The 54,457-nt window shown below is 68.2% G+C and carries 61 protein-coding genes and 2 tRNA genes (2 of these 63 only partly in view); 31 read left to right on the plus strand and 32 right to left on the minus strand.

What is annotated here, in order from left to right; all coding sequences use genetic code 11:
• Positions 1-351, minus strand: the 5' end (the start) of a protein-coding gene (locus tag RYH79_RS11985; RefSeq protein ID WP_370899416.1) for a succinic semialdehyde dehydrogenase. 1,230 nt of this gene lie to the left of the window's left edge; the window shows 351 of its 1,581 coding nt (coding positions 1-351); its start codon is at positions 349-351; its stop codon lies beyond the left edge, outside the window.
• Between the two features lie 174 nt (positions 352-525).
• Here RYH79_RS11985 and RYH79_RS11990 point away from each other — a divergent pair, with 174 nt between their 5' ends.
• Together RYH79_RS11990 and pheA are read left to right on the plus strand one after the other, a co-directional pair.
• Complete coding sequence (locus RYH79_RS11990) at positions 526-1,746, plus strand: sensor histidine kinase (RefSeq protein WP_370899418.1); 1,221 nt, start codon at positions 526-528, stop codon at positions 1,744-1,746.
• Positions 1,747-1,834: 88 nt separating this feature from the next.
• Positions 1,835-2,653 carry a prephenate dehydratase gene (gene pheA / locus RYH79_RS11995; RefSeq protein ID WP_370899420.1) on the plus strand — a complete coding sequence of 273 codons (819 nt, stop codon included), beginning with the start codon at positions 1,835-1,837 and terminating at the stop codon, positions 2,651-2,653.
• Positions 2,654-2,701: 48 nt separating this feature from the next.
• On the opposite strand, the gene RYH79_RS12000 is transcribed toward pheA, so the two are convergent.
• The 3 genes from RYH79_RS12000 to RYH79_RS12010 form a co-directional block, all read right to left on the minus strand.
• Positions 2,702-3,391 carry an HAD hydrolase family protein gene (locus tag RYH79_RS12000; RefSeq protein ID WP_370899422.1) on the minus strand — a complete coding sequence of 230 codons (690 nt, stop codon included), beginning with the start codon at positions 3,389-3,391 and terminating at the stop codon, positions 2,702-2,704.
• Positions 3,392-3,492: 101 nt separating this feature from the next.
• Entirely contained in the window at positions 3,493-3,948 is a 456-nt protein-coding gene (locus RYH79_RS12005) for a 30S ribosomal protein S19e (protein ID WP_370899424.1), read from the minus strand.
• Positions 3,949-4,002: 54 nt separating this feature from the next.
• A complete protein-coding gene (locus tag RYH79_RS12010; protein WP_370899426.1) occupies positions 4,003-5,025 on the minus strand; it encodes a lysylphosphatidylglycerol synthase transmembrane domain-containing protein in 1,023 nt (340 codons plus the stop codon).
• A gap of 152 nt (positions 5,026-5,177) precedes the next feature.
• On the opposite strand from RYH79_RS12010, the gene thiL reads away from it, so the two are divergent.
• Positions 5,178-6,050, plus strand: coding sequence for a thiamine-phosphate kinase (gene thiL / locus RYH79_RS12015; protein WP_370899427.1), 873 nt, complete (start codon positions 5,178-5,180; stop codon positions 6,048-6,050).
• On the opposite strand, the gene RYH79_RS12020 is transcribed toward thiL, so the two are convergent.
• The 4 genes from RYH79_RS12020 to RYH79_RS12035 form a co-directional block, all read right to left on the minus strand.
• Entirely contained in the window at positions 6,047-7,183 is a 1,137-nt protein-coding gene (locus tag RYH79_RS12020) for a site-2 protease family protein (protein WP_370899429.1), read from the minus strand. The genes thiL and RYH79_RS12020 overlap by 4 nt on opposite strands.
• 84 nt (positions 7,184-7,267) lie before the next feature.
• Positions 7,268-7,528, minus strand: a complete 261-nt coding sequence (locus tag RYH79_RS12025; protein ID WP_370899431.1) for a DUF7123 family protein — start codon at positions 7,526-7,528, stop codon at positions 7,268-7,270.
• A 311-nt stretch (positions 7,529-7,839) separates the two neighbouring features.
• Entirely contained in the window at positions 7,840-8,610 is a 771-nt protein-coding gene (locus RYH79_RS12030) for a molybdopterin synthase (RefSeq protein ID WP_370899433.1), read from the minus strand.
• Positions 8,611-8,635: 25 nt separating this feature from the next.
• Positions 8,636-9,364: a class I SAM-dependent methyltransferase gene (locus RYH79_RS12035; RefSeq protein ID WP_370899435.1), complete on the minus strand. Its 729-nt coding sequence runs from the start codon at positions 9,362-9,364 to the stop codon at positions 8,636-8,638.
• Between the two features lie 99 nt (positions 9,365-9,463).
• On the opposite strand from RYH79_RS12035, the gene pyrH reads away from it, so the two are divergent.
• Together pyrH and lysS are read left to right on the plus strand one after the other, a co-directional pair.
• Positions 9,464-10,177, plus strand: a complete 714-nt coding sequence (gene pyrH, locus RYH79_RS12040; protein WP_370899437.1) for a UMP kinase — start codon at positions 9,464-9,466, stop codon at positions 10,175-10,177.
• Positions 10,178-10,222: 45 nt separating this feature from the next.
• Positions 10,223-11,929 (plus strand): lysine--tRNA ligase, encoded by a 1,707-nt coding sequence (gene lysS, locus RYH79_RS12045; protein ID WP_370899439.1) that lies wholly within the window; start codon positions 10,223-10,225, stop codon positions 11,927-11,929.
• On the opposite strand, the gene RYH79_RS12050 is transcribed toward lysS, so the two are convergent.
• Positions 11,926-12,519, minus strand: coding sequence for an EMC3/TMCO1 family protein (locus RYH79_RS12050; RefSeq protein WP_370899441.1), 594 nt, complete (start codon positions 12,517-12,519; stop codon positions 11,926-11,928). The two genes, lysS and RYH79_RS12050, sit on opposite strands and share 4 nt — an antisense overlap.
• 248 nt (positions 12,520-12,767) lie before the next feature.
• Here RYH79_RS12050 and RYH79_RS12055 point away from each other — a divergent pair, with 248 nt between their 5' ends.
• Positions 12,768-13,334: a PadR family transcriptional regulator gene (locus RYH79_RS12055; protein ID WP_370899443.1), complete on the plus strand. Its 567-nt coding sequence runs from the start codon at positions 12,768-12,770 to the stop codon at positions 13,332-13,334.
• 33 nt (positions 13,335-13,367) lie between these two features.
• On the opposite strand, the gene RYH79_RS12060 is transcribed toward RYH79_RS12055, so the two are convergent.
• Entirely contained in the window at positions 13,368-15,152 is a 1,785-nt protein-coding gene (locus RYH79_RS12060; protein ID WP_370899445.1) for a site-2 protease family protein, read from the minus strand.
• A 101-nt stretch (positions 15,153-15,253) separates the two neighbouring features.
• Here RYH79_RS12060 and RYH79_RS12065 point away from each other — a divergent pair, with 101 nt between their 5' ends.
• Entirely contained in the window at positions 15,254-15,757 is a 504-nt protein-coding gene (locus tag RYH79_RS12065; protein ID WP_370899447.1) for a hypothetical protein, read from the plus strand.
• Here RYH79_RS12065 and RYH79_RS12070 read toward each other — a convergent pair.
• Positions 15,751-16,071 (minus strand): DUF7976 family protein, encoded by a 321-nt coding sequence (locus tag RYH79_RS12070; RefSeq protein WP_370899449.1) that lies wholly within the window; start codon positions 16,069-16,071, stop codon positions 15,751-15,753. The genes RYH79_RS12065 and RYH79_RS12070 overlap by 7 nt on opposite strands.
• 94 nt (positions 16,072-16,165) lie before the next feature.
• On the opposite strand from RYH79_RS12070, the gene RYH79_RS12075 reads away from it, so the two are divergent.
• The 3 genes from RYH79_RS12075 (at position 16,166) to RYH79_RS12085 (ending at position 17,730) form a co-directional block, all read left to right on the plus strand.
• Positions 16,166-17,269, plus strand: coding sequence for a glycosyltransferase family protein (locus RYH79_RS12075; RefSeq protein WP_370899451.1), 1,104 nt, complete (start codon positions 16,166-16,168; stop codon positions 17,267-17,269).
• 75 nt (positions 17,270-17,344) lie between these two features.
• On the plus strand, positions 17,345-17,557 hold the full coding sequence (locus RYH79_RS12080; protein ID WP_370899453.1) for an LSM domain-containing protein: 213 nt from the start codon (positions 17,345-17,347) through the stop codon (positions 17,555-17,557).
• Positions 17,554-17,730, plus strand: a complete 177-nt coding sequence (locus RYH79_RS12085) for a 50S ribosomal protein L37e (protein WP_370899455.1) — start codon at positions 17,554-17,556, stop codon at positions 17,728-17,730. Before RYH79_RS12080 ends, RYH79_RS12085 begins: the two co-directional genes overlap by 4 nt.
• A 9-nt stretch (positions 17,731-17,739) precedes the next feature.
• On the opposite strand, the gene RYH79_RS12090 is transcribed toward RYH79_RS12085, so the two are convergent.
• A complete protein-coding gene (locus RYH79_RS12090; RefSeq protein ID WP_370899457.1) occupies positions 17,740-17,892 on the minus strand; it encodes a ribbon-helix-helix protein, CopG family in 153 nt (50 codons plus the stop codon).
• Positions 17,893-18,006: 114 nt separating this feature from the next.
• On the opposite strand from RYH79_RS12090, the gene RYH79_RS12095 reads away from it, so the two are divergent.
• Positions 18,007-20,196, plus strand: coding sequence for a hypothetical protein (locus RYH79_RS12095; RefSeq protein ID WP_370899459.1), 2,190 nt, complete (start codon positions 18,007-18,009; stop codon positions 20,194-20,196).
• A gap of 398 nt (positions 20,197-20,594) precedes the next feature.
• Complete coding sequence (locus RYH79_RS12100; RefSeq protein ID WP_370899461.1) at positions 20,595-21,431, plus strand: transcriptional regulator TbsP domain-containing protein; 837 nt, start codon at positions 20,595-20,597, stop codon at positions 21,429-21,431.
• A gap of 387 nt (positions 21,432-21,818) precedes the next feature.
• Here RYH79_RS12100 and RYH79_RS12105 read toward each other — a convergent pair whose 3' ends face one another.
• Genes RYH79_RS12105 through RYH79_RS12115 form a run of 3 tightly spaced genes read right to left on the minus strand, consistent with a single transcriptional unit; the run spans position 21,819 to position 24,413 of the window.
• Positions 21,819-22,601, minus strand: a complete 783-nt coding sequence (locus RYH79_RS12105; protein ID WP_370899463.1) for a DUF8135 domain-containing protein — start codon at positions 22,599-22,601, stop codon at positions 21,819-21,821.
• Complete coding sequence (locus tag RYH79_RS12110; protein ID WP_370899465.1) at positions 22,594-23,532, minus strand: CopG family transcriptional regulator; 939 nt, start codon at positions 23,530-23,532, stop codon at positions 22,594-22,596. The genes RYH79_RS12105 and RYH79_RS12110 overlap by 8 nt, the downstream gene beginning before the upstream one ends.
• A gap of 44 nt (positions 23,533-23,576) precedes the next feature.
• On the minus strand, positions 23,577-24,413 hold the full coding sequence (locus tag RYH79_RS12115) for an RAD55 family ATPase (protein ID WP_370899467.1): 837 nt from the start codon (positions 24,411-24,413) through the stop codon (positions 23,577-23,579).
• A gap of 127 nt (positions 24,414-24,540) precedes the next feature.
• Between RYH79_RS12115 and RYH79_RS12120 the strand changes: the two genes are divergently transcribed.
• Together RYH79_RS12120 and RYH79_RS12125 are read left to right on the plus strand one after the other, a co-directional pair.
• Entirely contained in the window at positions 24,541-24,783 is a 243-nt protein-coding gene (locus tag RYH79_RS12120; RefSeq protein ID WP_370899469.1) for a hypothetical protein, read from the plus strand.
• Between the two features lie 216 nt (positions 24,784-24,999).
• Positions 25,000-25,320 carry a transcription factor S gene (locus RYH79_RS12125; protein ID WP_370899471.1) on the plus strand — a complete coding sequence of 107 codons (321 nt, stop codon included), beginning with the start codon at positions 25,000-25,002 and terminating at the stop codon, positions 25,318-25,320.
• Here RYH79_RS12125 and RYH79_RS12130 read toward each other — a convergent pair.
• The 4 genes from RYH79_RS12130 to RYH79_RS12145 form a co-directional block, all read right to left on the minus strand.
• On the minus strand, positions 25,317-26,195 hold the full coding sequence (locus tag RYH79_RS12130; RefSeq protein ID WP_370899473.1) for a hypothetical protein: 879 nt from the start codon (positions 26,193-26,195) through the stop codon (positions 25,317-25,319). The two genes, RYH79_RS12125 and RYH79_RS12130, sit on opposite strands and share 4 nt — an antisense overlap.
• A complete protein-coding gene (locus RYH79_RS12135) occupies positions 26,128-27,117 on the minus strand; it encodes a hypothetical protein (RefSeq protein WP_370899475.1) in 990 nt (329 codons plus the stop codon). Before RYH79_RS12135 ends, RYH79_RS12130 begins: the two co-directional genes overlap by 68 nt.
• 170 nt (positions 27,118-27,287) lie before the next feature.
• Positions 27,288-27,482, minus strand: a complete 195-nt coding sequence (locus RYH79_RS12140; RefSeq protein ID WP_021046648.1) for a cold-shock protein — start codon at positions 27,480-27,482, stop codon at positions 27,288-27,290.
• A 166-nt stretch (positions 27,483-27,648) separates the two neighbouring features.
• Positions 27,649-28,287 carry an alpha/beta hydrolase gene (locus RYH79_RS12145; RefSeq protein ID WP_370899478.1) on the minus strand — a complete coding sequence of 213 codons (639 nt, stop codon included), beginning with the start codon at positions 28,285-28,287 and terminating at the stop codon, positions 27,649-27,651.
• 101 nt (positions 28,288-28,388) lie between these two features.
• Between RYH79_RS12145 and RYH79_RS12150 the strand changes: the two genes are divergently transcribed.
• Positions 28,389-29,246, plus strand: a complete 858-nt coding sequence (locus tag RYH79_RS12150) for a PspA/IM30 family protein (protein WP_370899480.1) — start codon at positions 28,389-28,391, stop codon at positions 29,244-29,246.
• Between the two features lie 55 nt (positions 29,247-29,301).
• Here the strand turns inward: RYH79_RS12150 and RYH79_RS12155 are convergent, their stop codons facing one another.
• A complete protein-coding gene (locus tag RYH79_RS12155) occupies positions 29,302-30,141 on the minus strand; it encodes a M14 family metallopeptidase (RefSeq protein WP_370899482.1) in 840 nt (279 codons plus the stop codon).
• Between the two features lie 104 nt (positions 30,142-30,245).
• On the opposite strand from RYH79_RS12155, the gene fen reads away from it, so the two are divergent.
• A complete protein-coding gene (fen, locus tag RYH79_RS12160) occupies positions 30,246-31,220 on the plus strand; it encodes a flap endonuclease-1 (protein WP_370899484.1) in 975 nt (324 codons plus the stop codon).
• Positions 31,221-31,271: 51 nt separating this feature from the next.
• Here fen and RYH79_RS12165 read toward each other — a convergent pair whose 3' ends face one another.
• Positions 31,272-31,721, minus strand: a complete 450-nt coding sequence (locus RYH79_RS12165; RefSeq protein WP_370899486.1) for a DUF7988 family protein — start codon at positions 31,719-31,721, stop codon at positions 31,272-31,274.
• A gap of 78 nt (positions 31,722-31,799) precedes the next feature.
• Between RYH79_RS12165 and RYH79_RS12170 the strand changes: the two genes are divergently transcribed.
• Positions 31,800-32,069, plus strand: coding sequence for a BolA family protein (locus RYH79_RS12170; protein ID WP_370899488.1), 270 nt, complete (start codon positions 31,800-31,802; stop codon positions 32,067-32,069).
• Between the two features lie 9 nt (positions 32,070-32,078).
• On the opposite strand, the gene RYH79_RS12175 is transcribed toward RYH79_RS12170, so the two are convergent.
• Positions 32,079-33,011, minus strand: coding sequence for an MOSC domain-containing protein (locus tag RYH79_RS12175; RefSeq protein ID WP_370899490.1), 933 nt, complete (start codon positions 33,009-33,011; stop codon positions 32,079-32,081).
• Positions 33,012-33,127: 116 nt separating this feature from the next.
• Between RYH79_RS12175 and RYH79_RS12180 the strand changes: the two genes are divergently transcribed.
• Positions 33,128-33,712: a DUF6517 family protein gene (locus tag RYH79_RS12180; protein ID WP_370899492.1), complete on the plus strand. Its 585-nt coding sequence runs from the start codon at positions 33,128-33,130 to the stop codon at positions 33,710-33,712.
• Positions 33,713-33,754: 42 nt separating this feature from the next.
• Here the strand turns inward: RYH79_RS12180 and RYH79_RS12185 are convergent, their stop codons facing one another.
• From RYH79_RS12185 to RYH79_RS12195, 3 genes are read right to left on the minus strand one after another with little or no spacing between them, the layout of a single operon-like run.
• Entirely contained in the window at positions 33,755-34,648 is an 894-nt protein-coding gene (locus tag RYH79_RS12185; RefSeq protein WP_370899494.1) for a transcriptional regulator TbsP domain-containing protein, read from the minus strand.
• Between the two features lie 26 nt (positions 34,649-34,674).
• Positions 34,675-35,442 (minus strand): methyltransferase domain-containing protein, encoded by a 768-nt coding sequence (locus tag RYH79_RS12190; RefSeq protein WP_370899496.1) that lies wholly within the window; start codon positions 35,440-35,442, stop codon positions 34,675-34,677.
• On the minus strand, positions 35,439-35,876 hold the full coding sequence (locus RYH79_RS12195; RefSeq protein WP_370899498.1) for a nascent polypeptide-associated complex protein: 438 nt from the start codon (positions 35,874-35,876) through the stop codon (positions 35,439-35,441). Before RYH79_RS12195 ends, RYH79_RS12190 begins: the two co-directional genes overlap by 4 nt.
• 97 nt (positions 35,877-35,973) lie before the next feature.
• Between RYH79_RS12195 and RYH79_RS12200 the strand changes: the two genes are divergently transcribed.
• Complete coding sequence (locus tag RYH79_RS12200) at positions 35,974-37,203, plus strand: HD domain-containing protein (protein WP_370899500.1); 1,230 nt, start codon at positions 35,974-35,976, stop codon at positions 37,201-37,203.
• A gap of 48 nt (positions 37,204-37,251) precedes the next feature.
• Here RYH79_RS12200 and RYH79_RS12205 read toward each other — a convergent pair whose 3' ends face one another.
• Positions 37,252-38,430, minus strand: a complete 1,179-nt coding sequence (locus RYH79_RS12205) for a M24 family metallopeptidase (RefSeq protein WP_370899502.1) — start codon at positions 38,428-38,430, stop codon at positions 37,252-37,254.
• 94 nt (positions 38,431-38,524) lie between these two features.
• On the opposite strand from RYH79_RS12205, the gene aroA reads away from it, so the two are divergent.
• The 5 genes from aroA to RYH79_RS12230 all read left to right on the plus strand — a co-directional run bounded on the left by aroA (position 38,525) and on the right by RYH79_RS12230 (position 44,252).
• Positions 38,525-39,826 carry a 3-phosphoshikimate 1-carboxyvinyltransferase gene (gene aroA, locus RYH79_RS12210; RefSeq protein WP_370899504.1) on the plus strand — a complete coding sequence of 434 codons (1,302 nt, stop codon included), beginning with the start codon at positions 38,525-38,527 and terminating at the stop codon, positions 39,824-39,826.
• Between the two features lie 183 nt (positions 39,827-40,009).
• Positions 40,010-40,144, plus strand: a complete 135-nt coding sequence (locus RYH79_RS12215) for a hypothetical protein (protein WP_370899506.1) — start codon at positions 40,010-40,012, stop codon at positions 40,142-40,144.
• A 429-nt stretch (positions 40,145-40,573) separates the two neighbouring features.
• Positions 40,574-43,000 (plus strand): ATP-dependent DNA helicase, encoded by a 2,427-nt coding sequence (locus RYH79_RS12220; protein ID WP_370899508.1) that lies wholly within the window; start codon positions 40,574-40,576, stop codon positions 42,998-43,000.
• Between the two features lie 39 nt (positions 43,001-43,039).
• Positions 43,040-43,636: a ribonuclease HI gene (gene rnhA / locus RYH79_RS12225; RefSeq protein ID WP_370899510.1), complete on the plus strand. Its 597-nt coding sequence runs from the start codon at positions 43,040-43,042 to the stop codon at positions 43,634-43,636.
• A complete protein-coding gene (locus RYH79_RS12230) occupies positions 43,623-44,252 on the plus strand; it encodes a DUF7108 family protein (RefSeq protein ID WP_370899512.1) in 630 nt (209 codons plus the stop codon). Before rnhA ends, RYH79_RS12230 begins: the two co-directional genes overlap by 14 nt.
• A gap of 9 nt (positions 44,253-44,261) precedes the next feature.
• Here the strand turns inward: RYH79_RS12230 and RYH79_RS12235 are convergent, their stop codons facing one another.
• Entirely contained in the window at positions 44,262-44,621 is a 360-nt protein-coding gene (locus tag RYH79_RS12235) for a PadR family transcriptional regulator (protein WP_370899514.1), read from the minus strand.
• Between the two features lie 395 nt (positions 44,622-45,016).
• On the opposite strand from RYH79_RS12235, the gene RYH79_RS12240 reads away from it, so the two are divergent.
• On the plus strand, positions 45,017-45,271 hold the full coding sequence (locus tag RYH79_RS12240) for a DUF8075 family protein (RefSeq protein ID WP_370899516.1): 255 nt from the start codon (positions 45,017-45,019) through the stop codon (positions 45,269-45,271).
• Here the strand turns inward: RYH79_RS12240 and RYH79_RS12245 are convergent.
• Positions 45,268-45,528, minus strand: a complete 261-nt coding sequence (locus tag RYH79_RS12245; protein WP_370899518.1) for an MTH865 family protein — start codon at positions 45,526-45,528, stop codon at positions 45,268-45,270. The two genes, RYH79_RS12240 and RYH79_RS12245, sit on opposite strands and share 4 nt — an antisense overlap.
• 133 nt (positions 45,529-45,661) lie before the next feature.
• On the opposite strand from RYH79_RS12245, the gene RYH79_RS12250 reads away from it, so the two are divergent.
• The gene (locus RYH79_RS12250) at positions 45,662-46,723 is read left to right on the plus strand and encodes a M42 family metallopeptidase (protein ID WP_370899520.1); all 1,062 of its coding nucleotides are present in this window, start codon (positions 45,662-45,664) and stop codon (positions 46,721-46,723) included.
• Positions 46,724-47,138: 415 nt separating this feature from the next.
• On the opposite strand, the gene RYH79_RS12255 is transcribed toward RYH79_RS12250, so the two are convergent.
• A tRNA-Arg gene (locus RYH79_RS12255) sits at positions 47,139-47,211 on the minus strand.
• Positions 47,212-47,330: 119 nt separating this feature from the next.
• On the opposite strand from RYH79_RS12255, the gene RYH79_RS12260 reads away from it, so the two are divergent.
• The 3 genes from RYH79_RS12260 to thrS all read left to right on the plus strand — a co-directional run bounded on the left by RYH79_RS12260 (position 47,331) and on the right by thrS (position 51,586).
• Positions 47,331-47,906 (plus strand): hypothetical protein, encoded by a 576-nt coding sequence (locus tag RYH79_RS12260; protein WP_370899522.1) that lies wholly within the window; start codon positions 47,331-47,333, stop codon positions 47,904-47,906.
• A gap of 162 nt (positions 47,907-48,068) precedes the next feature.
• Entirely contained in the window at positions 48,069-49,514 is a 1,446-nt protein-coding gene (locus RYH79_RS12265) for a single-stranded DNA binding protein (protein WP_370899524.1), read from the plus strand.
• 128 nt (positions 49,515-49,642) lie between these two features.
• A complete protein-coding gene (gene thrS / locus RYH79_RS12270) occupies positions 49,643-51,586 on the plus strand; it encodes a threonine--tRNA ligase (RefSeq protein ID WP_370899526.1) in 1,944 nt (647 codons plus the stop codon).
• Between the two features lie 131 nt (positions 51,587-51,717).
• On the opposite strand, the gene RYH79_RS12275 is transcribed toward thrS, so the two are convergent.
• Positions 51,718-51,802, minus strand: a tRNA-Leu gene (locus tag RYH79_RS12275).
• A gap of 80 nt (positions 51,803-51,882) precedes the next feature.
• Entirely contained in the window at positions 51,883-52,230 is a 348-nt protein-coding gene (locus RYH79_RS12280; protein WP_370899528.1) for a hypothetical protein, read from the minus strand.
• A gap of 494 nt (positions 52,231-52,724) precedes the next feature.
• Here RYH79_RS12280 and RYH79_RS12285 point away from each other — a divergent pair, with 494 nt between their 5' ends.
• Both RYH79_RS12285 and RYH79_RS12290 read left to right on the plus strand, forming a co-directional pair.
• On the plus strand, positions 52,725-53,507 hold the full coding sequence (locus tag RYH79_RS12285) for a bacteriorhodopsin (protein WP_370899530.1): 783 nt from the start codon (positions 52,725-52,727) through the stop codon (positions 53,505-53,507).
• Between the two features lie 133 nt (positions 53,508-53,640).
• On the plus strand, positions 53,641-53,874 hold the full coding sequence (locus RYH79_RS12290; protein ID WP_370899532.1) for a hypothetical protein: 234 nt from the start codon (positions 53,641-53,643) through the stop codon (positions 53,872-53,874).
• Here RYH79_RS12290 and RYH79_RS12295 read toward each other — a convergent pair.
• A protein-coding gene (locus RYH79_RS12295; RefSeq protein WP_370899534.1) for an AAA family ATPase crosses the window boundary here: on the minus strand, positions 53,871-54,457 show its end. Its footprint extends 1,576 nt past the window's final position; the window shows 587 of its 2,163 coding nt (coding positions 1,577-2,163); its start codon lies beyond the right edge, outside the window — the gene reads right to left on this strand; its stop codon occupies positions 53,871-53,873. The two genes, RYH79_RS12290 and RYH79_RS12295, sit on opposite strands and share 4 nt — an antisense overlap.

Raw genomic sequence — 54,457 nt, forward strand, 5'->3', positions numbered from 1 at the left:
GAACACCTCCTCTGCGGCGTCCCGGCGGGACTTCCCCGTCTCGCGCTGGACGAGACTCGTCAACGACTCGCGGTCGTCGAGCACCGCGTCGGCGACCGCGTCCAAGACCGCCGTGCGGTCCTCGACCGAGCGCTCGCGCCACTCGGCGGCCGCCGCACGGCCGTCGGCGACGGCCGCCTCCACGTCCGACTCCGTCGCCGTCGGCAACTGGGCGTACTCCGTGCCCGTCACGGGCGACTCGACGGGAATCGACGGCTCCCCGGTCGCGGTCAGCTGGTCGTGGAGCGCCGCGAGGCGGTCCTGGGACCACTCGCTGGGTGTCACGACCCTCCCGACGGCCGGGACGAACATAGGAACGACGGTTCCGGTCGGAGGGTGAAAGCGGGAGCAGTACTGACTGCTCGAGCGATCGGGAGCGATACTGATCGTTCGGGAGCAGTCGTGAGCCGACACGTTCCGGCGGGTCTAGTACGATGGAGTAATAGTAGGGTTCACCACAGCGGCGCTCCCTTCCTCGACGAGACGATGGATGGGCACACGCAGTCGGACGGGCCGGACGACGGGGGTGAACGGCACGACCACGGCGAGGGAGCGACGGAGGCGGCACGGCTCCGTCGGCTCCACCGCGCGACCCGCGAGATGGTGAGCCGGGAACGAGTTGACGCCATCGCCGACATTGCGACGAACGCGGCTGCGGACGTGCTCGGATTCGAGCTCAACTCGGTGCGAGAGTACGACGAGGAGACGGAACGACTCGTCCCGCTCGCGGCTGCCGACCGGACGGTCGCGGTCGCGGGCGAACGCCGGGCCTACGACCGGGGCGAGACCGTCCAGTGGGAGGCGTTCGACGCCAGGGAGGCGAGAGTGTACCAAGACGCGGGCGCCATCGACGACGACGTCGACCGGCCGGGCGGCGGAAGTGTCTTGATCGTCCCGTTGGGCGACGACGGCGTGCTCACGCTGGGCACGTTCGAGCAGGAGGGCATCGACGAGGCGGACGTGGAACTCGCACGGGTGTTGGCCGCAAACGTCCAGACCGCCTTCGAGCGTGCCAGACGCATCCGACTACTGAAACGGCGCGAGGACAGTCTCGCGGCCGTCGAAGAACGGTTGGACCGCTTCGCCAGTCTCGTCGCTCACGAGTTCCGGAACCCGTTGGCAATCGCCGCCGGCCACCTAGAGCTGACGGTTCCCCGCGACCCGGACGACGAGCACAGCCTGGAGGCCGCCCGCGACGCGGTCGACCGGATGGACCGGCTGACCGAGAGTATCCTCGACCTGACGAGCCAGCGCGGGCTGACGGACGGGACGGAGAAGGTGACTGTCGGCTACGTCGCGCGGTCCGTCTGGGACGACTACGCTCCCGGACCGGCCACGCTGGAGTGTGACTCGGAGCTGACGGTGACTGCCGACCGGAAACGCCTCACCACTCTGTTCGAGAACCTGTTCGACAACGCCGTCGGGGTCGGCGGGCCCTCCGTCACGGTCACCGTTCGCGCCCGCGAGGGCGGCCCGGGGTTCGTCGTCGCCGACGACGGCCCCGGCTTCGATGCCGACGACCCGACGGAGCTGTTTCAGTACGGTGCCACGGTGGAGGCCGCGGGCACCGGCCTCGGGCTAGCGCTCGTCCGCGACATCGCCGAAGCCCACGGCTGGACCGTCGACGTGGCGTCGTCGGACGACGGGGCGACGTTCGTGTTCTGCACCGACGGTGACGAGGATCACGCCGCCGGCACGACTCGGTGACGGAGAACGACACACGCCGGGCGTGTCGGCGTCGAGATCTCGCCGCCACCCCACGGATACTTGGGCCCGGGCGACGGCAACTGTGGGTATGCAAGCCGTCACGCTCGGTCCAGCCGGGACGTACTCACACCGCGCCGCGGGCGCCGTCGCCGACGAGGTGGCCTTCCGGGAGTCCGTGACGGCCATCGTCGAGGCCGTCGTCGCCGGGGAGTTCGGTCGCGGGGTCGTCCCGGTGGAGAACAGCATCGAGGGGTCGGTGACGGAGAGTCTGGACGCGCTCGCCGACGACGGTGTCGCCGTCCTCCGAGAGGTGGTGACGCCCATCCGACACGCTCTGTTGGCACAGTCGTCGGACTTCTCGTTGGTCGCCTCACACTCGCAGGCGCTGGCGCAGTGTCGGGAGTACCTGGAACGGGAACACCCGGACTGTCGCCGCGAGGCCGTCGCCTCCACGGCCCGCGGCGTCGCCCGCGCCCGCGAGGACGACGGCGTCGCCGCGATCGGTCACCCGGCCAACGCCACGGAGGCGGAGCCGACGCTGTCCGTGCTCGCCGAGGACATCCAGGATCGGTCGTCGAACGCCACCCGCTTCCTCGTCGTCGGGCCGGAGTCGAAGCGGTCGGCCGCCGGGGGCAAGACCTCCGCCGTCGTCTACCCGGCCGCGAACTACCCCGGGCTCCTGTTGGAGCTGCTGGAGGCGTTCGCCGACCGCGACATCAACCTCACGCGGGTGGAGTCGCGCCCGAGCGGGGAACGGCTCGGCGACTACCTGTTCCACGTCGACTTCGAGGCCGGACTGTACGAGGACCGCGCGGCCGCCGCCGTCGACGCCGTCCGCGACATGGTCGCCGAGGAGGGCTGGGTCCGCGTGCTGGGGTCGTACGACACGGAACACGTGGTCGCCTGACGCGCCGCGGGCGCCTCCGTCGGCGGGAGCGCCACACCCGCCGACGCCTCACTCGAACGTCGATCGGACGCGACGCATCGCGGCGAGCGTGCCGTCGAAGTACGACTCCGACAACACGGTGTCTGCGGCCGCGCGTGCGGTCGCGTCGCAGTTGGCGACGGCGAAGCTCCGGCCGGCGGTCTCGAAGGTGGAGGCGTCGTTCTCGCTGTCGCCGACGGCGACGAACTCGGCGGGGTCGCGGTCCAGCGCCGCCGCGACAAGTTCGAGCCCGTGCCCCTTGCTGGCGTCGGGCGCCTTCAGGTGGTAGGCGTAGCCGGTGTCCAGCAGCTCCAGGTCGAACTCGGCCGCGACCTCGCGCAGCAACGACTCGTCTGCGGTGAGTCTGGCGGCCACCTCCGTCTCCCGCCAGCGGTTGACCGTGTCGGCGTCGCCCCAGCCGAGGTCACCGCCGCGGTCGCGGAACGCGGCCGTCGCCCGTTGGACGCGGTCGGGGTCGCCGGCGTACGACACCGCCCCGCCGACGAGCGTGACGCCGCCGTTCTCGGCGATCACGCGCTCGGCCACGTCGAGGAAGCCACACAGCGCGACCGGGTACGGGAACGCCTTACCCGTGGCCAGCACGACCGGGGCGGGCCAGGCCGGCAGTTCCGCGAACGCCCGCGGGTCGATCCGCCCGGAGCCGTCCGTGAGTGTGCCGTCGATGTCGAGCGCCAGCGGCGGGAGGTCGTCTGTCGTCACGTACGCTCGTGTCGGGGCGGTCGAAGTATAGTGTCGTCGGAGTCGGCCGTGTCACGACGCCGTCGCTGTGGCGGCGAGCGACACGGGAAGACACCCGAGAACTAGGCGTAGCGTTCGAGCTCCGGACGGTCGAGCTCCTCCAACACGTCGCCGGCGACGTCGTCGAGGAACGACCGGCCGTCGTCGGTGACGCGGCGGCCCTCACCCTGTGCGGTCTCGACGAGCCCCTCCTCTTCCAGTTCCTGGAGGATCGTCCGGATGATGTTCCGAGAGCCGTCGACCTGGCTGGGCGGAGCGACCCGGTAGCGGGTGGAGCCGGACTTGGCGCCGCCGTAGTCGGTCGCGAGTGTGCCGACGCCGACCGGCCCCTGGTCTGCGACCTTCCGGAGCAGCGACGCCGCCCGGACGAACCAGAAGTCCTCCTGCTGGGGGGGTAGCTCGCGGTCGACGCCGGTCGTGACGAACTCGGCCCACGCCGGTTCCTCGATTCGATCCTCGAGCCGGTCGGCGACCTCGTCCAAGAGGTCCTCCGCCGGAACGTCGTAGAGGGTGACCATACGGGCTGATTCGCAACCACTCCGCTTAAACTCGTCGTCTCGACCCGGAGCGGGCTACCCGAACACGTCGACGCCGATCCAGGAGACGACGAGCCCACCGATCAACACCGGAACGCCGAACACGGCCGCCCGGAACAGGATCACGGCCGCCCCGACGGTCGCGCCGGGGACGGGCAACAGCACGGTCAACAACGCGATCAGGACGGTCTCGATGAAGCCGGAGCCGCCGGGGGTCGGCGTCGCCCCGGCGACGGCCCCCATCGGCACCGCGAACATGATGACGACGAAGTCGACGGGCTGGCTCAGCGCCTGGAAGGCGAGCCAGAGTCCGATCATCTGGCAGAACCACCCCAGCGTGGACGCGGACATCGCCAACGCGAGCCCCTTCGGGTCCGTCGCCACCCGTTCGATCGCGCCGAAGAAGTGTTCGATCCGCTGGGCGACGGACTCGGGGCTGGGCTCCGACACGCCCGGCAGCCCTCGGGCGACCCGTTGGACCAGGGGCGTCAGCCGGCCGACGACGAACCCGGACAGCGACGCCCGGTAGCGCCAGGCAGTGTAGCCGCCTACCGGGACGGCGACGGCCAGGAGCACGGCGACCCCGGTGGCGAACCGGAGCTGACGCGGGAGCGTGATCCGGGTGGCGTAGTAGGCGGCCCCGAACAGCGCGAACCCGATGGACGGGAAGAAGTTGAGCGTGTCGACGCTGGCGATGGCCGCCAGACTCCGTTCGTACTCCGCGTCCGTCACCTGGGAGATCAGGAGCGCCGTCACCGGCTCCCCGCCGGCCTGGCCGAACGGCGTCACGTTGTTCGAGAACATCGCGCCGTTGAACACGAGAAACGCGACTCGCGGGCGGATCTTCTCCCCGAGGACGGACAACACGGTCCGGAGCGCCAACCCCCAGGCGAACAGCCACACGAGGATCGCGCCGACGACGAGGGCCAGCAGTCGCGGCTCCGCGCGTAGAATGTTCTCGGACAGCTCCCCCACGTCCAGGGTGTAGACGAGCACCGCCAGGACGCCCGCAGCGGCGAGGAACCCGACGACAGTGGCGCGGAGACGGTCGCCGTCCATGCGCTGGACGTGTGACTGGCGCGGGTATCAACCCAGCGAAACGTCGCCGGCGACCGATCGTGCCGTCCAGAACGGGCGACCGGTCGTGCCGTCCAGAACGGGCGAGTGGAGCCGACCGGAACCCGTTTCCGCCCGGCTCCGGAACCGCGAGTATGGACGAACGCGAGGCGCTGTCGTTGTTGGCGGCGGAGCTGCCGACGGCCGGCGACGACGCCGCCGTCGTGGACGGCAGCGTGTTGACGACGGACATGCTCCACGAGACGACGGACTTCCCCGACGGCGTGACCCGTGCCACGGCGGGTTGGCGAGCGGTCGGCGCCTCGCTGTCGGACCTGGCGGCGACGGGGGCGGAGGCAGTCGCGGCCGTCGCCGTCTACGGCGCCCCGGGGTTCGAGGCCGACGAGCTCCGCGAGTTCCTTCGGGGGGCACGCGAGGTGTGTGAGAGCGTCGACGCGGAGTACGTCGGCGGGGACTTAGACGAGACGGCGGAGTTCACCCTGGCGACGACGGCGCTGGGCCGGACGACGGACGCGGGGCCGCTCGGGCGGTCGGGAGCCACCGTCGGTGACGCCGTCTGTGTCACTGGTCGACTGGGCCGCACCGCGGCCGCCCTCTCGTGTTTCGCCGACGGGGAGACCGAACGAGGCAACGAGCTGTTCCGGTTCCCGCCGCGGGTGGCCGCCGGCGTCGCGCTCGCTCCGCACGCCACCGCGGGGATGGACGTGAGCGACGGGCTGGCGCGGTCACTCCACCAGATGGCCGCGGCCGGCGACTGCGGGTTCGCCGTCGACGGCGACAACGTGCCGATCCACCCCGCAGTGACGGGGGAGCCGTCCGAGCGGCTCCGGGCCGCGACGACCGTCGGGGAGGACTTCGAACTCCTCGTGACCGTGCCGGCCGAGGGGGTGGCCGACGCCCGAGCGGCGTCGCCGGTCAACCTGACGGTCGTCGGCGAGGTGACCGAGTCGGGCGTCACACTGGACGGAGAGCCGATGGCCGACGAAGGGTGGAGCCACGGCGGCTAGATCGTCGCCACTTCGATGGGGACGAGCATGAAACAGAGGAGTCCGGCGAGGAAGGTGAACAGCCCGACGGCGACACGGCGGCTGTCCAGCTCCGTGTCGTCGATGGGGTGTGCCGGGCCGCGGTAGGCGATGAACGCGGCGAACACGCCCCAGAACGCCCACAGCCCGACGGACTCGTTGAGACTGAGCCCACGGACGAAGTGCAGGTACCCGGAGACGGCGAACAACGCCACCGGGACGAGCGCGGCGATCCGTTCCTGGTGTCGGCCGGCGATGGCTCGGAGGATGTGGCCGCCGTCCAGTTGGCCGACCGGCAGCAGGTTCAGGAGTGTGAAGAACATCCCGATCCAGCCGCCCATGATCACCGGGTGGGTGACCTGTGTCGCGGAGTCGTACCCGGTCGGCTGGCCGAGCACGGTCGCGATCAGGTCGAGCAACGGCGGATTGTTGAACACGATCACCTGGGTGCCGGCCGAGACCGTCCCCGGCGGCACCTCCATCGGCCCCAACAGGAGCCCGATGGCGGTGACGACGACGGTCGCCGCCAGCCCGGCCAACGGGCCGGCGACCCCGATGTCGAACAACGCCTCTCGGTCGGGCATCCGGCTGCGCATCCGAATGATCGCTCCCATCGTCCCGAACGGGAGGAAGAAGGGGATGACGTACGGGAGCGACACGTCGACGCCGTGGTACCGTCCCATCACGTAGTGGCCGAGTTCGTGTGTCATCAACACCCCCAGGACGGCGGCGGTGAACGGCCACGCCTCCAACGCCGCCAGAGGGTTGCTCGTCAGCTCCGACACGGGGATGTAGTACCACCCCACGGCGCCGACGAGCAGCGTGCTGAGTATCGTGGCGAAGAACAGCCCGATGTTGACCCACGGGACGCCCTGGACTCCGGTGGAGTACTCGCGGGCGACGATCACGTCCCGGCCCGTGCCCGTGTCGGTGGTCTGTACGTCGTAGCCGAGTTCCCTGAACGGCTCCCACAGCCGTTCGAGTAGTTCCCGCTCGGACACCTCGGAGACGCCGTAGTAGACGATCCGTTTGCCGTCGCTCCGGATCTGTGTCAGGTGGAACACGTCGTCCAACTCCGGCGGGCGGGGGGCCGACTCTGGGTCCGCGGCACTCATCGTACTTCTTTGGCTACGGACGATCAAAAGTCCTCGCACGAGGCCGAACTGCGACGGGAGACCGCGGGGACCGTGCTGTCGCCGCTACGCCTCGGCCGGCTCGATTCGCCAGGTTGTCGCACCCGTGTACGACCACTTCTCGACGGTGAGTTCCGTCGCGGATTCGCTGAGCTTCACCATCAGGGCGCCGATCTCTTTCGGGGAGAGACCGACGTCGTCTGCGATGAACTTGCTCTTGAAGTACAGTTCACCGTCCTCGACACGGTCGAGGAGGTACTGCTTCAGCTGGGTCTCCTTGGAGGAGTCGTCCGTCTCGGCGGTGGAGGGGTCTGCCGTAGTGCTCATGGGCTTCACTCCCGGCTACACCCCAGAGGGTGTTATAAATCCCAGAACGTTCGGCGACGTTCGGTTCTGTTCGGCCGGTTTGTCGCCCAAAATGGTGAAAACCGAACAGTTTATCGACGTGCGAGAGCCGTCGAGACGTTTTACAACTGTCTCTCGTTGTTTCTTTCTCTGGATCGTTGTGGTCGGCCGTCAGACAGTGTTCACCCCCGGGAGTGAGAAAACAATCGGCTTCGGCCGAGTCGTGTTCCGCGGCGCGCGACACGACCGGGCGTGCCCGACGCCGTGTTCGCTCGTACACGTGTTGTGACAACTCACTCGTGCTCGTGAGTCCAGAACTCGTCCGAGACGGTGGTCTCCTTCTTGAAGATGGGCACCTCGGACTTCAGCCGGTCGATCCCGTCGGAGACGGTCTCGAACGCCTCCTCCCGGTGGCCGGCGAGGACGACGACGAACACGATGTCTTCACCGTCCGGGATCACGCCGACACGGTGGTGCGTCCACACGCCGAACACTCCGTCGCGGGCCGCCAGCTCCGCCTCGATCTCGGCGAGGCGGCGCTCTGCGACCTCGTCGTACCGCTCGAACGCGAGGTGTGTGGTGCGGTCGTCGTCCGGGCCGTCCTTCGCCCGGACCCGTCCGGTGAACGTCGCCAGCGCCCCCGAGCGGTCTGTCCCCTCGGCGTCCTTCGCCCGGGCGACCAACGACGCCAACGTGACGTACGGCTCGACCGACCGGACGGTCTCGGCGAGTTCCGCCGCGGACAGCTCCCCGGCCGCCTCGACGCGCCGGACGACTCGACCCGGGACCTCGCGGTCGCCGACGACGACCGTCGGGAGCCGGAGTCGAGAGAAGCCGGCGACGAGCGCGTGGTCGTACTCCGGCGCGAGGCGGTCCAGGACGGCCGAGAAACTGTCGTCCGTCGCGCGGGTCTGGCGGTCGCCGTCCGGCGAGAGCGTCACCGTCACGGCCCCCGTCTCGGGGGCGGGGACCTCGCCGGCGACGACCGTCGCCGTCCGGCCGTCCAGTCGCTCGGCGACGGCGGCGAGATCCGGCTCGGCGCCGACGACACTCAGGGTCTGCACACCACGACAACGGCGCGGGAGGCTGTTAGCCCTTACGTGCGACGTCGACGACGAGACACTCGTCGGCGCCGCGTTGGAACTCGAAGTCGACAGACCGAATCTCAGGGTCGTGGCCGGCCCGTTCCAGTTCGAGCAGGAGGTCGTCCAACCCCTCGTACCGGTGCGTGGAGAAGTCGACGAGCGGGAACACCCGTACCTCGCCGCGGGCGACCCGGCACAGCTCCCTGATCGCGGCGACGTGGAACCCGTGGTCGAACTCCCCGGCGTACAGACACAGGAGGTGAGAACAACAGACCAGGTCGAAGCTGTCGTCCGGGAACGGGAGGTTCGGGAGTGCCGCCGGGAGATACCGGCCGGGGTTGTCATCGTAGTCGGCGAGGAATCGGCCGAGCGCGCTCCACCGGTGGCTCGCCAGGTCGTCGGTTCCGTCGTACGTCTCCCACACGTACAGGTCCTCCACGCCGTCCAGGGCCGCGACCGCCCGGCGAAGGTCACGGCGGCCCCGGGCCGCGACCGTCTCGGTGTCGGCACCGTACACCGGATCGACTGCGTACGCGTCCGCGCCGCGCGCGACCGCACCGGCCGTGAACCCGCTGGCCCCGCCGGGGCAGTCGAGCACCCGCGCGCCGGACAGCTGCGACGGCTCCAGCCCGAACAGTCGGCTGTACTCGTCGAACGTCCGTCCGAGGAAGGCGACGCCGTCGATCTCGTAGGCGCGGTCGGGCTCCGCACGCTGCTCTGTGGAACACGCCATCAGTGTACATGTCTGTACATTCAAGGATACAAAAGTCCTGTGTAGTCGGCCGGTGTCGCTTCGGGAATCTTAAGAGTGGATCGACGGTAGACGGGAGCGATGAGAGTCGTACTGTCGCTCGGGGGGAGTGTGCTCGCGCCGGAACTGGACGGCGAGCGGGTGGCCAGCCACGCGGCGGCGGTCGAACGGCTCGTCCGCGACGGCTGTGACGTGGGTGTGGTCGTCGGCGGCGGCGGCGTGGCCCGGGAGTACATCGAGACGGGCAGAGAGATGGGCGCCAACGAGGTGGCGCTCGACCGCTTGGGAATCGACGTGACTCGGGTGAACGCCAGACTGCTGCGGGCCGGCTTCGGGGAGGTCGCCGACCCGACGCTGGCGGCGGACTACGAGACGGCCGAGGCGGCGCTCGGGCGCGGTGAGACGGTGGTGATGGGCGGGGTGACCCCCGGCCAGACGACGGACGCCGTCGCGGCCGTGCTCGCGGAGTCCGTCGGCGCGGACCTGCTCGTGTACGGCACCGGCGCCGACGGCGTGTACGACGCCGACCCGGCCGCCGACCCGGACGCGACGAAGTCCGACCGGCTGTCGCCGTCCGAACTCGTCGACCGTATCGCGCCGATGAGCCGCGACGCCGGCGCCTCCGCCCCGGTGGACCTGTTCGCCGCCAAGCTGATCGAACGCGCCGGAATGCGGACGGTCGTCTTGGACGGGACCGATCCCGACGCCGTCGCCGACGCCGTCCTCACGGGCGAGCACACCGGCACCGACGTCGTCCCGGAGGGCGGGGCGGAGCCGTCGTACTGGGCGCACTGAGGCCGGACCGACACACACACCCCCGAGGGGACCGTCGGTCGGAGTATGAGCAGCCACGAGGCGAACGCGGCCGACGACGCCGCGGACGCGACCGCCGAGACCGACCTCTCGCCCGGGGTCGACGCAGACGAACCGGAGGGTGGCGAGACGGACCACCACGTGTTCTGGGCCGACGCCGTCGCCGACGAGATTCTGGCGCGCGACCCCGACGAACCGATCGTGATCAAGGGCGGCGTCTCCCCGTCTGGGATCCCCCACCTCGGTCACTTCAACGAGATCCTCCGGGGGTACTTCGTCGCCGAGGTGCTCCGCGAGCGCGGGTACGCGGTCGAACAGGTGTTCACGAGCGACGACCGCGACGGCCTCCGGAAGGTGCCCCGGAACCTCGCCACCGAAGACTGGGAGATCGTCGGGCTGGGAGCCGTCGACGGCGGCGCGCTCGGGCGCAACCTCGGCGTACCGTACACGGACGTGCCGGACCCGTTCGGCGACTGTCACGACTCGTACGGCGACCACTTCACGGCGCTCCTGCGGGACAGCGCCGACGCCATCGGCGTCCCCGTCGTCTTCGAGTCGAACACGGAACTGTACGAGTCCGGGCGGTTCGACGACGCCGTCGACACCGTGTTGTCGGACGACGACGCCGCCGCGGTGTTGTCGGAGTTCCAGGCGTCGGCGACGGCCGACGACGTGCCGTTCATGGCGCAGTGCCCGGAGTGTGACCGGCTGACGACGGACGTGTCCGACGTGAACTCGGACGACCGGACCGTCGCGTTCGCCTGCAGCGGGATGGAAGCCGGCGGCGACCAGATCGACGGCTGTGGCGCGGAGGGCCGGGTGTCGCTGCGCGACGGGAAGCTCCCCTGGCGGTTCGAGTGGCCGGCACAGTGGGAGACGCTGGGCGTCGACTTCGAGCCGTTCGGGAAGGACCACGCCGAAGGGTCGTGGCCCTCCGGCGAGGAGATCGTCCGTCGCGTGTTCGACGCAGAGCCGCCCGTCCCGTTCGTCTACGAGTGGTTCACGCTGGACGGGGAGGCGCTGTCGTCGTCGTCCGGCCACGTCGTCACCGTCCGGGAGGTGCTGGACCTGATCGGGCCGGAGGTGGTCAAGTACTTCTTCCTCCGGAACCCCGGACGGGCGAAGGACTTCGACGTGAGCCGGCTGGACCAACTGGTCGACGAGTTCGACCGGTTCGAACGGCTCTACTTCGACGAGGAGGACGGGCCCGAGGAGTTGGAGGCGCTGGCGGACCGGGCGTACCCGTTGCTCGTCGACGAGGTGCGGCCAGACCGGGTCCGACTGCCGTACACCTTCGCGGCCGTGCTCGGGATGGTGGACGACCGGGAGTTCCGGGTGCAGATGGCCCGCGACGAGGGCCACTTCGAGGAGGACACCCCGGAGTGGGCGATCGAGGCGGCGCTCGAACGGGTGGAACGCGCCCGGCGGTGGGCCGAGCGGACGGACAACGCCTACAACTACCGGCTCCAACGGGACCTCCCGGCCCACGAGTTCGACGACGCCACCGTCGCGGCGTTGGGCGATCTCGCCGACTTCGTCGCCGAGGGCCACGACGGCGAGGCGATTCAAGGCGAGGTGTACGAGGCGGCCAAGCGCCACGACGTGGACGTCGGCGAGTTCTTCCAGGCGGGCTACCGGCTGTTCTTCGACGACACACAGGGGCCGCGGCTGGGTGAGTTCCTGGGAGAGCTCGAACGGGAGTTCGTCGTCGAACGGCTGCGCCGGGAGTCTTAGCTCAGGCCCAGCCGGGCGAGCCCGCGGCGTGCGAGTGCGCCGGTCGACAGCGAGGCGCCGAGGTACCAGACGAGCCAGAGTTTCACCGGGCCGATCACCGCCGCAGACCAGGCGACGGTGCCGACGACCGGCAGAACCACCGCGGCGGGGGCGACGGCGGCCGCCGGGGCCGCGAACGCCCACCGCAGCCAGATGAACGCCGGAACGGAGACCGCGGCGCTGTACGCCGCCGGGCGGAGATTCTCCGCGAGCGCCGTGAACATCTCCGAGCTGATCTCCTCTTGGACCGCCGGGTCCACGTCGCCGTCCGCCTCGGTGATCCGGTCGCGGAGCTGTTCGACCCGGTCGCGGGCCTGCTCGGCCCGGTCGCCGTCGCGGACGACCGCCCGGGCGAGCGCGCTCGTGACGCCGGAGGCGCCACCGAGCACGACGATCAACGCCGAGAACGGGAGCCAGACGGACAGGGGGGCGAGCAGGCCGCCGACGCCGGCCACGACCAGCTCCCGCACCGGCGCGACGGCGTAGCCGGTGGCGAGCAGGAACGCTAACGACGCGACGAGTTTGTCGGTGAGCGTCCAGAGTCCAGACACACCAGCCACTTGAGTCGGGACCGATTATAAAACTCCGGGCAGTGTCGCACGTGTCGGAACCCGGACGCTCGCTCGTCCGACGGGGCTTGCGGCCGTCGAGCGTGGGGCCTGCGAGTGTCGCCGTTCCGGCGTCGGCCACGGACGACCACCGGCGGGGGTACCGGCGGGTGGTGTCACGGTTCGCCGGAACACGCCTCGTGTCGCAGCGACCGAAACGCTTAGCCGGAGCGGCAGTGAATCTCGTACCGATGCGGAAGAGCGGCCCGCCGCGTGGGCTCATCTCGTACCTGATGTTGGAGCTTCTGGAGGAGAAGCCGCGGTACGGCTACGAGATACTCAAGGAGATCGAGTCTATCAGCGGCGGCCACTGGGAACCCTCCTACGGCTCCGTCTACCCAGTGCTCCACAACTTCGAGGACGAAGGGTGGGCAGAGCGAATCGAGCGCGACGACGAGCCCGACCGGAAGTACTTCCGGCTGACGGACGTCGGCCGGGACCACCTCGCGGAGAAGCGAGGCGACTCCGGCGGCGACGCCCGAGAGTTCGCGGACGTAATTCTGGGCTTCTACCACGTGTACGTCGCCTTCGCCACGGACGACCGGTTCGACGTGGACGACGCCGCGGAGGGCTGGCAGTTCGACGACGACCACTCCGCCTGGATCGCAGAACAGGTGATCCGTCACCACGAACGCGACTTCGGACCGTTCGAACGGATCGACGCCACCCCCGAGGAGTTCCACGGGGAGGAGCCACCGTCTCCCGAGGAGGGCGGCGACGCAGACGAGGCAGACGTGGAGACGGACGGCGGCCGGTGAGCGGTCGTCACCCACTGAGCCGGTCGGCGGTCGCTAAGACAGGACCTGCGGCCCGAACATGATGAGCAACAGCGACGCGAGCATCACCAGTCCGACGGAGGTGGTGACCGTCCGGACGAGCCGTTCTCTGTTGCCGACCGGGAGTCGGGAGACGACACCCTCGACGACCATCCGGAGGATGCGCCCGCCGTCGAGTGGGTAGCCGGGGATACAGTTGAACACCCCCAGTTGGAGGTTGACCCAGGCCGTCCAGAACAAGACGTTCGCGGCCAGGAACACCGGCGTCTCGCCCGCGGCCGCGAGGGGGCCGGTCACGTCGTAGAAGTTGGCCACGTCGCCGTAGAACCCCGCGAAGTTGTACGGGAGGATGCCGATGGCGCCCGCCAACGGGAGCAGGAGCGTGGCGAAGACGAGCCCGAGCGCGCTGTCGACGAGCCCGGACAACGGGCCGGGCGGCGAGACGCTGCCGCCCAGCAGCGCGAGGTAGCTCTCGGCGGGGTACGTCCGGACGCCGACGTCGCCGACGACCAGTCCGGAGGTGCCACGGGCGACGCCGCCGAGCGTGGCGTCACCCTGTGGACCCTCCCCGAGCGTGACGGTGTAGTTCTGGAACTCCCCGTCGACGTACGCCCGCAGCGACACCGTCTCGTCGGGCGACCGCTCGGCCAACGACGACGACAGCGCCGCGTCGCCGACGATCCGTCGTCCGTCCAGCCGGGTGACGACGAGCGAAGTGTTGGCGGGCGGTCCGTCACTCCCCGCGAGCGAGGCGGAACTGCTCTGCACGTACGCCCCGAGCGGCACGGTGAGGTTACCGGCGCTCGTCTCCAGCCGTGCGAGTTCGTGGCGAGCGGCCGCGTCCTCGAAGGCCGCCTCCGTCCGGACGGTCGTGCCGTTCACTGCCGACACTGTGATGGCTTCCCCGTCGCCCGCGACGGAGAAGCCGGCGGGATTACCCGGGGAGGTGCCGATCACCACCACCCGGCGGTCGAGCGTCGTCGTCGTCTCTCCGTTCACACCGATCTCCACCGACGGGTCGCCGACGTCGTCTAAGGCGGCGTTCAGCTCGTCGGCGCCGTCGATCGGCCGGTCGCCGACGGCGGTGATCCGGTCGCCGGGGCCGATTCCGGCGTCGCTCGCGGCGGTGCCGGGGTAGACGCCGGCGACGGCGACGCCCGGCGCGGCGGTGATCGCGCCGATCACCGGGCCGAACAGGAGTGCGTACGCGACGATCGTCACGGCGAAGTTGTTGGTCACGCCGGCGGCGAACACGCGGTTGTTGGCGCCGCGGTCGATGTCCAGTCGGCCCTCCTCGCCGACCGGCTGGGCGAAGGCCCCGATGGGGACGATCGTGAACAAGACGAGCCCGAGCGAGTCGAGGTCGACGCCCTCGACTCTGTACAGCAGTCCGTGGCCGGCCTCGTGGACGACGAGCGCGATCGCCAGCCCGGCGACGATCTCCGGGGCGACGGCCAACGGGAGGAAGTCGTTGACACCGGGGACGAGCAGGAAGTTCGAGGGCTGGTTGGCGGTCGTAGCGGTCGGATTCTGGAGGGTGACGGCCGCCCCACGGAGGAGGAACAGGAACATCCCGGCCATCACGACGAGCGCGACGCCGACACCGAGGTTCGACCACGCCCGCCAGAACCGTCGGGGGCCGGCGACCCAGCCGAGGAACCGCCGACCGACGGTGGTGTGGAGCGTCGTCAGCGGCCCCTGGACCCGGACGGCGTCCGGGAGGTAGCCGCGCGTCGACAGCGCGGTCGCGGCCGCAGAGTAGACCAACACGCCCGCGAGAACCCACAGCAGTGTGTTCATCTGTCGGAGACAGGCGGGCCGGCCAGAAATGGGTTCGGGTCCGCCATCGGCCAGCGACCTCACCGAACGATTGATACTCTGGTACCACTAACGAACGTTCGATGGTGGAACTCCGGCACAGGAGGGAGGCCGGGCTCGCTGCCGTAGAGCAGGTGCCGACGCTCCGCGACCGGATCGTCACCCTGCCCGTGGAGTCTGTGGTGCCGAACCACTGGGAAGTCGGCTGTAAGGTCGTGAAGTTCAAGGACGAACTGCCGGCGGACGCGATCACGCTCCGTCGTCCCCGCCGGGCACAGGAACTGATCCTCACGACCGCCGGCACCGACGGCCGACTCACGCTCGGGGTCTACGAACACGACCGGACCCGCGGCCGTCGCACCCAGGTCGCCACCCGCGAACACGAAGAGGGGCGTGAGCTCCGGGAGACGCTGTACGAGGCGTTCACGGACGCCTGCCGGCAGGCAGCCCGGATCGACGGGCTGCCGCCGTCCGTCGCGGCCATCGAGGCACGCGACCCGGCAGTCGTCGTCGAGGGCGAACGGGTCCACGCGAGTGAGGAGGAGGGGGTCGTCGGTCGGCTCCTCGGCCGGATCAAGTTCTACTGATCCTCGTCGGGTCGCAGCCCACCCTGCGTCTTCACCTGTACGATGTTCCGGACGTTCAGGTAGATCTCTTCGGGAGAGGTGTCCTCGTCGGGGTCGTACAGGTCCGACACGCGGTAGAGGATCGCGGCGACCTGTCTGGACTCCGAGGAGTCGCCGCGGATCTCGTCGGCGGTGGCCCGGATGATCTCGCGGCGACGGTCGGCGGAGACGGCGTCTACGCTGTCGGACACCGCATCTGTGTCGTCGGAGGCAACGTCTGTGTCGTCGGGGACGACGGTGGCGTCGCGGTCGGTGTCGGGGTCGTCGCCTGGCACACGACCGGCTCCGGCGTCCGGCCCCGAGTGTGTTTCCACTCGTGGCGGCGGGCAGACGCGGGAGTTATTCCCACCGAGACCCTGACAGGAGACGATGGAGTACGTTCAGGAACGGATCACCACGCTCCACGACCTGCGGGAGGCCGACCGGAGCGTCTCGGCGGATCGGGCGGCCGTGGTGGTCCCGATGACGGAGCGGGAGTACGCGGGGCTGGCGGCAGAACGGGTGTTGTCGGAACTGGCGGCGCTGGACCCCGGGCGAGTGGTGGTGCCGTTGCGGGCGAGCGCGGAGGCAGTGCCGGAGTTCCGGTCGTGGCTCGACGGGTTCGACCTGGAACTGGAGACCGTGTGGTGTGACGGGCCACGGGTGGCGGAGCTGCTGTCGGAGGCCGGGCTGGACGGGCCTCGTGGGAAGGGGCGAGACGTGTGGCTGGCGCTGGGGGTGGCGCTGTCGACGGACGCAGAGCAGATCGTCCTCCACGACGCCGACACGGAGACGTACGACCGGTCGTACGTCCGGCGGCTGTTGGCGCCGTTGGTGACCGACGGCGGCTTCTCGTTCTCGAAGGGGTACTACGCTCGCGTCGAGGACGACGGGCTGTACGGCCGGCTGTTCCGGTTGTTCTACACGCCGTTGGTCCGGACGCTCCGGGAGGCACACGGCGGGTCGTTCCTGGCGTACCTGGACGCCTTCCGGTACGCACTCGCGGGGGAGTTCGCCGCCACCAGAGAGGTGGCCGCAGGGCTGCGGGTCCAACGCCAGTGGGGACTGGAGGTCGGGACGCTGGCGGACGCGTACGACGCCGTCGGGTCGGACGGAACCGCACAGGTCGACCTGGGGAGCTACTCCCACGACCACCGTGCGGTGTCCGGCTCGACCGGACTCGCGGAGATGAGCGAGTCCGTCGGCGGGACGCTGCTGCGGGCGGTAGAGGAACACGGGGTGACGCCGACGTACGACACGTTGTCGGCGCGCTACCGGGAGACGGCGGAGACGCTCGTCCGGTCGTACGCCGCCGACGCCGGCTTCAACGGGCTGCCGTTCGACCGCGCCGGAGAGCTGGAGCAGGTTGCGGCGTACGCGGACGCCATCCGGGAGCCGGGGGCGGACACCCGGCTGCCGCCGTGGCGCGAGGCGGCCGTGGAGCCGACGGCAGTCGCGGCCGCGGCGCGGGCGGACGCCGCAGAGCTGTCGTGAGTCGGCCGTCCCCCACGCGTCGGGAGACGACTCCGCTCCGGTACGTTTAATTACGCTCGTAGTGACAGTGCCAGTATGAGCGGGCGACCACTCGACGTGTTGGAAGAGGCGTTAGAAGCTGTCGTGACGGTGCGACTGAAGGACGGGAGCGCTCGGTCCGGCCTGTTGTCGGGTTACGACCAGCACATGAACGTCGTCTTGGAACCGCACGAGGCCAGCGGCGGGGACGAGGCAGTCGAAGACACAACGATTATCCGTGGCGACAACGTCGTTTCGATCAATCTATGACCGGCGCAGGGACGCCTTCCCAGGGGAAGAAGAACACCACGACGCACGTGAAGTGTCGACGGTGTGGCGAGAAGTCCTACCACGTCAAGAAGAAGGTGTGCTCGTCGTGTGGCTTCGGCGACTCGGCGAAGCGCCGCGACTACGAGTGGGAGTCGAAGACCGGCGACAACTGACGCGGTCTCTCACTCCGACTCAAGCCACTCGTCTAGCAGTTCTCTGATCGCCGCCGCCCTGTTGTCGCGGTGATCACGGAACGCCTTACGATCGATCTCCTCCAGTTCCGACTCCGTCAGTTCCACCGTCACCTCTTCCATGTCCAGCAGGTCGCCGTTCATCACTCCCGAGTAGTGGCTCGGGGATCAAATACACCAGTCAGACGACCGTCTTCCGGGCGTCAGACCCGCGTCACGCGGGCGAAGTTTCTTCTCTGCCCGAGTGGATTAACGACCGTGCGGATACACCGAACGGACAGCGTGGGGGTGGAAGAGCACGAGAACGGGTTCCGTGTCACGGACGTGGCCAACAACACGGTACGGGTGTCCGGGGAGTCGTGGACGAGTGGGGTGGAGGCGCCGTCGGTGACAGAAGCGCTCGCGACCGTCGACACCGGGCCGGCGGAGCCGGCGACGACGCTAGGCGTGGAGACGGAGGAGCTGTCGTTCCCGCCCGTGTACGCCGTCGCCACGCCGGTCGACCGGGTGGCGCCGACGGAGTTCGGGGGGGACGCTCGGCGGCGAGAGCTCCCGCCGGACGACTACCTCCTGCGTGTCGAGGCGAGCGTGCGGTTGTTCTTGCGGGTGCAGGGAGCGCCGACGCTCCGGCGGGAGAACGCCGAGGGGTTGTGGGTGTCGTTCCCGGAACCGACGCGGGTCGGCATCGCCGTCGACAGCCACGTCGACCCGCCGGGGGAGACGGTCGTCGTGCCGGAGACGCCGGGGGGCGTAGCGACCGCGTTGTCGACACTCCACGGCGCCGTCGAGACCACCACGCCGGACCGGACCTGGCCGACGAAGCGCAACCGACCGCCGTCGATCAGGTTCGGGGCGGAGACGCACGTCCCCGAGACCGTCGACGACGGACGAGAGTCGACGGAGGTGGTGTACCACGCGCCGCCGTCGTTGGACGCGCTCGTGCCGGCGGCGTCGTTGATCCACTACCTGGGCGCCTCCGTCAAGGTGGCCGAAGGGGTGGAGCCGGCCCTGGAGCTGCCCGAGCGGTGGGTGTCGCTGTCGGACCACGCCGCGGACGGCGCCGTCGACACGGCCGCGAGCGCGTTGCTGCGGCGGTGTTTCTACCTCGACTGTGTCGCCCGCGGTGCCGGACCACACGGCGGTCCGTTGTCGGTGGCGGACACGTTCGACACGCTCGGGCTGGACCCCGTCGAGCTGTACGAGACGCCGTTGGCGGCCCGGGTGCGCCGGTACCTCGACGTCGACTTCGACGCCGTCACCGACCGGTTCCCGGAGTGGCACCTCTCCGTCGCCGTCGAGCCGACGTACGAACACGCTGCCGTGTTGCCGCACCTCGTCTCCGAGCTGCCGTTCCTCCCGGAGCCGGACGCGCGAGACCTCGCCAAGAAGGAATGGATGGCGCTGTCGCTGACCGGCGGCTCGGACGGCGGGCTCCGCGGTGAACGGACCGGTCCAAACGAGAGCCCGACGCCCGGGGCCGGCGGGCGCGAGGTGTCGAACGTGGACTTGGTCGACCCGAACGAGGGGCCCGGACGCACCCACGGCTGGCTCGCGGAGGGGGTGCCAGTCGGCGCGTACAAGGCGCTGCCGGCGGCGTACGCCAACCGCGACCAGTACCTCGACGAACCGGACGACGCGCTGTCCGTCACGGCGGTCGTCAACGACACGGAGATGATGAGCCGTCTGCTGCGGCCGGACGGGCCCGGACTCCACGACGAACGGCAGGCGTCCGTCGCCCACTACGCCCGTCGGGAGGAGGCGCTCAACGTGGACGTGACCGTCGAGGAGAACCTCTCGGCGCCGGAGCTGGCACAGGTGTTCGGGTCCCGCAACGACCTCGTCCACTTCCTGGGTCACCACGACGAGGAGGGGCTGGACTGTGCCGGGGGGTACCTCCACCCGGACAGCGTCGACAAGTCCCGGACGGAGACGTTCTTCCTCAACGCCTGTGGGTCGTACCCGTTCGGCCAGGCGCTCGTCCGGAAGGGCTCCGTCGTCGGCGGCGTCACCTTCGAGTCCGTCCTCGACGACGACGCCTTCGAGGTGGGCTCCACCTTCGCCGGGCTGATGACCCTGGGGTACACCGTCTCCCGCGCGCTGGCGATTGCCAGCCAGAAGTCGATCGCGCCGAAGGACTACGCCGTCGTCGGCGACGGCACACACCGGGTGATGCAGTCGGACGCGCTCGTTCCGCCCGAGATGCAGGTGTTCGAGACGGAGGGCGGAGAGTACGAGATTGTGCGGAAGGCTGTCGACACTGGGATGTTGGGCGGAGAGCAACAGACTAGTTTCGATACGGGCGATGAATCTCTCCGTCTGGTCGGACAGACGAAAGTTTTCAGTGTTGATACTGGCGGACTACTCGAAATGTTGAGAACACAGAACTCGCCAGCAAGATTCGACGGTGAACTGCTCTGGCCCGACAAACTCACGCAGAGAATCGAGTGATCGTTACGGGCCAGGGTTGGTGACAGTGTGTTCGCCCGTTGTACTCACTCTATCTCTCACCTCTTCCCCAGCATCCCAGATCAGATCGAGAGTATCAAACCCACCAGACGCCACCTCGCCGGCAGCGGCAGCGGACCCCTGGAGCGCGACGAGTACGACGAGCGCCAGGAGCGCGGCGAGGAGACGTGGGTGTGTGGTGAGCAGACGCGATGCGTGGCTCTTCAGTGTCGACCGTGCACTACGCGCGAGCGGCATACCGGTTCGTTGTGAATCTGTACCATTAAACCTGTCTACGGTGAAATCGATCTCCCCGCGAGAGGAGGCTACACGCGGACGTAGGGTTTTTCGGGTGGGTTCGATAGGATTAAGTTGGCAGGCAATCATTAGTGTGACATAACATGTCGACCGAACTGGAAGCGGAGCTTCAGGGAAGCGATCCTACAGCGGTGCTCCGGGAGTTCCTCTCGGAGGCGGCACCGTCGTCGGTGTACCACCTCGTCGACCTGCCGTGGCCGTACATCGCGTCACTGACCGAGGCAGCCACCGAGTTCGACCCGGCAGAGCTGCCGGAGCTGCGGCTGTTGGGCCGTCGAGAGACCCTCGTGAGCCTGCGTCAGAGCTTCTTGGGGGCTGCACGCGCCGCGAACCTCGTCGAGGCCGACCGGCTGGCCGTCCGCGAACGGGAGCCGACCGGCGACACGCCCCTGATCGTCGGGGAAGAACGTGTCCACGTGCCGCTCCTGTTGGACGGCACCGGTGCCGCAGTCGTCGCCACGCGTGGCTCGTTCGCAGAACAGGCCGGCGAGTCGGTCGCGAGCGCCTGGGAGGGCGGCGAGCCGTTCTCGCTGCGGACGCCGGCGCTGGAGCGCATCCGCGACACGATGGCGTCCGACCTGGGGTCGGGGCTCAAGGAGGACTTCGACCAGAGTCTCGCGCGCGCCGCGACGCAGCGCGACCCCGGCGACTTCGAGCCGGTGACGGCCGCCGTCGTCGTCGCCGCCGCCAACGGGACGCTCCACTACGACCTCAGCCGCTGGGGGGAGTCCGTCGGCCTGGCGTCGAAGGCCACCTTCTCCCGCCGGAAGGGCGAACTGGAGGACATGGACGTCATCACGACGGAGAAGGTACCCGTGGAGATGGGCCGCCCGCGCCAACGGCTCCACCTCACCGACGAGTACGACAGCAAGCTAGGCGATCACGGCGTCGACGAACTCGTCGCCCGTATCGCCGGCTGAGCCGACACCGAGCGACCTCGGCGGTCTCGACTGGGGCGACGCGGCGGTGTGACGCCGCGTGTTCAGACTACCACCACACGAACGGTCGCGTCTGTTCGGGGCGACGCGACCCTACGCGGTCTCCTCTCCCACGGCCTCGCGGTCTCGACGACACCGTAGTCGCTACTCTGGCGACGGTGTCGTCCGGCTCGAGGGTGCGGTCCTCGACCGACTCGTGGGTAGCAATCTTCGGCCAACTCGTCTCTAGCGGTCTCCGACCGACTCGTCTCTAGCGGTCCCCGACCGACTCGTCTCTAGCGGTCCCCGACCGACTCGTCTCCAGCGGTCTCCGACCGACTCGTCTCCAGCGGTCTCCGACCGACTCGTCTCTAGCGGTCCCCGACCGACTCAAGAGTCTCCTGCGGCGTCGAAGTTCGGCCCGTCTTCGCCGATCATCGGACAGCTCCGCACCCGGAAGTGGTCGCTGTCGCGCACCTCCACGATCTCCGTCCCCTCGTGGCCACACGACAGCTCCGGTGGCGACGAGAGGTACGGACACTGCTGGCAGTACTGTCGCTTGTCGACGACGTGTTCCGGCGCGTCCGTCGCCGTCTCCTCCACGGGCTCTGCGGCCGACTCCGAGTCCGGCTGTTGGAACCCCTCGTCGGTCTCCAACCGCTCCCACGCCTCCTCCGGGTCGATGTCCGCCGTTTCGACCGTCTCGAACGGTGACTCCTCCGGGTCGACGGCGTCGGCGTCGCCCGCCACCTCCGCCGCGAGCTCCGACAACGGCACGTCCGCCCCGGCGTCGTCGGCTGTCGTCTCCGCGGTCTCGTCGGCTGCCGTCTCTACGGTCTCGTCGGACGACTCTTCGGGGTCGTCGGCGTGACTGCCGGAGTAGGTGTCGTCCGGGATCTCGTCCAGCAGATCACCGGACGAGTCGCTCGACTGCGCGTCGTCGTCCGAAGTCTCCTGGCTCGCGTCGCCGAAGTCGACCTCGACGTCGTCGGAGTCGAACCCCTCCCCGTCGGCTGGCTCGTCTGTGTCGTCGACGTCGGGCTCGTCTGGGTCGTCGAGACCGCCGGCGCCGATCTCGTCCGCGAGGTCGGACAACGGCGCGTCTCCGGAGTCACGGTCGTCGTCCGCGTCGTGGTCGTCGGGCGGGTCGCCGCCCGGGTCGTCGTCAGTCACGGTCGTTCACCCCGTCTTCGGCCGGGTCGGAGAACAACGTCTCCACGTCCGCCGGCTCCGCGGGGTCGTCGTTGCCGACCTCGCGGCGGGCCGCAGCCCCGGGGTCGGTGTGGTCCGTCGGACCGTCCGCCGACCGCTCGACGGCGTCGCGCGACTCCTCCAACGCCGGGCGGTCGGCGACGACGAGCCGCGCGGGTCGGAAGAACCCCGTGTCCGTGTCGACCCCCTCGTACGGCGCCTCGCAGTGGGGACAGCGGGCGTCCGCCAGCAGGCCGAGGTAGACGGTCGACTCGCAGGTGCCACAGACGGCGTCGGTCACCCCCTTCTGGGTGGCCTCGTGTTGGAGCGTCTCGGCGGCCGCCCGACGGTCGTCTGCCGCCTCCAACTCCGCCAGCCGGTCGCGCAGCCGGGTGATCGCGGAGACGAGCCGGTCCGTGCGGGAGCGTACGTCGTCGGTCCCCTCCTTCAGCCCGCGGAGGATACTCTCGTAGTTGTCGAACCCGCCGTCGACGCTGGCTTCCAGCGCCTCGACGGTCTCGCGGACCGACTCCGTCTCCGCGAGCGCCGCCTCCGCGGAGTCGGTGGCCGAGTTCGCCTCCGAGGCGACCGCCTCCATCTCCGTGCGGAGCTCCGGGTGGTCGTGGTCCGCCGACGCCTTCTCGTCGGCCTCGCGTTTCACCTGGATCACCCGTTCGCGCACGTCCTGGATCTTCTCGTCCACCTCCGTCTCCAGGTCGGCGACGCGCGACTCCAGCGTCGACAGCTCCTCGGCGTCCGGCTGCGGGAGGAGCGTCTCGTGTTCGTCGAGCAGGCGGTACGCGGCAGCTGCTCGCGCGAGCACCTCCGACGGGCTGCGGCCGGTCTCGGCGGCGCGCGCGGTTACCCACTCACGCAACGGCTCCGGCAACTCGACGGCCTCCTCTCCGTCCATCGGTCGTACTGGCTTCGTGACGGCGACCTAAGTAACCCTGCGGTTCACCTGATCTTCCGCACGTCGCTGATGTCCAGTCCGCCGTCGTGGATCTCCGTCTCGAACTGGACGATGTTCTCCGACTCTAGCTGGGAGAGCACACCCCGGAACTCCCGGACCACCATCGTCCGGGCGCGCTGTGAGCCGCCGGACTCCCACCGGAACTCCAGGGTGCCGCCGCTGGCGTCCATCAACTGGCCGTACTGGATCTCCGTCAGCGTCTCGACGTTGACGATCGCGAGGAGGAGACAGCCCCACGAGTGGGCGGCCTTCCCCAGCCCGCGGGCCAGCATCGCCACGTCGTCCCACTCGATCTCGCCGCCGGCGGCGTCCACGAGCTCCGTCAGCGAGTCCAACACGACCACGTTCCCCTGGGCGTTGTCCGAGAGGTACTCCCCGACGGCGCTCAACACCTCCTCACGATTCTCCCCGCCCGAGAGGTCCCGCAGCGAGGTGGCCTCGCCGACGTACCACTCCCGAGGGATGCTGGACAGCTGGAAGTACTCCTCGGAGAAGTCCTGGAACTGGATCTCGTCGATCGCGGCGTCTACGATCTCGTCGTCCATCACGTACCGGAGCTCCCGTTCCACGTACCCCTCGCCGGCCGACAACGAGAGGTAGTGGACCGCCTCCGGCCGCTCGGTCCCCTCGTCTAGCTCCCCGTAGTAGAGGTCGAACAGCTCCGGGTCCGACAGCGCGAGCGCGTTCATCGCCGCGCTCGTGTACGCGAACTCCCGACCACCGGCGCCGGACTCGCCCGCGACCAACACGCTGTTGCCGGGCGGCGCGCCGCCGCCGAGCACGTCGTCGAGTCGCGCCACGCCGAACGGGAGCAGTGCCATACTTACACTGTGGCGTGGCGGCGTTTAGGGGTTGTGGCGGCCGAGACCACCGACACGGAGCTGTGGCGGCTGTCACGTCTGTCCCCCACTCGTCCGGTCGTGAGAGTTTCCGAGCGAAAATTTCACGTTGGCTTACATCCTCGCGTCGAGTGTAGAACAGCTGCCCGACTCGCTGACGGGGGTCGTCTACCTCGTGACCGGGATCGTAGTCGGGTCGATCGTCGCCGTTCCAGTCGTGAGCGCGGCGACCGACGACGGGGGACTGTTGTACCCGACGCTCGTGTACGTGTTCGTCGCCCTGGGAGTCGCACTGGTGTCGGCTCCGTCAGTAATCGAGGGATACAGATCGGTAGAGGTCGGCGACGAGTGATCGCCCCTCGGGGTGTTGCGAGCGCCGGGCGTCCACCGAGTCGAGGAACACGCCGTGCGGCGGCGACCCGTCGTCTCCGTCGAACGGTCCGGCGTCTGCAACCGCCTCGCCGAACGAGACGCTGCCGGCAGGACGACTCGGCTCTCTGATCGGACACACCTCTGCCCAGTGGTGGATACCAACGCTCATGTGACTGCTGGCGTTATGCCGACCACGATGCAGTTCTGTGACGACTGCGGCTCGATGATGGTCGCGCAGGGCGACCAGATGGTCTGTACCGACTGCGGCACGGCCGCCGACAAGGACGCCGGCCTCTCGGAGGCGTACGAGTCCACCGAAGAGCAGAGCACGGACGACGTGATCGAGACAGAAGAGGGAGCCAACTTCGAGGGGAAGCCGACAGAGGAGACCAAGTGCGAGGAGTGTGGCCACGACGAGGCGTACTACACGTTCAAACAGACCGCCTCCGCCGACGAGCCGCCGACGCGGTTCTTCAAGTGTGTCGAGTGTGGCCACCGCTGGCGGGAGTATAATTAGAGTTTGGAGAAAGTCCTTGGGTCCCCAGATTTGACCACTCGTTCGAACCCCGCCTGCTCAACAGTGAAAACTGGGATTGAGCGGCCTTCTGCTGCATTCATCGCTTTATCAGTAAATCCATTTATACTAATAAACAATATTCTGTTGCAAATAGAATCAGTTATGTATGTTTCAGACTGCCCACAGAACTGATGTACGTAACCCGGCGAAATTGGGCTTTTTTCCCACTTGTTCTCTACCATCGTTGAAAGGCCAAAGAAGTCAGCAAACCACCCAGGCGGATTGTACCCTTTGACTATGACATCTAGTTCGCCAGTCTCCGTCTGTTCTTTTACCACCACGTTCACACCCTCTATCTGCGAAAATATTATTCCGACATAGTAGTCAAGCTCTATTCCGCGCTTTGAGGGACTTTCTACCGATTTTAGATCTTCATAGAGAGATATTAATCCAGGCTCAGGTATGCTAGCTGACTCCATACAGTAGTATCGTACCGTTTCTGAGAAGTCGCTAAAAAAATCGTAGTGATTGGACCTCAGCTCAAACGTAAGTCTCCAGTTTCGTTTCTCAGCACTATCGAACTGATTACCGCACAGATCGCATCTCACATGCCCTTCTGGGAGCGATTGAGTCGAATGGGTTGAATATATACAGTCACAGTTTGGACAGCTTAGTTCAACCATACTTTGTACTTCCCCTTCGTCCTCAAGAGCTTCGAGAACAGCCACAGTGTATTCTTCATCGATTCCAGCTTCACTTGAGAGGTCTCTAACGGTGGCAGTTGAGGCATTCTTTTTCACTAATTCATTAAGTGAACTTTCTAATCGTTTCCGATCCTTCTCGGGTACCCCCTCTATTTTCTTTGACAAGCTCATAGATTATTTCTAACACCTCGTTGTACACTTGTTCCATCTCAACGGTCTGGAAGCTGACCCTGTGGTCCTTCCAGTTCAATTGTAAGCGTATTTCCCTTTCAAACCCACCCACATCTAGCACAGCATACCCAGATATTACTGTTCCTCCTCGGTTTTGTACTAACTTCTCGTACTCAGAATCCTCTCGAACATCCTCACGCACTCCGCTGCTCCGACCGGAGGTGGCAGATACATCCCTAACAGTCTCATCATCATTCTCCCTGAGTCTCAGCTTCACCGACGAAAACCGCTCCACATGCTGGCTTTCAAGATCATCCTTTATAAGATCACCAATGCGTATTCTCCCCGACATCGTCTCTTTCTGGCCGAAAGAATCCCTTATGCCTGTAGTGATCCCCTTGGCGACTTTGTCGTTTGATGTTCTCACCTCATACACTTCTTTATTCCTATAGAATACAACTGGAACCGCTTTGCTCACGCCTTTGGACCTCGTCTGCATAGTCTTTGGATCAGTATGTCCAACGAAGTCTGTGTATGAGAATGTGAGATAGAGGTTACCTCTGATCTCTTCGCACTGCTCAACACTGTACCTCGGAGCAGCATCATCGTCACGATTAAAGTGCTTTTTGACTGTTCTTTCGATAGACTTGAATGACTCAGAGTCCAGTCCAGAGAGTTCGTAGTAATTGGTTGATCCTGATTTTGCATACTTATACGCGCAGACGAGATCAGTAAGCTGATCACTAGACAGCTCGTCAACGACAGTCGCCGTGAACCGGTTAGGATCTGTATCCGCTTTTATATTATTTGCCCGGAGGAACCTTCGAACCGCCTCTTTAGCTATATCGTAAGACTTGATAAACTCCAGACGGCTGTCAGCATCTACTGAGGACTCATCAGAAAGGTCATTCAAGGTACTCATATTATCGTCCTGGCTCCCCTCTCGTTAAAATCTGTTGGAAAGGGCTATAGCATATCTGATACTAATAGCCCCTATATCCCAGTATCAGAGCCACTCACCAAATATTAGATAGTATGAGCAGAGCTAGCAGGTATAAAAAATTGGTGATTGAAAGTCCGTAGAGACAGCGTCTACTGGCGGACGACGTTCGTCGCGCGCGGACCCTTCTCTGCCTGTTCGATTTCGAACTCGATCTCTTCGCCTTCGGTGAGGTCCGGCCCGCCGACGTCCTCCATGTGGAAGAACACGTCCTCCTCGGAGTCGTCAGTCGCAATGAAACCGTAACCGCCCGTGTCGTTGAAGAAGTCGACCTTCCCTTCTGCCATAGCAACTCGAACGAGGCCGGACACACCTATAACCCTTTCCGTTCGTCCACGAGAGCGGGGTGAGAGTGGTCATCTGTCACACACGACCCCGTCGTTTCGAACAAACGTTTTCGTTCCCGACAGTGTCGCGGCCGCGCAGCCGACGTTCAGTCGCTCGTGTCGGAGATCACTGTCCGTTCTGGAAGTTCTCCGCGAGCGCGTCCGGGAGCCAGCCGGCGACGTGGTCGGCGACGGTCCCGGCCTGGCCGACGAAGAAGTGGTCGGCCGGGAGCGACACGGTCTCGGCGCCGGCCGTCTCGGCGGCTTCGACGACCGGCTCCCAGTCGGCGACGTCGTCGCGCGTGCCGGAGACGACGAGTGTCGGGGCGTCGACCTCCGGAACGGCCGCGACGGCGTCGAGATCGTCCGCGATCCGGGCGGTCGGCGCGAGCGCGGCGACGGCGTCCACGCGGCGGCCCGTCTCGGTCGCCTCGCCGGCGACGACGAGCGACAGCGTCGCGCCGAAGCTGAAGCCGAACAACCCGACGCGGTCCGAACGCTCGCGCGCCCAGTCGACGGCCGCTCGCACGTCGGCGCGTTCACCGTACCCCTCGTCCCAGTCACCGTAGTCGAAGCGGAGACAGTCGACACCGCGGGCCGTCAGATCGTCGGCGACCGCCCGCAGGCGCTCGTCACCACGGTGACCGCGGTGTCGTGGGTGCGGGGGGCAGGCGACGACACAGGCCGTCGCGTCGCCGTCGGCGCGATCCAGACTGGCCCGCACGTCCCGGCCGCCGGGGACGAGAACCGTGTCGCTGTCGGTCACGGCCGTTCGTCGGGACTGGAGGGGCAGGAGACTGTCGGTCCACCGGGGGGCGAGTGAAACGTGTGATTAGGATTTATTGGGTAGAGTCCCAATGACCGACCATGGGAATCCTCTCTCGGGCATCGTACGTGGTCCGGTCGAAGATCAACACGCTCCTGAACCGGGCCGAAGACCCCTCCGAGACGCTCGACTACAGCTACGAGCAGATGCGCGACGAACTCCAGGAGGTCAAACAGGGCATCGCGGACCTGACGACCCAGAAGAAGCGCCTGGAGATGCAGAAGCGCAACTTGGAGGACAACGTCGAGAAGCACAACGAACAGGCACGCGAGGCAGTCCAGCAGGACCGCGAGGACCTCGCCCGGAAGGCGTTGGAGAAGAAGAAGTCGAAGATGAGCCAGATCGAGGAGCTGGAGGGACAGATCCAGGAGCTCCAGAGCACCCAAGACCAGCTCGTCGAGAAGAAGAACCAGCTCCAGGGCCGGATCGAGGAGTTCAAGACGAAGAAGGAGACGATGAAGGCGCGCTACGAGGCCGCCGAGGCGTCCAACCGCGTGAGCGAGGCGATGTCCGGCGTCGGCGACGAGATGGAGGACGTGGGTCGGGCGATCGACCGCGCCGAAGAACGGACAGAGGAGATGGAGGCGCGCTCGGAGGCGATGGACGAGCTCCAGGCGACCGGCACGTTCGACGACGCGCTCGCGGACGGCGACGAGATCGACCAGGAGCTCCAACAGGGTCGGGCCGACCGCGAGGTGGAGACGGAACTGGAGACGCTCAAGTCCGACATGGGCAAGGGAAGCTCCGGCGGCACCAACGGCGCCGACACGGAGACCGAGACGGAGTCGACGGACGACGTCGACCTCTCGGACCTGGACGACGGGGGGACCGGCTCGAACGAGGAGATCGAAGCGGAGCTAGAGGAGATCAAAGACGACACGGACGAGAAGTCGAACTGAATCGATCCGGGCCGGTCGGACCTGGTCCGGTCTGCTCCCCGAGAGAGGGGTCTCGTTACTCGACGGCTGTGAGTCGGCCTTCGCGGACGGCACGGAACCCCAGTTTGTCCGCGTACCCGTCCGTCGACATCAACACGGGGTAGAAGGCCTCCTGGGCCTGGACGGACGCCCCGTCTCGGCGGGCGAACGCCTCGCCGGCGGCGACCCGTCGGAAGTTCTCGCCGGTGAACACGTCGCCGGCCCGGCCGGCCTCGCCGACGATCCGGAACAGTTCTGGCGTCGTCCCGCGCGCCGGGAGCCCGTGGTCCGGCGTCGTCTCGGGCAGAGCGACCGCGTCGCCCGTCGGCAGTGCCGACGGCTCCGGGACGAGTTCGGCGGCGGTCAGGAACCGCGCGACCACCCGGACGGCGACGCCGGCGGCCGCCTCCGACCCGCTCAGCCCGCACTCGACGGCGACACCGTCGACGTGTGACAGGAGTCCACCGCCGAGGGAGCCGGCGTCGACAGCGTGGTCCGTGCCGGTCGCGGCAGCGAGCGCGAGCGAACGGTCGGTCGTCCGACCGACGACCGCGAACGGCTCCGAGCCGGAGACGGTGGAGTGGAGGTCGAGGACGGTCCGGCCCTCGACGGCCGACAGCACGTCGGCCGCCAGCCGCGACTCGTGGCTGTCCCCGTCCGGGTCGCCAGGGAACGCGCGGTTCAGGTCCTCGTCGACGCAACGGCACCCGTCGTCTATCGCCCGTTCGTTGGCGACGACGAGCCGCAGGGGTTCCGCCAGCTCCGGCTCGTTGGCTCGCAGGTGCTCGACGGCCCGGAGACCACACGGCTCGTCGCCGTGGAGACAGGCGACGACGGCGTACGAGGGGTCGTCGCCGCCGAGGTCGGTGACACGCACAGACACGGTAGAGCGCTGTCGCACTTGACTGTCTCGGGACGGACGAGCGCGTCCCCGAGGCGCGAACCGCGACGCTTGAAGTGTCGCCCGCCCGAACGACGGGCATGGGAAACGCCGACCTCCGCGACATCGCAGCCCTGCGGACGGTGTCGCTCGACGACCTCTCCGGGGTGGTGGCGGTGGACGCACACAACTGGCTGTACCGCTACCTCACGACGACCGTGCGGTTCACCGCAGACGAGGCGTACACCACGGCGGACGGCCGGGAGGTGGCGAACCTGATCGGGATCGCCCAGGGGCTGCCGAATTTCTTCGAGCACGACCTCACGCCGGTGTTCGTGTTCGACGGCGGGGTGACGGAGCTGAAAGACGAGGAGGTGCAGCGTCGCCGCGAACAGCGCGAGGCGGCCGAGGAACGCCGGGAGGCGGCCGAGGAACGCGGCGACACGGTCGAGGCCGCGCGGCTGGCCGCCCAGACTCAACGACTCACCCAGACGATCCAGGAGACCTCCCGGGAGCTGTTGGAACTGCTGGACGTACCGGTCGTCGAAGCGCCCGCGGAGGGGGAAGCGCAGGCGGCTCACATGAACGCGACCGGTGCGGTCGACTACGTCGGCAGCGAGGACTACGACGTGCTCCTGTTCGGCGGGCCACGGACGATCCGGAAGCTGACCGGCTCCGACGACCCGGAGGTGATGGATCTGTCCGCCACGCTCGAACGCCACGACCTCACCCGCGAGCAGTTGATCGACGCCGCGATGCTGTGCGGGACGGACTTCAACGAGGGCGTCTCCGGAGTCGGCCCGAAGACGGCCGTACGTCTCCTCGACGAGCACGGCGACCTGTTCACCGCCTTGGAGGCGGAGGGGGCGACGGTGGCCAACGCCGACGCGGTACGGCAGTTCTTCCGTGACCCGCCCGTGACGGACGCGACGTTCGACACGACCGTCTCGCCGGACGTCGAGGCCGCACGGGCGTACGTCACCGACGAGTGGGAGGTGCCGGCCTCGGAGGTGGAGGCGGGGTTCGATCGCCTCTCGGACGCGCTCACACAGACTGGGCTGGACGACTGGACGTGACGCTCGGCCGCCGTTCTCGACCTCGTGTTGGGGTGTGCCGCGGTCGGCGGGTCATCGCAGCCGGACGCGAATTCGGTCGTCGTCGCGGCGGTACGTCGCCGGACCGTCGCTCGCGCGCGAGACGGTGAACGCCCGCAGTTCGACGACCAGCCGGCAGTCGGGCAGCGTCGCGCGGAGAATCGGTCCGGTGGCGGTGACGACGAGGTACGGGGGTGCGGGGACGGGGTCGGCCGGCAGCGACGCCCCGAGCGCCTCGGCTGCGGTCTCTAACACGGCGAGCAGGCCGGCGCGGTCGTCGCTCGTCAGCCGTCGTTCGAACGGCTCCGTGACGCCAGTTCTGTCGCTCGGCGGGGCGGTCCACTCGTCCGCGACCGCGTCGGCGGCGCGCCACACCCGATCCAGCGTCTCCGGGTGTTGCTCGCGGACTCGTCGCCGGACGCGCGCGGTCGGGTCGTCGCCGTCGGAGAGGGCGTCGTCGAGTGCGTCGTCGCCGTCGGGCACGTTCGTCGTCGGGGGCGGCGGTGACAAGAGTCTGCCGCGAGCCGTCCCGCTTTTGTTCGTCGCCCGTCCACCGTCGGTATGGACGAGTCGACAGTGGCGGCAGCCGTGGAGGATGGGATTCCGGACGCCGACGCGACCGTCACCCGCCCGCGTGTTCACGACGACGAGCAGGAGGACGCCCACTACGCCGCGGTCGTGGTGTCGCCGGCGTTCGAGGGCGAGAGCATCGTCGACCGCCACCAGATGGTGTACGACGCCGTCGGCGACGCGATGACGACGGAGGTCCACGCCCTGGAGATCACGACGTACACGCCCGCGGAGTACGCCGAGCAGTCCGACGAGTCGTAGCGCCGCCGGTCACGCCTCCGCCGCCGGGACGGCCCCGTCCACGACCACGCGGTCGCCGACTGCGAGGCGGCTCTCTCGCCCGGCCGGCGGCACGACCGTGTTGAGCGCGAGCCGGAACGCTCCCTCGAACCGCGGGCCGTCGCTCCAGTCGGGCAGCGTCTCCGTGCGCCGCCGGACGAACCGCTCGCGGAACCCCGCCGTCTCGGCGCCGGTGTCCGGGTCGCGCGCCGGGACGACACACCGGCGACAGGGGCCGACGCCATCGAGTGTGGCGTCGCCCACCCGGAAGCGAACGCGTTCCGACCGGTCGCCGTACAGTCTCTCCTCCCAGAACGCCGGTACACCCGAGACGACCAGGTTCGGTCGGAACCGTCGGGCCACGGCTCGCTCGGAGAGGTCGAACCAGTCGCCGACCGTCGACAGCGTCGCCCGGGACAACAGCGTCGGCCCGCTCGCGGCGGTGTCGTCCGGGTAGCTCGGCTCGGTGACGGCCGCTCGCACCTCGTAGCCGAGGTACGTCTCGACCCACTCGGCCAACGCGTCCGGACCGCCGCGTACGTCGCTGTCCGTCTCCTCTTCGCCTGCGTCGCTGTCCGTCTCCTCCTCGCCCGCGTCACTGTCCGTCTCCTCTTCGCCTGCGTCGCCGTCGGCGAGTCCGGGCACCCGGAACGTCGCCGGCGACGGGACGCTCCCGGTCGGTGCCGCCTCGACCGACGGTGGGGTGAGCCGGACGGTTCCGGCGGTGGAGTCGTAGTCGGCAGACAGCCGGTGGACCGCCCGCTCGTTCTTCCCGTTGACGTAGTCGCCGTCGGCGTCGACGAGCGCGACCACGCGGTCGGGGCGGAGACTCCCGTCCGGCCGCAGCGTCGCGGCGTCGACCGTCAGCCCATCCAACGCCTTCACCGGGTACACCCGGATCGTCGACAGCGTCGCCTCGTTCACACCCCGGGTTCGCCGTCGGTCGACAAGAGTCTCCCGGGGGCCGTCGTCGCCCGCCGTTCGCCGCGGAGCGACGCCGCCCCACCGAAGTTATCCCGCTGCCGACCGAGACCGAGACGATGGGAGTCGACCGACCGGCCGTCCCGGCGGCCCTGATTGCGGGCTGGCGGGAGACGGAGGCGACGGTGACGCGACCGTTCGACGCCCGGGTGGTCACCGTCGACGCCCACACCGTGGTGTACGACGACGACGACCTGCACGACCGACTCGCCGAGACCGCGGGAGTGTCCGGCCGGTGGCGGTTCTTCGTCGCCGCGCGGCTGGCGCTGTCGCCACGGGCCGGCCCCTCGCGGGCGCTCACCCGGCTCGTCGCCGACCGCGCCCACGACGGGTTCGCCGACCGGCTGGCCGACCGCGGGCTCGAACGGGTCCGGCAGCGCGGGACACGCTGGGAGACAGTCGCCGACAGGGACGCGCGGGTGGCCAGCTACGAGGCCGTCTACGACCCGGGGCCGGTGTCCGTCCGGACGAGCGCCCGGGTCGCCGTCCGGCCGGCCGACGAGGGGTACCTCCTGGCCGGCGGAGCGTACCCGACGGCCGTCAGGGGGAGTGGAGATCCGGAGACGGGCGAGGCGGTGGCGGCGGCGGTGGAGCCGGAACGCTTCGACGACGAGCTGACGACGCTGATCGGCGCCGTCGAGTGACCCGTCCGGCACGACTCGTCGACCGCCGTCGAGTGATCGGCCTCAGTCGCCGTCGACCACCGTCTCCGTCGCCCCGTCGTACAGCGCCCGAGCGTGTGTCAGGAGATCCTCCGGCGGACAGTCGCGGAGCCGGTCGGCGTCGACGAGCAGCTTCTGTCGCGGGCGGCCGACCCCCTGTGGGACCCGGTCCGTCTCGACGAGCCCGCGGTCGACGAGCCGCGACTTCACCCGGGACAGCTCCGTTCGGCTGGAGAGGCCGATCGACTCCGCCCACTCGGACACCGCCATCGTCTGGAGGCCGTGACGAGCGGCGACGAGTCCGACGACCGTCACCACGTCGAACGTGCCGCTGACCGGCAGCTCGGGCGCGTCGGCCAACACGATCCGCAGCGTCTCTCCGGCGTCGGGGAACGCCTCCACGAACGTGTTCGTCAGCTCTCGCCAGCCCGGCGTCGACGGCTCCAACGGCTCGGCCGCCGCCCACCGACGGTCGTACCGCTCGTGGAGGCGACGACACAGCGACGGCGTCCGGGCGGTGACGGACTGGAGCTCGCCGGTCGGGCGGAGGTGAGCGTGGACTGCGCCGTCCGCGACCGTCACCCGCTGAGAGAGGTCGTCTGCGGCCGCGACCGCGAGGTGGTCGTCCGCCCGGAGGTCGGACGCGACGGCGGCGGTCACGAACCGGCCGAGCAGCGCGCTCGGCTCCGACACCAGGAGTCTGATCGGTGTCGACCCGTCCGCCACCGACGGGACGGCGGCGACGTACTCCGTCACGTCCACGTCACCGCCGACGGTCGGGGTCGACCGGTCGATTCGCGTCTCGTGGAGGCGACCGAGCAGGGACCTGGCGAACTCGGCGGGCGGTGAGACACACAACACTCCGTCACGGCCGTCGGTCGTCCGGCCGTGGCCCCGTGGCCGTTCGTCTCGTGACATACACCCCGGTAGATTCCGGGGGTTAATCAATTCCCTCTATTCGATATCGACCGAGCAAAAGTCAGGTAGCCGGAGTGACCGACGCCGGCAGTGTCCGGACGGGTGCCTCGGTCGCCGACGTCGAGTTCTCGTTGGATGGTCTCTACGGTCTCGACGCCGTCCAGGCCCGCGTCTCTGGCCGCGAGCGCGACCTCGCGGGCGTCCTCGACGAACGGGGAGTAGACGGCCAGGAAGCCGCCGCGCCGGAGCAGCGCCGGCGCCCGGGCGACGACCGTCGGCGCGTCCGCCGTGTCCAGGGTCACCAGGTCGAAGCCGGGCTCGCGGTCGGCGAGGGCGTCTAGCTCGTCGGTCACGTCGCCCGTCCGCACGTCTACCGCGTCCGCGACGCCGCCGAGTCGGACGTTGTCGCGCGCCACGTCGGCGAACTCCGAGTCGACCTCGTAGGTGACCACCTCGGCGCCGAGTCGCGCGAGGTAGGAGGCCAACACCCCGGTGCCCGTGCCGGCGTCCAACACCGTGTCGCCCGCCCGAGCGCCGGTCTCGCCGACGATCAGCCCCACGTCTCGGGGGAGCATCGGTGCGCCCGTCCGCTCGTAGTGGTCGAACAGGTCCGGGCCGCGCAGCCGCCGCACCCGGAACTCCTCGCCGAGGTGTGTCTCCAGGCTGTCGCCCGGCTCGGCGTCTTCCGGCACCGTGAGCACGCCCAGGTCCGTCTGGAGCTCCGCGCCCCGCTCCCGGAGGTACTCCCGGTCGGAGTCGGGGTCCGTGTGGACCAGCAGTAACGAGCGTGTCACTCCAGTTCCGAGATCGCCGCCGCCAGGTCGCCGTCCACCTCGGCCAGCGTCTCGCGGGCCTGTGACGGCGGCACGCCCGCCCGCTGGGCGACGAGCTCCACGTCGTCGTCCGGGATCGCGTCCGCGGTCGTGGCGTCGTCGCCGCCCGACTCCGGTGTCGCGTCGTCGTCACCCGACTCCAGCGTCGCGTCGTCGCCCGCATCCAGCGTCGCGTCGTCGTCGCCGGCGACCTGGTGGGTGTCCGGCGAGCCGACGATCTGGTACGTCTCCTGGCCTTGTGCGTCCATCTTCGTCACCTGCGGGGCGTCGAAGACGAGCTCTTCGTCTTCCGTGACGATGACGACCGACTCCGCGTCCAGCTCGTCCATGTCGATCCCCATCTGTTTCATCATCTGTTCCATCTTCCGCGGGTCCATGCCGCCGCCTCCGAACATACGTTGTCCGTCGGCTGGCGCGAGGTTAAGGGTGACGACGTACTGTGGTCGCCACAGGCCACGACGCTTTTTGTACGAAGCCGCCGAACCACAGCCCGTGCCGACGATCAAGGACAGCGTCCACGACCACATCGAGGTGGACGGCGTCGCCGCGGAGCTACTGGACACGCCGCCGGTCCAGCGGCTCCGCCGGATCTCCCAGCTCGGGACGGTGAAGCTCGTCTACCCGTCCGCGAACCACACCCGGTTCGAACACTCGTTGGGGGTGTACCACCTCGCCGACCGGGCGCTGGCGTCGCTTGGCGTCGAGGGCCGGGAGGCCGAGCGGGTGCGGGCGGCCGCACTGCTGCACGACGTGGGTCACGCGCCGTTCAGCCACAACGTCGAGACGCTGATCCACCGCCGCACGGGACTGTACCACGACGACGTGACCGACATCCTGACGGAGTCGGCCGTCGGCGACGTGCTCCGGGACCACGACATCGACCCCGAGCGAGTCGCCGGACTCGTCTCCGGCGAGGGTCGGTACGGCCAACTCGTCTCCGGCGAACTCGATGTCGACCGGATGGACTACCTCGTCCGTGACGCCCACCACACCGGGGTCCCGTACGGCACTATCGACCACGAACGACTGATCCGGGAGCTGACGTTCGCCGACGGCGACCTGGTGCTCGCGGAGGGGAACGTCCAGACGGCGGAGTCGTTGCTGTTGGCGCGGGCGCTGATGAACCCCACCGTCTACACCCAACACACCGCTCGGATCAGCAAGGGGATGCTCCGGCGCGCGACGGAACGGCTGCTCCAGGCGACGGACTGGACCGCCGGGGACGTGCGCCGGTGGGACGACTACGACCTCCTGACGGCGCTGCGGCGGTGTGAGGCGACCGCGGCGTTCGCCCGCCGGTACGACGAGCGATCGTTGCTCAAACGAGCGGTGTGGGCGGAGTACGACGACGTGCCCGAGCGGGTTCGGAAGCTCGACCACGACCAGATCCGGGCGGCCGAGGACGCCATCGCCGACCGGGCCGACGTCTCCCCCCGCGAGGTGATCGTCGACGTGGAACGCGACCCAGCGATGCGAGAGTCCACCTCGGAGGTGATCGTGAACGACGAAGTCCGGCGGCTGGAAGACGAGTCACCGTTGGTCTCCGCGCTCCGGGACGTCCAACACCAGCGCTGGCGGCTGGGCGTGTACACTCCGGCAGAGACTGTCGACCCGGTCGGTGCCGCTGCCGTCGAGGAGTTGGAGTTGGACGCCGAGAGCGCCCCGGTGTCGGAGGTACAGGAGAACCTCCACGCGACGCTCGACGAGTTCGGCGCGGAGTGAGTCGTCGCGTTCGGACTGCGACGTGTGTCGAGCGGGGAGTGAACCGGATCAGTCGACGACTAGTTCGACGGGGTAGTCCGTGAGGTTGCGGTAGCCGTCCTCCGTGACGACGACGGTGTCTTCGATCCGGACGCCGCCGTGGTCGGGGTCGTACAGTCCCGGCTCGACCGTGACGACGTGGCCGGGGCGCAGTTCCTCGCCACGGGGGGAGAGACTGGGCGACTCGTGGACCTCCAAGCCGACACCGTGGCCGGTGGAGTGGATGAACCCGGTCTCCGTCGTCGGGTCCGACCGGAAGGTCGCGTAGTCGGCTCCCTCGTACACGTCACAGACGGCGTCGTGGACCTCGCTCCCGGTGACGCCCGCCTGGAGCGTGTCCAACGCCGCCGTCAGCGCCTCGTGTGTCAGGTCGTAGCGTCGTCGGAGTTCCGCGGTCGGCTCCCCGACGAGGAACGTCCGTGTCACGTCGCCGTGGTACTTCGTCGTCTTGTCCTGCGGGAAGATGTCGACGATGATCGGCTCGTCTGCCGACAACGGGCCGCTGCCCCGCTCGTGTGGGTCGGCCGCGTCTGCGCCACACGCCACGATCGTCTCGTCTAACGCGCAGTCCCGGCGGAGGAGCGTGATCTCGATCTCCCGGCGCACCCGTTCGCTCGTCAGCGGCTCCCCGTCGTGGACGAGCGTGCCGTCGTCGGCGACGGTCGCGGCCGACAGCAGTTCCTCCGTTCGGGCGAGTGCCGCCTCGTTGGCGGCCTGTGCCGCCCGGAGGTTGGACACTTCCTCGTCCGTCTTGATCGCGCGCACCTCGCCGACGGCGTCGTCCTCGTCGACCGCCACGTCGACACCGACCTCGCGGAGCGCGTCGGCGGTGCCCAGCGGGAACCGCTCGGGCACGAGCACGCTCGTCACGTCCGCCTCCGACAGGAACGACGCGAACACCTTCGCCGTGCCGAGCCGCTCGCCGTGTTCCTCGATCAGCGCCTGGCGGTCGTAGTCGGCGTACCGGCACACCTCGTCGGCGCGGGCCGTCTGGCTCGCGCGGCCGTACTCCAGCCCGGAGACGAGCAGTCGCACCGTCTCCGGGGTGTAGAGGGTGACGAACGGGTCCGGGGCGTCGAACCCGGAGAGGTACCGTTGGGTGGCCTCCTCGGAGGCGGCGTAGACGAGGTAGCCGTCCGCGTCCGCCGCCGCGAGCGCGTCGTCGACCGCTCCGAAGTCGGGATTCATGCTCGGACACTGGGCCGGCGGGCGGAAAGCCGTTGTCCAAGCGGCGACGGCACCGTCCGACACGGCTTTCCCCCAGCCCTCACACCGGAGCGGCATGGACGCACACATCGGGCCGTCGACCGTCGCCGGCCGCGTGACGGCGCCGCCGTCGAAGAGCTACACTCACCGTGCACTCCTGGCCGCCGGCTACGGCGAGGGGACCGCCGTCGCGGGACCACTCCACAGCGCCGACCCCGCGGCGACCGCTCGCGCCGTGACGGCGTTCGGCGGCACCGTCGACTGGGACGACGACGCCGGGGTCGCTCGGGTCGAGGGGTTCGACGGGCGGCCGGAGACGCCCGCGGACGTGGTGGACTGTGGCAACTCCGGGACGACGATGCGGCTGACGGCCGCGGCGGGCGCGCTCGCAGACGGACTGGTCGTGCTCACGGGCGACGAGTCGCTCCGCTCGCGCCCCCAGGGACCGTTGCTCGCGGCCGTCGAGAGTCTGGGCGGCCGCGCGGACTCCACTCGAGACAACGGCCAGGCGCCGTTGGTCGTCGGCCGCGGGGAGACGCTCGTCGACGGCGGTCGGGTGTCGATCCCGGGCGACGTGTCCTCGCAGTTCGTCACGGCGTTGCTGATGGCCGGCGCCGTGACACCGGAGGGAGTCGAGATCGAACTGGAGACGGCGCTGAAGTCGGCGCCGTACGTCGAGATCACCCGCGAACTGTTGGCCGACTTCGGCGTCGAGACGGAACGGACGGACGCGGGGTTCGCCGTCGCCGGCGGCCAGACGTACGCCGCCGACCGCTACGCCGTCCCGGGCGACTTCTCGTCGATCTCGTACCCGCTCGCGGCGGGCGCCGTCGCTGCCGACGAGGCGCCGGTCGTGATCGAGGGTGCCCGCCCGAGCGCGCAGGGCGACACCGCGATCGTCGAGATCGCCGGCCGGATGGGCGCGGACGTGTCCTGGGACCGCGAGGCGGGCGAACTGACGGTCGCGCGCGCCCCGTTGTCGGGTGTCGAGGTGAGCGTCGCGGACACGCCGGATCTACTCCCCACGATCGCGGTGTTGGGCGCGGTCGCGGACGGCGACACCCGGATCGTCGACGCCGAACACGTCCGGTACAAGGAGACGGACCGGGTCGCGGCGATGGCCGAGTCGCTCGACCGGTTGGGCGCGAGCGTGACCGAGGAGGCGGACGCGCTGATCGTCCACGGCGACGACTCGACGCTGTCGGGCGCGACCGTCGACGGCCGCGGGGACCACCGGCTCGTGATGGCGCTGGCGGTCGCCGGGCTCGTCGCCGACGGGGAGACGACCGTCCGGGGCGCCGAACACGTCGAGGTGTCGTTCCCGGGGTTCTTCGAGACGCTGGCGGGGATCGGGGCGGACGTGGAGTTGGGGGAGTGAATACAGGACACCGGTGTAGGTGGTGTCTGAGCTAAGACCCCCCAGTTACTCTATCATAAACAGTTTATATCGTGGTTTGTTCCTATGGAGGCTGCTAGCAGTGCATTTATAATGTAGTCAACACTTGGGACTATTGTCCCGTATGGGACCGGCGGTTTCCTCCGTCGTAAGGGTTAGACAACCATGCCTGGGTTCGATGTCAGCACTCCCGCAGCCATCGCGGCCTGTGGCACTGTGCTGCTGCTCGCCGGTGTCCCCTTCGGTCGGGGCTTGATCACCCTCGCCGTCGGGATGTACATCGGTGAGGAGCAGAAGTAGGCGTCCGGGGTCACTCCCGGTCGTTACTCGCTGACAACCAGGCTTGCTATATTAATTAAAATTATTATCACTCAGGAGTGGTTAACGTTTGTTTCCAAAGGGTTAGACGAGACCATGCCTGAGCCCTTTCGGCGACCGGCGGTCTCTACCGGCCGGACTGGGTTCGCTGTCGCATGCCTCACGCCCTTACGGGCGCTAGGGTGGATCGCAGCCGACTAAGCAAGGTCGTGACATTGCGATCCATTGCACCCTACAGACCACAGCGTCAAAACGTTTACTACGTTGTAATCGTTTCTGCCTGATTTCCAGGCCAGACACATGTATCAGTTGCTCAATCCTCTGGGACTAAAGAGTCCAGTTGATGCGAACGTTCAAGTACGGAGCCGGGACCACCGACGGATTGAATCCGTGCCGTCCCGACGACCGAACGTGAGCGGTGGGGAGTCGACACGCGGAGCGACGGAAGAGGCCGACAGCGACGGCTGGCGGCGCGTGTTCGGCCACGCGGAGCCGTACGCGGCCCAGGAGGAGGGGATCGAACTACTCCGGTCGACCGCGCGCGACGACGGCTACGTCTGTCTGGAGGGAGCCTGTGGCACCGGGAAGACGATGCTGGCGCTGACGGCTGGGGTCGATCTCGTGCGCGACCCGGAGACGGAGTTCGAGCGCGTGCTCGTGTTGACGAGCGTCAAGCAACAACTGCGGCAGTTCGAGGCGGACGTGCGGACGATCAACGACGACCCGCCGGACGACGAGCCCGTCTCGGCGCTGACCCTCGTCGGCAAGGCGGACGTGTGTCCGTACTCGCGGGAGAACGCGGCCGGGATCGACGACCGGAACGTGTACGACCGGTGTGAGGGGCTGCGCGACCGGACGCGCGGACTCACCGGCGAGGGCGGGGAGACGAGCGCCGGCGCGCTCGCCGAGGAGGCGCGCCGCGCACAGACCGGAATCGCCGACACCGGCAACGACCGGACGCCGTTCTTGGAGACCGCCGGGGAGCCGACGCCGTACCTCCCGGAGACGTCGGAACACTACGCCGACGGCACGGATCCGACCGCGGGCGACGCGAACGGCACGGAGTACTGTCCGTTCTACGCCCAGTATCTGGAGGACAGCGGGCACGCAGACGACGACCCCGCGGGCGCAGTGCCGTTCGACACCGAGGGGCTGGGCGTGGTCGACACGCCGGAACTCGTCCGGCTGGCCGCCGGGCACGGTAGTTGTCCCCACTCCGTCATGGGGGCGTTGGCGACGGAGGTGGAGGTCGTGGTCGGGAACTACTACCACGCCTTCGATCCGACGACGGCGGGAGCGTTCACGGGCGGGCTGATCGACGAGGAGACGTTCCTCGTGTGTGACGAGGCGCACATGCTGGAGCCGCGGGTGCGGGATCTCGTCTCCGACGGCGTCGGTGACACGACGCTCCGGGACGCCGAGGGGGAACTCACCCGGGTGATCCAGCCCGTCGCGTTCGAAGACGAGGGGAAGGAGGCGGCCGGGTCGACGGACGCCGACCTCGTCCGGGGGGAGTTGGACGACGCCGGCGTGGAGCTGGACGACCTCCGACGACTCCGCGAGTTCGTCCGCGACCTCCGGGAGGAGTTGGACGACCGCGTGCGACGGCACCTGGACGCCGTCCACCCGGAGTGGACGGACGCCGACCCCGAGGAACTGGAGTCGTACGAGGTGCCGTTGCGTGACCCGGAGACGCCGGCCGAGGACGCGATCAGCCAGTGGGCGCGACAGGCGGGCTACGACGACCGAGTGTGGTCGCGGGCGGCGGCGGTCGGCGCGGTCGTGGAACGGGTGTTGGACGAGGCCGAAGACGAGGACCGCCAACGGGCCGCACCGACGGTCGGCCGGGTCGTGACGGCGTGGTTCCAGTTCGACCACGAGTCGTACTTCCGGGAGATCGAGCTGGAGCCGACGTTCGACGAGACCGGGGCACCCGACTCCTGGCGCCGGCAGTACAACGCCCGGCTGGCGCTCCAGAACTGCGTGCCGGCCGACGCCATCGGCGAACGGCTCGCGGAGTTCGGCGGCGGCGTCCTGATGAGTGCAACGCTCGCGCCGACGGACGTGTTCCGAGAGGTGACGGGGCTCGACTACCTCGAAGACGCCGGCCGTCCGGTGGTCGAGGAGACGTTCGGGCTGTCGTTCCCGCCGGACAACAGGGCGTCGTTCGCGGTCGACGCCCCGAAGTTCACCTACGAGAATCGCGGGCCGCCGGGCGACCCGGAGGGGAACCGCGCCCGACAGGCCCACGTCGACGCCGTCGTGGACGTCGTCGAGACGACACCCGGGAACGTCCTGGTCGGCATGCCCAGCTACGGGGAGGCGGCCTGGATCGCGGACGTGCTCGGCGAGCGGGTGGACCGGCCGGTGTTGTCCGACGAGTCCAGCTCCGACGCCGCGACGGAGGCGCTGAAAGGGGAGTTCTTCGACGGGGAGGCGAAGGTGCTGGCGACGAGCATCCGCGGGACGCTCACGGAGGGTGTCGACTACCGGGGTGACAGACTCGCGGCCGCGGTGATCTGTGGGGTACCCATCGTCAGCACGGCGTCGCCGGCGGTGTCTGCGGTCCGGACGGCGTACGACACGCAGTTCTCTCGGGACGGATTCGAGACCGCGCTGACGGTGCCGGCGGTTCGGAAGGCGAGACAGGCGATCGGGCGCGTGATCCGCGGGCCGGAGGAGGTCGGCGTCCGGGTGCTCGTCGACGCCCGGTACGCCCGGGAGTCGTGGAACTCCGTCCGGGGACTGTTCCCGACGGCGGCCCGCGAGGAGTTCCGGACGGTGTCGCCGGACATGCTGCAGTTCGGCCTCGAACGGTTCTGGGACGGCCAGGGGTGAGCCGCAACGTTCAGGCAGCGTCGTCGCCGAGTGACGACTGTGCCAGTCGTCGACTGCGACCCGGAGGCGGCGCGCGAGCGTCTCGAACGGACGGGCGTGACCGTCGAGCCGGGCAACACGGACCACGAACTGTGGCGGGCGGACCGCGAGGGCGCGACCGCCGTCGCCTACGAGGGGAAGGTGGTCGTCCAGGGGAGCGACCCGGAGGCGCTGACGCTCCCGTTGCGCGAGGGTGGCGGTCGCGGGCACGTCTACTTCGACGGCGCCTGTCGGGGGAACCCCGGGCCGTCGGCGGTCGGCTGGGCGATCGTGACGAGCGACGGGATCGCCGCCGAGGGGGGCGAACGGATCGGCGAGACGACCAACAACCGCGCGGAGTACGCGGCCCTGACGCGGGCGCTGGAGGCGGCCGTCGACTACGGTCTAGAGGAGGCCGACGTGCGAGGCGACTCACAGCTCGTCGTCCGTCAGGTGCGAGGGGAGTGGGACACGAACGACCCCGGGCTCCGCGAGCGTCGCGTCCGGGTCCGAGAGCTCCTCGAACGGTTCGACCGGTGGTCGTTGGAGCACGTTCCGCGGGAGCTAAACGAGCGCGCCGACGAACTGGCCAACGAGGCACTCGATGACCGACAGTGACACCGAGGCAGACGAGGCGGCGGCGACACGAGCGGCACGCGAGCGGGCCGGCGTCGCAGACACGGGGTCTGACGAACTCCCGGCGGACCTGGTCCAGGACTGTCGGCGGCTGACGCGACTGGCCCGCCGGGCGACGGACGACGACGAGGCGACCGCCTACCGGACGGACCGCGACGAACGGCTGGCGGACCACGGGTTCGTCAGCCGGGTGCGCGAGACCGACGACACACTCGTCGTCTACCCCAGCGAGTGGGTCGACGACGACGGTACCGTGGACACGACGAACGTGAGCGACACGGACCGCGCGTACGAACTCCTGTTGTCCGGGGCGGGTGACCCCGACGAGTGGGACCGTGTCGAAGAGCACAACGCCGAGGTCGTGACCGCAGTCGGCGCGGAACACGGCTCGACACACCGTCGGAACGCGCGGGCGTTCGCCGACTTCGTCGGCAACCACTACGCCAAGCGGGTGGAGACGGCGACGGCTGCGGAGGTAGAGGAGTTTCTGACCGAGTACTACCCCCGGAACGCCTGGCCGACGGAGCGGCAACGAGCAGTCGTCCGGGAGTCCGTGCGGTACGTGTTCGACGCCGCCGGGACGACCCCGCCGATCTGACGGGCCCGGTCAGCCGACGTGGTCGAGCAGCTGCTCGATCTCGCCGCGTCGCTCCGACCCGGTGACGTAGTTGTCGAGCATCCACTCCATCTGAGCCAGCACGGTCTCGCGTCCGGCGTCGGTGAGGGCGTACTGGTTCGTCCGCTTGTCCAACTCGCTCTTCTCGACGAGCCCCATCTCCACCAGATCGTCGAGGTTGGGATACAGCCGCCCGTGGTTCACGTCGTCGTCGTAGTACGTCTCCAGTTCGCGTTTGATCGCCAGTCCGTACATCGGTTCGTCGGCGAGGATGGCGAGAATGTTCTGCTGGAACGCCGTGAGGTCCCGCGTCACAGCCTCGCCCTCGCGTCGTGTGCGTGCCTCTGACATCTGTGTTCTCCCTCGTCTGCTGCGGTCGGCACGCTCCGCCGCCCGGCCCCGGCCCACGTTGGAGCCCGGCCGTCGCCGGCCGTGCGCACCCCGCGTGTTACCTATGCGAGACCTATCAGATAAAACTTTGTTTCGAAGGTTAGTGTTGTACCTAGCTCTAAATTGGTTCACTACTTCTACTGCTGTACCGTAGCTTCACACGCCAGTGAGCGCCCGTATCGTGAGATTCGGCGTCGGGTCGCGTCGTCGGTGTGCGCGCGGCGTTCTCGACGAAACCGAAATAAATTGTATGTGTTTCCCGTACGATGTACAATCGAAAACGAGAGTTATTAGCTCTTGCGGCTCCATTCGCCGGTGGCGAGAGACCGAGGTGGCGCCGCGACGCAGTGTGGCGTGTGCCAGTCGTCAGGTTCGAGGCCGCAGACAGTCCAGAAGAGACGGCCATCGGCGAGGGGTTGACCCGGGTCGCGCGCGCAGCCGGCCGGCTGCGTGTCGACACGAGCGTCGGGAAGTACGCCGTCGCACACGCCGACGGCTGTGGCGTCTGTGGCGCCGCCGTCGAGACCGGCGACAGCTTCTACCTCGACAGCGACGCCGACGAGGTGTTGTGTGACGCACACGGCCGCGAACGCCGCGAGGAGGCCGACTAGAAGACGCCCTGGCTCTGGAGCCCCTCGAGGATGTCGTCGACGAGCGTCTCGACGTCGTCGTACGGGAACTCCTGTTCGTCACCGAGCTTGGCCGCCATCTCCATCGCCGTCAGCGACACGTCGCCGGCCTCGAACTTCGTCCCCGGGCCGTTCGGGAGCGCGGGCACGAGGTCCATCTGGTTCGAGACGGGGTAGTCTGCACCCTCGAACGCCTCGGTGAACTGTTCACGGAGTTCTGCCTCCACGTCGTTGGACATACGTGTGACAGCGTCCGAGTTTCCCAAAAGGGTTCCGGAACCCCCGACAACACGTCCCCCGTTTCGGGCGCGAGAACCGGCCGTCTGGACGGGTACGAGTGGCTTTTACACCGCCGGGTTGCAACGGGCTCGCGTGACGGACACACCGTTCGAGTTCGACTTCGACCTGCTCCAGACGCTCACCGAGACGAGCGGCGTCCCCGGCTACGAGGACCGCGTCCGCGAGCACGTCCGGTCTGTACTCACAGAAGAGACCGACAGCGTCGAGACGGACGCGATGGGCAACGTCGTCGGCACGATCGAAGGCGACGCCGACTACGAGGTCGCCGTCGCCGCCCACATGGACGAGATCGGGTTCATGGTGAAACACGTCGGCGAGGACGGCTTCCTCAAACTCGACGCCCTCGGCGGCTGGGACCCGCGCGTCCTCCGTGCACAGCGCGTGACTGTCCACACCGACGACGGTGACCTCACTGGACTCGTCGGCTCCGTCCCGCCCCACACGCTCGACGAGGAACAGCGTCAGAAGGACGACGCCGTCGAGGACGTCGTCGTCGATCTCGGCCGCGACGGCGACACCGTCGCCGACGCCGTCTCCGTCGGCGACCTCGTCACGATGGAGCAGTCCACCGTCCAGATGGGCGACACTGTCACCGGCAAGGCGCTGGACGACCGAGTCTGCGTGTTCGCCATGCTGGAGGCCGCCCGCCGCATCGACGACCCCGACGTGACGATTCACTTCTGTGCCACCGTCCAGGAGGAGGTCGGGCTCCGCGGCGCGACCGCACTCGGCGTCGACGTCGCCCCAGACCTCGCCGTCGCGCTCGACGTCACCGTCGCCTCCGACGTGCCCGACGTGAGCGAGGACAAACAGGTGACGGAGCTCGGCGAGGGTACCGCGATCAAGCTGAAAGACTCCTCCGTCATCACGACGCCGAAGGTCCACCGCCGGATGCGAGCCGTCGCCGAAGACGCCGACATCGACCACCAGGTCGAGGTGCTGCCCGCCGGCGGCACCGACACTGCCGGCTTCCAGAACACGAACGGCGCCCGCCCCGTCGGCGCTATCTCCGTTCCGACCCGCTACCTCCACACCGTCACCGAGACCGCCCACGGCGACGACATCGCCGCGACCGTCGACCTCCTCACGGAGTTCCTCCGCACGGAGAGCGGAGAGCACGACTACGCGCTGTAGTAACCGCCCTCTCTCGTTCCTCGGCCGCGCGTCCGCACTCCCAGTCGAGAAGAGCTCGACCGAGAAGGCCCGGGTCTTCGACCCTCACCCACGCCGGGCCGTAGTGGCCCGCCACAGCCGCACCGCTCGCAACGGAGTCGAGTCTGTCGGTCCTGCTCGCTCCCGACGGTCGCTGCGCGGGCTACCGTTCGTCGGTTCGAGTCGTCCCGGAGGCTGTCGGATGATTCGGATGGCTCGCTTCGCTCCCCGTTTCACGTCGAGAGAAACGTCCCGGCGGCGATTTGAACGTGCCGAACGGGTCCTGCTCGCTCCCGACGGTCGCTGCGCGGGCTACCGTTCGTCGGTTCAAATCGTCCCGGAGGCTGTCGGATGATTCGGACGGCTCGCTTCGCTCCCCATTTCACGTCGAGAGAAACGTCCCGGCGGCGATTTGAACGCCGGTCCCTGGCTCCGCAAGCCAAGAGGATAGTCCACTACCCTACCAGGACTCATCTCACCGTACTGCCGAGTCACGTAAGACAGTTACGATCCGTCCGTCTACCGGATGGACAAGCGGCTGTTTGTCCGACCACCGAGTATATGAGTTTCGGAGTCGAATACGCGGAACATGAGACGGAGACGACTGCTCGCTGCGCTCGCGGCGGGCGCGCTCGCTGGATGTACGGCCGACAGCGGCGGCGGTGCACCCGGCGACTCCGACAACCCCACGCGATCGGCGACTGCGACGGAGACTGCCACACCGTCGTCGACTGACACACCCACACCGACCGACAGCCCGACACAGACCGACAGTCCCACGCCGACGAACGGTCTCCCGTCGTCACCGACGGATACAGTGACGCTGGGGTCCACCGTGGACGAGGCGACGCTCGAGCGCACGGGCGAGTGTTCCAGAGCCGGCGGGGCCACGGCGACCGTCGGCGTCGACGGGACGGCCGTCCGCGTGGAAGGGTGTATCCGCGGCCCCACCGGTTGCTCGCAGCCGAGGCTGTCGGCGGTGACCCGCGAGGGCGGCCGACTCGTCGTCACCGTCGAGACCGTCGAGACCGGCGACATCTGCACACAACAGCTCGTCTACCGGAGTTACGCCGCCGAGTTGCGACTCGACGCGCTCCCCGAGGTGGTCGTCGTGCGCCACGCCCGCTCGGACGGCACCCGGGTCGCCGCCGAGACGGAGCCGTAGCCCGCCGGAGGTTGAAGTGGGAGGCCGACACAGACGGCCCGTGACGGGAGCGACGACGAGACCACGCCACGGACGCACGACGGGGGACGACCCCGCGAACGACCGGTTCACGACCGAACGGCAACGTTTAACGGAGCCGTCTGCCTCTGGTACGACGAACAGATGGGTGTGATCGAGGACGTATTCGAGGAGGACGTAGACGCGGAAATCTCTCTGGAGGAGTTCACCGACGCCGTCGAGTCGAAGGTAGAACAGATGGGTGGGCTCGCAGACGAGGAGACGGCCGCGATGCTCGTCGCCCACGAGCTCGACGACCAAGACGTGGACTGCGTCGCCGACGTGGAGCCGGGGATGGACGACGTGACGTTCCTCGCCAAGGTCACCTCCGTCGGCGAACTCCGGACGTTCGAGCGCGACGAGGAGGACCGCGAGGACGGGAAGGTGTTGAACGTCGAGGTGGCAGACGAGTCCGGACACGTCACGATCACGATGTGGGACCGGATGGCCGAAGACGCCGTCGAGCGGCTGGAGCCCGGCGACGTGTTGGACGTGGCCGGTCGGCCGAAGGACGGCTACAACGGCCTCGAGGTGTCCGTCGACGACATCGACCCCGACCCCGAGGGCGACGTGAACGTGGAGATCGTCGACGAGTACCGCGTCGAGGATCTGACGATGGGCGCGTCCGACGTGACGCTCGTCGGGGAGCTCCTCGACACGGACGCCGTCCGGACGTTCGACCGTGACGACGGCAGCGAGGGACGGGTGGCGAACCTCGCGGTCGGCGACGAGACCGGTCGCGTCCGGGTGACGCTGTGGGACGAACGCGCCCCCCGGGCCGAGGAGCTCACGCCCGGCGAGACCGTCGAGATCGTCGACGGCTACGTCCGAGAGCGCGACGGGGATCTAGAGCTACACGTCGGCTCCCGGGGTGCCGTCGAGGTGGTCGACGAGACGGTCGACTACGAGCCGGACACGACCGACATCGGCGCACTCGAGCTGGAGGACACGGTCGACATCGCCGGCGGCGTGATCGAGACCAGCGAGAAACGCACGTTCGACCGCGACGACGGCAGCGAGGGGCAGGTCCGCAACGTCCGGCTGAAAGACGACACCGGGGAGATCCGGGTCGCGCTGTGGGGGGACAAGGCCGACCTCGACATCGACCTCGCCGACGAGATCGCCTGCACGGACGTGGAGATCCAGGAGGGGTGGCAGGACGACCTGGAGGCGTCGGCCGGCTGGCAGTCCACCGTCACCGTGCTCGGCGACACGACACCCGACACGGACGACGGCGACCAGGACGGCCTCTCCGCGTTCGGCGACGACACGGACACGACGGACGCGGACGAGGCGGCCGTCGCAGAGGCGACGACGGGCGGCGCCGTCGCCGCGACCGCCGAGACGGACGCCGGCGGCGACACGACCGAGACGGGCGAGACGGAGACGGAGTTCACCGGCACGGTCGTCCAAGCCGGCAGCCCGGTCGTCTTGGACGACGGGACGGAGACGAAACGGGTGGAGACGGACGCCTCCCTCCGGCTGGGCGAGGAGGTCACCGTTCGCGGGCCGGAGACGGACGGCACCATCGACGCGGACGACGTGTTCTGACGCGGACGGGCTCTTCTGACGTGGGTCGACTGTTCCGACGCGGGTGAACTGTTCTGGCGCGGGTGATGTCTTCGTCGCCGGCAGCGTCGTCGGTAAACCTTAACCGCCCGCTCGGTCTCCCCAGGGACATGAGCGATATCAGCGTGACGCTCCCGGACGGCTCGTCGTTGTCCGTGTCGGAGGGGGCGTCGCTGGAGGACGTCGCCTACGAGATCGGCCCAGGGTTGGGCGACGACACGGTCGCGGGCAAGATCGACGGCGAACTCGTCGACAAGGCGACGCCGGTCCACGACGGCGCCGCAGTCGAGATCGTCACCGACCAGTCCGACGAGTACCTCGACGTGTTGCGCCACACCGCCGCCCACGTGTTCGCGCAGGCACTGCAACGACTCCGCCCGGAGGCCAAACTCGCCATCGGCCCGTCGACGGACGACGGCTTCTACTACGACGTGTCCGGAGTGGATCTGGACGAGTCCGACCTAGAGGAGATCAGAGCGGAGATGGAGGAGATTCTGGCGGCCGACTACGACCTCGTCCGCGAGGAACGCTCCCGAGAGGCGGCGTTCGAGGCGTACGACGACAACCGGTTCAAACGAGAGATCCTGGACGACGAGGCCGCCGGCGAGGATCCCGTCTCCTTCTACGTCCAGGACGGCTGGGAGGACCTCTGTCAGGGGCCACACGTCGACTCTACCGGGAAGATCGGCGCGGTCGAACTGCTCCAGATCTCGACCGCCTACTGGCGGGGCGACGAGGACAACGAGACGCTGACGCGGGTGTACGGGACCGCCTTCGAGTCCGAGTCCGACTTGGAGGACTTCCTCGAACGCCGCGAGGAGGCGAAGGAACGCGACCACCGCCGGATCGGCTCCGAGATGGACCTCTTCTCCGTCCCGGACCACTCCCCCGGCTGCGTCCACTTCCACCCCGCGGGAATGACGATCCGCCGGGAACTGGAGGAGTACGTCCGCGAGAAGAACGAGGAACTGGGCTACGAGGAGGTGTGGACGCCGGAGCTCAACAAGGCCGAACTGTGGAAGCCCACCGGTCACTACGACGCCTTCAAGGAGGAAGGCGAGATGTTCGCCTGGGAGCAGGACGACACGGAGTACGGCCTCAAGCCGATGAACTGCGCGAACCACGCGCACGTGTACGGCGACGAGCGTCACTCCTACCGTGACCTCCCGCTGCGGTTCGCCGAGTTCGGCACCTGCTACCGCAACGAGCAGTCCGGCGAACTCTCCGGGATGCTCCGCGTGCGCGGATTCACGCAGGACGACGGGCACGCGTTCCTCCGCGAGGACCAACTGGAAGAGGAGCTTCTCGCGCACGTCCGCGTGATCGAGGACTTGTACGAGACCTTCGGCTTCGACGTGGAGTACGTTCTGGAGACGAAGGGTGACGACGCCATCGGCTCCGACGACATCTGGGAGACCGCCACGGACGCGCTCCGGAACGCCCTGGAGACGGAGGACCTCGACTACGAGGTCGAAGAGGGTGAGGCGGCGTTCTACGGCCCGAAGATCGGCGTCAACGCTATCGACGCGCTGGGGCGGTCGTGGACCATCGGCACCGTCCAGGTGGACTTCAACATCCCCGAACGGCTCGACCTGGCGTACGTCGGCGAGGACAACGAGGAGCACCGCCCCGTCACCATCCACCGGGCGCTGCTGGGCTCGTTCGAGCGGTTCATGGGCGTCCTGATCGAGCACTTCAAAGGGAACTTCCCGACCTGGCTCGCCCCCGAACAGGTGCGCGTGCTCCCCATCTCCGACGACCAGCTCGACTACGCCGAGTCCGTCGCCGCCGAACTCGACGACGCCGGCTTCCGCGTCGAGGTGGAGGACCGCGACATGACCGTGGGTCGGAAGATTCGCGCCGGTCACGACGACCGCGTCCCGTACATGCTGATCGTCGGCAGCGACGAGGCCGACGCCGAGACCGTCTCCGTCCGCGACCGCCAGGAGCGCGAGGCCAACGACGTGGAGCTGAGTGCGTTCCTCGACCACCTCCAGACGGAACGCGAACAGAAGTCGACGGAGCCGTACTTCGTGCCCGTCCAGAAGCACTGAGTCCGGTCCACGGTCGTCTCTCACTACGACCGCGACGGTGGTGTTGTGTGGTGTGACTCGGAGTCGAGGGAGAGAGTCGAGCGAGCGACTTCGCCCGTGGCTCCCCGTTCACTTCGTTCACTCGGAGAAACTGCGTGGGACCGGATTTGAACCGGCGGACCTCTACAGGACAGCGCCCTCAACGCTGCGCCGTTGGCCTAGCTTGGCTACCCACGCGCACCATGACGACACCCGATCGTTCTCCGGTGAGAGATAAATGGCTTTCCATCTTCGCCGTCGTCTGGTGGTTCGCCACGCTAGTAGTCGTGGAACACCCGCCCGCAGTCCCGACACTTGATCTGATTCTTCGAGAAGAAGCCCCCACTCTTGACGACGGGTCCACGACAGTCCGGACACACCCCGACCCCGTCGTTGTCCGCGAGGCGAGCAGAGAGGTCCATCACCATGTCGTTCAGTTCGTCGATCTGCTCCTGCTGCTGTTCGACGGTTTCCTCCAACTCCGCCGCCACGTCCTCGTACTCTGCGGCGGCCTCCAAGTCGACGACTGCCGCCTCCTCGGTGACGGACTCCGTCTCCGCCTCGGCTGCCTCCGTCTCCTCGGCCTCGGCGGTCTCCGTCGCCTCGTCCGCAGTGCTGTCTGCCATACGGTACCGATAGGTGTGGCAGTCCCTTCAATTTGCCCACTCCACCGACACGGCTGTGTCGTGAGCGCGCGCGGGCCCGGCCCGGCGGTACCCGGCTCCACTTCGGTGCGCGCGAGCTGCCCGCCCACTGGACGGATAGAGCCCCGACAGTGGACACGCCGACCGACTGGACGGCATCGACTGGGACGGCGACCCCGTCGAACCCCCGAGGCGACCGTGACAGACGAGACTTTTCTTTCACCGATTCACAAGTGGAAACGTGCGAACTGAGGCTGGAGACTGGTACAATTTCCGGGGCGAGGTTCACGACAACATCTGTCGTGGTACTGTGTGTCACGATGACAGATGAGTTATATTTGATAGGCGCTGACACCACGGACGGCCGGGAGAGCCACGCAACGGGCGCTCCGGAGGAAGTCGGAAGCTACCGCCCCAAAGACATAACAAGGGAGTTAGGGTTTAAGTGGGAGGAACCCCATGGATCCTGATGTACCATGTCGCTAGCTGTTGAGGCTGGAGCACTCCTCCAGCAGAGTCCGCTCGCTCGGCCAGAGTCGATCTGGCTCGGAATTGGCTTCGTGGCGATGCTCCTCGGCACCTTCTACTTCATCGCGAAGGGCTGGGGAGTCACCGACCCGGAGCAGCAGGAGTACTACATTCTGACCATCATGGTGCCCGCGATTGCCGCGGCATCCTACCTGTCGATGTTCCTCGGCTTCGGTTACTCGACAGTGGAGGTCGCAGGCTTCCCGGAAGCCCTGCGCATCTACTGGGCACGCTACGCTGACTGGCTGTTCACCACGCCGCTCCTGCTGCTGGACCTGGCCCTGCTCGCCGACGCAGACCGGAACACGATCTACGCGCTGGTCCTGACGGACGCGTTCATGATCGTCACCGGTCTGGTCGGCGCCCTGGAGAACAACGCCTTCACCTACCGGTACATCTGGTGGACCGTGAGCACGATCTCGTTCGTGTTCCTCCTGTACATGCTGTACGGGACCCTCACGTCGAAGGTCGCGGAACTCGACGACGAGACCCAGTCCACCTTCACGACGTTGCGTAACATCACGTTGGTGTTGTGGACGGCGTATCCCATCGTGTGGATCGTCGGTACGGAGGGTGCCGGCATCGTGCCGCTCGGCATCGAGACCCTCCTGTACGCAGTGCTGGACGTGACCGCCAAGGTCGGGTTCGGGTTCATCCTGCTCCGCAGCCGCGCCATCGTCGGCGACTCCTCGGCTCCGACGCCGTCGGCCGACGAGCAGGCTGCAGACTGAGACGCACGACAGACAACCGACGCGAATCGGTCTTTTTTCTACGCGAAAGACGTAGGCCGCCGGCGACCGGAGTGTCCGCCGTGACCAGAGGACCGATAACCGACAACCACGACATACTGACGGAGGACAAGACGTGAGCTTCGACGACCCGAAGACGGCAGAGGAGGATCTCGACGTGCAGACACTGAACAGACTCGCGGTCGTCGGACTGATCGGGTCGTTCTTCGTCGCCCTGGCCGGGCTGTTCGCCATCCCGGCCGCGACCGCGATCGGGTTCAGCTCCCGGAACGCGTTCTGGGTGGTGCTCGTGATCGAGTTCGTCGCCGCGCTGGGCGTCGGCATCTCTGCCCGGAACCTGTACGACTAGCGGTCTCGGGAACGCCCGACCACGTCTTCCACGACCGCCTCGTAGTTGGCCAGCGTCTCTTCCGTCAGCGACGGCCCGACCCGGCGCAACGCCCGGTCGAACTCCGCGGGACCGACGGTGAGGCCGTCCAACCGCCGCGGGTCGACGCTGCCGGCTGCGGCCGGGCCGTCGGCGTCGAGCAGGTCCTCTAACGCGAGCAACGACGCCTCCCGCACCACCGCCTCGATGTCGCTCCCGGTGTACCCCTCCGTCTGGGCGGCGAGTTCGTCGTAGTCGACCCCCTCTACCGGGCGGTCGCGTGTGTGAACCCGGAAGATCGCCCGACGCGCCTCCTCGTCGGGCACCGGCACCTCGACGAGTCTGTCCAGTCGGCCGGGGCGCAACAGTGCGGGGTCGAGCCGATCCGGTCGGTTCGTCGCCGCCACGACGGTGATTCCGCCACGAGAGACGAGTCCGTCCAGCTCCGTCAACAGCTGTGAGACGACGCGTTCCGGCGCCGACGCCTCCGTGTCCTGCGTGCGGGCGGGCGCCAGTGAGTCCATCTCGTCGAAGAACACGACCGCCGGGGCGTTCGCCCGCGCCC

The organism is Halobaculum sp. MBLA0143, assembly GCF_041361465.1.
GTDB lineage: Archaea > Halobacteriota > Halobacteria > Halobacteriales > Haloferacaceae > JAHENP01.

What these genes read in the sequence shown, in the direction of transcription:
- RYH79_RS12235 (WP_370899514.1), bottom strand. Translation starts at nt 44,621, where the DNA reads ATGTCAGAGGCACGCACACGACGCGAGGGCGAGGCTGTGACGCGGGAC.
- thiL (WP_370899427.1), top strand. Translation starts at nt 5,178, where the DNA reads ATGGACGAACGCGAGGCGCTGTCGTTGTTGGCGGCGGAGCTGCCGACG.
- RYH79_RS12065 (WP_370899447.1), top strand. Translation starts at nt 15,254, where the DNA reads ATGGTGGAACTCCGGCACAGGAGGGAGGCCGGGCTCGCTGCCGTAGAG.
- lysS (WP_370899439.1), top strand. Translation starts at nt 10,223, where the DNA reads ATGAGCAGCCACGAGGCGAACGCGGCCGACGACGCCGCGGACGCGACC.
- pheA (WP_370899420.1), top strand. Translation starts at nt 1,835, where the DNA reads ATGCAAGCCGTCACGCTCGGTCCAGCCGGGACGTACTCACACCGCGCC.
- RYH79_RS12215 (WP_370899506.1), top strand. Translation starts at nt 40,010, where the DNA reads ATGCCTGGGTTCGATGTCAGCACTCCCGCAGCCATCGCGGCCTGTGGC.
- RYH79_RS12135 (WP_370899475.1), bottom strand. Translation starts at nt 27,117, where the DNA reads ATGAGTACCTTGAATGACCTTTCTGATGAGTCCTCAGTAGATGCTGAC.
- RYH79_RS12205 (WP_370899502.1), bottom strand. Translation starts at nt 38,430, where the DNA reads ATGAATCCCGACTTCGGAGCGGTCGACGACGCGCTCGCGGCGGCGGAC.
- RYH79_RS12285 (WP_370899530.1), top strand. Translation starts at nt 52,725, where the DNA reads ATGTCGCTAGCTGTTGAGGCTGGAGCACTCCTCCAGCAGAGTCCGCTC.
- RYH79_RS12110 (WP_370899465.1), bottom strand. Translation starts at nt 23,532, where the DNA reads ATGGACGGAGAGGAGGCCGTCGAGTTGCCGGAGCCGTTGCGTGAGTGG.
- RYH79_RS12005 (WP_370899424.1), bottom strand. Translation starts at nt 3,948, where the DNA reads ATGGTCACCCTCTACGACGTTCCGGCGGAGGACCTCTTGGACGAGGTC.
- RYH79_RS11990 (WP_370899418.1), top strand. Translation starts at nt 526, where the DNA reads ATGGATGGGCACACGCAGTCGGACGGGCCGGACGACGGGGGTGAACGG.
- pyrH (WP_370899437.1), top strand. Translation starts at nt 9,464, where the DNA reads ATGAGAGTCGTACTGTCGCTCGGGGGGAGTGTGCTCGCGCCGGAACTG.
- RYH79_RS12125 (WP_370899471.1), top strand. Translation starts at nt 25,000, where the DNA reads ATGCAGTTCTGTGACGACTGCGGCTCGATGATGGTCGCGCAGGGCGAC.
- RYH79_RS12100 (WP_370899461.1), top strand. Translation starts at nt 20,595, where the DNA reads ATGTCGACCGAACTGGAAGCGGAGCTTCAGGGAAGCGATCCTACAGCG.
- aroA (WP_370899504.1), top strand. Translation starts at nt 38,525, where the DNA reads ATGGACGCACACATCGGGCCGTCGACCGTCGCCGGCCGCGTGACGGCG.
- thrS (WP_370899526.1), top strand. Translation starts at nt 49,643, where the DNA reads ATGAGCGATATCAGCGTGACGCTCCCGGACGGCTCGTCGTTGTCCGTG.
- RYH79_RS12130 (WP_370899473.1), bottom strand. Translation starts at nt 26,195, where the DNA reads ATGAGCTTGTCAAAGAAAATAGAGGGGGTACCCGAGAAGGATCGGAAA.
- RYH79_RS12140 (WP_021046648.1), bottom strand. Translation starts at nt 27,482, where the DNA reads ATGGCAGAAGGGAAGGTCGACTTCTTCAACGACACGGGCGGTTACGGT.
- RYH79_RS12035 (WP_370899435.1), bottom strand. Translation starts at nt 9,364, where the DNA reads ATGGCGTGTTCCACAGAGCAGCGTGCGGAGCCCGACCGCGCCTACGAG.
- RYH79_RS12260 (WP_370899522.1), top strand. Translation starts at nt 47,331, where the DNA reads ATGAGACGGAGACGACTGCTCGCTGCGCTCGCGGCGGGCGCGCTCGCT.
- RYH79_RS12195 (WP_370899498.1), bottom strand. Translation starts at nt 35,876, where the DNA reads ATGTTCGGAGGCGGCGGCATGGACCCGCGGAAGATGGAACAGATGATG.
- RYH79_RS12150 (WP_370899480.1), top strand. Translation starts at nt 28,389, where the DNA reads ATGGGAATCCTCTCTCGGGCATCGTACGTGGTCCGGTCGAAGATCAAC.
- RYH79_RS12085 (WP_370899455.1), top strand. Translation starts at nt 17,554, where the DNA reads ATGACCGGCGCAGGGACGCCTTCCCAGGGGAAGAAGAACACCACGACG.
- RYH79_RS12055 (WP_370899443.1), top strand. Translation starts at nt 12,768, where the DNA reads ATGCGGAAGAGCGGCCCGCCGCGTGGGCTCATCTCGTACCTGATGTTG.
- RYH79_RS12280 (WP_370899528.1), bottom strand. Translation starts at nt 52,230, where the DNA reads ATGGCAGACAGCACTGCGGACGAGGCGACGGAGACCGCCGAGGCCGAG.
- RYH79_RS12170 (WP_370899488.1), top strand. Translation starts at nt 31,800, where the DNA reads ATGGACGAGTCGACAGTGGCGGCAGCCGTGGAGGATGGGATTCCGGAC.
- RYH79_RS12185 (WP_370899494.1), bottom strand. Translation starts at nt 34,648, where the DNA reads ATGTCACGAGACGAACGGCCACGGGGCCACGGCCGGACGACCGACGGC.
- RYH79_RS12265 (WP_370899524.1), top strand. Translation starts at nt 48,069, where the DNA reads ATGGGTGTGATCGAGGACGTATTCGAGGAGGACGTAGACGCGGAAATC.
- RYH79_RS12230 (WP_370899512.1), top strand. Translation starts at nt 43,623, where the DNA reads ATGACCGACAGTGACACCGAGGCAGACGAGGCGGCGGCGACACGAGCG.
- RYH79_RS12115 (WP_370899467.1), bottom strand. Translation starts at nt 24,413, where the DNA reads ATGGCACTGCTCCCGTTCGGCGTGGCGCGACTCGACGACGTGCTCGGC.
- RYH79_RS12010 (WP_370899426.1), bottom strand. Translation starts at nt 5,025, where the DNA reads ATGGACGGCGACCGTCTCCGCGCCACTGTCGTCGGGTTCCTCGCCGCT.
- fen (WP_370899484.1), top strand. Translation starts at nt 30,246, where the DNA reads ATGGGAAACGCCGACCTCCGCGACATCGCAGCCCTGCGGACGGTGTCG.
- RYH79_RS12180 (WP_370899492.1), top strand. Translation starts at nt 33,128, where the DNA reads ATGGGAGTCGACCGACCGGCCGTCCCGGCGGCCCTGATTGCGGGCTGG.
- RYH79_RS12245 (WP_370899518.1), bottom strand. Translation starts at nt 45,528, where the DNA reads ATGTCCAACGACGTGGAGGCAGAACTCCGTGAACAGTTCACCGAGGCG.
- RYH79_RS12090 (WP_370899457.1), bottom strand. Translation starts at nt 17,892, where the DNA reads ATGAACGGCGACCTGCTGGACATGGAAGAGGTGACGGTGGAACTGACG.
- RYH79_RS12075 (WP_370899451.1), top strand. Translation starts at nt 16,166, where the DNA reads ATGGAGTACGTTCAGGAACGGATCACCACGCTCCACGACCTGCGGGAG.
- RYH79_RS12060 (WP_370899445.1), bottom strand. Translation starts at nt 15,152, where the DNA reads ATGAACACACTGCTGTGGGTTCTCGCGGGCGTGTTGGTCTACTCTGCG.
- RYH79_RS12080 (WP_370899453.1), top strand. Translation starts at nt 17,345, where the DNA reads ATGAGCGGGCGACCACTCGACGTGTTGGAAGAGGCGTTAGAAGCTGTC.
- RYH79_RS12020 (WP_370899429.1), bottom strand. Translation starts at nt 7,183, where the DNA reads ATGAGTGCCGCGGACCCAGAGTCGGCCCCCCGCCCGCCGGAGTTGGAC.
- RYH79_RS12025 (WP_370899431.1), bottom strand. Translation starts at nt 7,528, where the DNA reads ATGAGCACTACGGCAGACCCCTCCACCGCCGAGACGGACGACTCCTCC.